Raw genomic sequence first — 57,671 nt, forward strand, 5'->3', positions numbered from 1 at the left:
CGATAATCGCCTGGCGTGACACCAGTATACTTCTTGAAGGCGCGTATAAACGATATAGCATGCGTGTATCCAACCATGCCCCCGATGTTCTGGACGGAGTCGCGGCTGCTCTGGAGCAGCTTTTTCGCATGTTCCATCCGGATCTTAACGAGATAATCGACGAATTTTTCGCCAAACTCCTCTTTGAATGCACGGCTGACATGCGAAGCATGAAGCTGAAACTGCTCGCTTAGCCAGATAAGCGATAATTCTGGATCTGCATAATGAGTCTCCACGTACGAGCGTACTTGGGTCATGACCGCATGTGTGCTTCTGTCTTCGCGAATAGCTGCCATCCGCTGCGATACTTCTTCTAACATGTGAAACCACGAAGCATATAACTCTTCGATCGTATCGAACTGTTCAATAGCGTCGTTCAGTTGTGGCAGCGCGATTTGCCATAACTCCTGCAGCTCAACTGAGAGCTCCATCATCTCCCGGTGTAAATGATAGACCAAATAATTCATGAGATTGCAGATCTCATCGTAGGAGAATAACCCGACTTTTAATTCAGTGAAAAGTTGCTCCATGGCCGGCTTCCATTCCTTGTCCCCCAAGCGAAACGACTGAGCCAGTGATTTGACCATCGGCAAGTGCTTATACATTTCCTTCTCAGCGGACGCTTCGGATTCCCAATGATACAGGACTCGATTCGTTCCTAAGGTCGATTTAAAGCGAAGAACATGGACAGCAGCCTCGTATGAATGAACGAGCTCTTGTACTTGTCCAACCACATGCCCGACACCAAGCGTAATGCGGAAATGCAGATGCTGCTCGACCCAGGCGCGAATATTTTCGCATAGATTGGCCGCTAACTTCTCACTGTTTTTGACATTCTCATTGGCAAATATCACAACACTAAGCCTGTGTGTAGCTGTCCATTCCGCCCATACAGTCAGGCCAAGCGGTTCAGCAGTTTCATAAACGACACGGCTTAGTACGAATTTCAGCAGCTCTTGATCCTTCGGAGAGAACATTCGGCATACTTCCATATACTTATCCATCTCGATGACCGCTGCAGCAAGTTGGCCGTAGTCTGAAGGCAATTGCAGCCGATTCATCTCGGCTTTCCAGTCTTCATAATCAACCGCCCGGCTTCCTTCCAGCCATTCTTTGAAAAAGTGCCGCCGCCGGAATACGATATCTTCCTCATGCTGCTTCTCATAGCGGCTGGATAACTCCATGAGATTGCCTATGGCTCGGTCAATATACTGGAATTCGTCTTGTTTCTTGCCCTCGACTCCCATCGACTTCAGTTCAGAATAAGCATGGATACGGGACATAATCAACTTAATCGGCCGATAATTGCGATAGGTCACATAAGTCATCCAGACCCCGCCAAGGACAACCATAACTAGTCCCAAACCGATCCATACATAAGAGAATACAGAGGTGAAAGTAAATAAATAATCATCGTTGAGACCGCTTCGGTACTCCCAGTTTGTATAAGTGGAATGAATTCGGGTTAGCTCAGACCCTCTTTTCCTAGATCCTACTGCTCCATCTGCGTTTCCGGATGCCATCAGCTGCTTGCCTTCGGGATCGTATACTTCGATGAAGCTGATCTTTGAATTAGACATATCACCGACCATTCTTGCGATAGAATCCATACTGATATTGACAACGACGATGCCTTTTTGCCCGGATAACAGAGGTATCTTCCGTACTAAAGAAATGACGACTTTACGCTGATCCATCTCAGCAAATTCTTTAAAGATCCGCTGATTCGTCAACTGATACTGAGAAGGGTTCTTCCTCATCTCTTCGATGAACCCTTTATCGCCGAAACGATCAGCTGTTATCATCGTGTTTGGACTAATGACCATTTGATCGGAAACCCGATAAAAATAAACCGAATCAATAAACTTGTTATAATTCATCATCCCGCGAATCAATTCGGTGACTTCATAAGCCGAGTAATAGGGATTTCCCTCAAATTTGTTGTCAAAAAATTGGTCAATCCGCGTATTGGTCTGCAGTTCTTTGATCACATATTCGTCTATCGTCTTCAAGGCATAGTCAACCGACTGCATGATATGTAAAGCATACGTTTTATTGGCATTTTCAGCTTCTTTTTTGGACAGTTGGCTGATCGAAAGAATAATAAGCACAATGAGCACAGAAGTGATCATGAAAAATACAGGCAAATAGGAGAATAAAAGCCGATAAAACCATGGTTTGTTCATAAAAACGCTCCTCTAAAATAATCCAAATGCAATGAAATAAACAGTTCTGCCGCATTCGTAATGCGACCGTTCACTGTCGTACGTTATATGCAAAATATTCAGGGATCATGCTTGTATAAGTGAATACGTTCAATACTGGCGTTTCAATAAGTTTAAACTTACAGGCGCTATCCCTTTGGTTCAGGAGTCGCTTGGTGAGTGGAGTTAGTTTTAATTGAGGGTTTCTATGATCACTATCCCCTTGGTTCAGGGTACGCTTGGTGAGGGAGTTATTCTTGATTGAGAGCTTCTATGAGCACTATCCCTTTGGTTCAGGATAAGTTGGGTGAGGGAGAGTTCATTTAAATTGAGAGCTTCTATGATCACTATCCCTTTGGGTCAGGATAAGCCGGGTGAGTGGAGTTCATCTTAATTGAGAGCTTCTATGAGCACTATCCCTTTGGTTCAGGAGTCACTTGGTTAGGGGAGTTAGTCTTAATTGAGAGTTTCTATGGGGCACTATCCCCTTGGTTCAGGGTACGTTTGGTGAGGGAGTTATTCTTGATTGAGAGCTTCTATGATCACTATCCCCTTGGTTCAGGATAAGTTGGATGAGGGGAGTTCATCTTAATTGAGAGTTTCTATGAGCACTATCCCTTTGGTTCAGGAGTCGCTTAGTTAGGGGAGTTAGTCTTGATTCAGAGTTTCTATGTGCGGCTTACTCTTTGGTTCATGTTCGAGGAAGCTTAAGGGGCAGTTTTGTAGACTGCTCAGAAAATATGTTTCTGAAAGGATTGAGTGGGAAGAAAAAGTTAATGTAAGCAATGGTTGTATTGCATGGATAAAAATGGGAATGACAGCATTCGTGTGGAACTTCCCAAACAAAATAGAACTGTTCTGACACGTACTAACGTAAACCAAAACTATTCTAGAAGATATGCTCACACCACACCACCGCCCCCGACTTCGAACTATATACATCAATAATAAAGCACTTCGAAACTTTTTACTCTTTCTTTCTGAGTAAAAGGGATAGTGCAAATAGGAAGATAAACAAAACCCGCCACTCAGCTGAAACAGCTTGAATCGCGGGTATGTTGTATTATTTATCCGCAAGTACAGTTCAGGACAGGCTTGCGGGCAGCAAGCGCTTCGTCCATACGGCTGACGACGGTGGTATAGGGTGCGTTTTTGACAAGATCCGGGTTTTCTTCGACCTCTTTGGAGATGGCGATCATCGTGTCAATGAATTCGTCCAAGGTTTGTTTGCTTTCGGTTTCTGTCGGCTCGATCATGATGCATTCTTCAACGCTGAGCGGGAAGTAGATCGTTGGCGGGTGGTAGCCGAAATCGAGTAATCTTTTGGCAATATCGAGTGTTCGTACACCGAGCTTCTTCTGGCGATTGCCGGAAAGTACGAATTCGTGCTTACAGAAACGAGGGTGAGGCACATCAAAGTATGGTGTCAATCTAGCCAGCATATAGTTTGCATTCAAGACGGCATACTCGGATACTTTTCGTAAGCCTTCTGGACCGAGTGTACGAATATAGGTATACGCGCGGACGAGGATGCCGAAGTTGCCGTAAAAGCCTTTGACGCGGCCGATCGTTTGCGGGTAGTTGTAATCGAAATAAAAGCTGCCGTCTTCGCGCTTCGCAACGAGCGGAGTGGGTAAGAACGGGATCAGCTTTTCTTTGACGCCAACGGGGCCTGCTCCTGGTCCGCCTCCGCCGTGCGGGGTACTCATGGTTTTGTGCAGATTGAGATGCACGACGTCGAAGCCCATGTCGCCGGGGCGAGTGATGCCCATAATGGCGTTGGCGTTAGCGCCGTCATAGTAGAGCAGTCCGCCTGCGGCATGCACGATCTCAGCGATCTCGATAATTTGTTCTTCGAACAAACCGAGCGTGTTCGGATTCGTTAGCATTAACGCTGCGGTATCGGGACCAACGGCTTTGCGAAGCTCATCGAGATTCACGAGGCCGCGCTCGTTGGATTTAATAGTTATCGTTTCGAAACCTGCGACGGTAGCGCTGGCAGGGTTAGTGCCGTGCGCGGAGTCGGGACAGATGACTTTGGTCCGCTTCTCGCCGCGGCTCGCATGGTAGGAACGAATCATCATTAGTCCGGTCCACTCGCCATGAGCGCCAGCCGCCGGCTGCAGGGTTACGCGGTCCATGCCGGTTAGGGCTTCAAGGTCATTTTGGAGATTGTAGAGCAGCTCCATTGCGCCTTGCAGTGATTCTTCCGGTTGGTACGGATGTATTTTGGCGAAGCCAGGGAAGCGGGCTACGTCTTCGTTGATTTTTGGGTTGTATTTCATCGTACACGAGCCGAGTGGATAAAAGCCGTTGTCGATACCGAAGTTACGACGGGAAAGAGCCGTATAATGACGGATGACGTCTACTTCATACACTTCTGGCAGGTCAGGCTCATTCTGGCGCCTAAACTTGGCTGGCAGAAGATCGTTCAAATTGACATCTGGCACATCGGATTCAGGCAGTGAATAGCCGACACGACCCGGATGGCTCATTTCAAAGATGAGCGCTTTGCCGTCTGATTTCACGTTTACGTTGTTTTCGCTCATACGAGTTCCTCCAGTGCAGCTGCGAAGGCATCGATATCTTCGCGCGTTCTTTGCTCTGTGACGGCAATAAGCATATGGCCGGCGAGCTCGGGGTAGTCGCGGCCGAGGTCGTAGCCGCCGATGATGTTATGCTTCAGGAGCTTACTGTTCAGCTCCTGCACGTTCGTGCCGTCCGGTAGCTTGACGGCAAATTCATTGAAGAAGCTGCCTGCGAATGGCAGCGAGAATTTAGTAGACGCGGTTAGACGGTTCGCCGCGTAGTGGGCTTTCTGGACGCCCAGCTTACCAACGTCTTGGATGCCTTGCTTGCCCATCGTGGACAAGTACACAGATGCACAAAGCGCGAGAAGCGCTTGGTTGGAGCAAATGTTCGACGTGGCTTTTTCACGTCGGATGTGCTGCTCCCGCGCTTGGAGTGTAAGGACGAAACCGCGTTTGCCATCGCGGTCAACGGTTTGGCCCACGATGCGCCCAGGCATTCGGCGCATCCAGCTCTCGGCGACGGCGAAGTAGCCGCACGTCGGCCCGCCCAGCGCAGCTGGGATACCGAGCGGCTGGCAGTCGCCGACGACGATGTCAGCGCCGAGCTTGCCCGGCGCCTCGAGCAGCCCGAGCGTGAGCGGATTCGCGCTCACGACGAGCAGTGCGCCCGCGCCGTGCGCGAGGGGCTCAGCGGCCCCGATATCCTCCAAGCAGCCGAAGAAATTCGGCGATTGGAGGATGACAGCAGCCGCGTCGTCGCTGAGCTTGGAAGTGAGGTCTTCGAAATCGGTCACGCCCTCTGGCGTGAGGCCAATCTCGACCACTTCCAAGTTCAGCCCGCGGGCGGTGGTGCGCAAGATCGCGCGCGCTTCCGGGTGCACCGCTTTCGAGACGAGCAGACGGCTGCGCTTCGTCGCTCCGCTGGCCAAGGCGCCGGCTTCGGCCAGCGCCGTTGCGCCATCGTACATCGAGGCGTTCGCTACGGCCATGCCGGTGAGCTCACAGATGTACGACTGAAACTCGAATATCGCCTGCAGCTCACCTTGGCTGATTTCCGGTTGGTAGGGCGTATACGCTGTGTAGAACTCTGAGCGCGAGATGACATGATTGATCACCACCGGAAGGTGATGATCGTAGATGCCAGCGCCGAGGAAGCTGGCATACCGGTCGAAGTCGGCGTTGCGGCTCGCCAGACCGCGCATATAGCGCAGCAGTCCTTGCTCATCCAGCGCCTTTGATACGTTCAGTTCGCCTTGAAAGCGAACCTTTTGAGGTATATCTTGAAACATCTCCTCCATGGATGAGATGCCGATGGTTTCCAGCATTTCTTTCTGATCCTGTTCCGTAATTGGCAAATAGCGGTGCTTCATGATGGGGGCTTGCTCCTCTCCTGAGACGAATGGCTTACGATTTTCTTTTGTAAAACGGGGTGGCAACGACCTTAGCTTTGACCTGCGCTCCTCTAATCTCAACATTCAATTCCGTGCCCAGCGTACTGTAAGCGGAATCGATTAAAGCTAAGCCCACATTCGTTTTGAAAGTAGGAGATTGTGTCCCTGTCGTGACTTCACCGATCTGTTGACCATCCGTATTGAAAACGGCATAATGCGGACGCGGAATGCCGCGTTCGACCATTTCGATGCCAACGAGCTTGCGAGGTGTACCGTTTGCCTTTTGACCAGCGATCACGTCACGACCTATGAAATCTCCCTTATCCAGCTTCACAAAAAACGAAAGTCCAGCCTCTAGCGGTGAAATATCCTTGGAAAGCTCCTGCCCGTAAAGGGGGAGACGAGCTTCAAAGCGTAACGTATCACGAGCGCCTAAGCCTGCTGGTACGAGACCATGCTCTTGACCTGCTCCAAGAAGCAGCTTCCACAGCTTTACAGCATCCTTTTGATCGACATAGAGCTCGAAGCCATCTTCACCTGTGTATCCGGTACGAGATAGGAGTGCTTTAATCCCAGCAACATCCGCCTCAGGAAGGAAGCGAAACGTTTTCAAAGATTGGATAGGCGCGTCTGTAAGTTTAGCTAAAATCAGTTCCGCATGCGGTCCTTGCAGCGCGAGCATTGCCGTTTCATCTGAAATGTTGACTAATTCCACACGACCCGTGAGGTTCTGCTGCATCCAGTCCACATCTTTATCGATATTTGATGCATTGATGACCAACATGTAGTTGTTATCACCAAGTTTGTAAACGAGGAGATCGTCTACAACGCCACCAGTCGGATAACACATAAGGCTATATTGGCATTGGCCTGCTTCCAGCTTGGATACATCATTCGTTGTTATTTTTTGCAGAAAAGGAAGGGCGTCTTCTCCGTTGACTCGGACTTCCCCCATATGGGAAACATCAAAAAGCCCGGCCTGCTGCCTGACGGCGTCGTGCTCTTTCTGAATACCAGCGAACTGCACGGGCAGCTCCCAGCCTCCAAAATCAATGACTCGCGCTCCATGCTCCGCATAAATCGGGAAGAGCGGTGTTCGTTTTAGCATGCTCGTAACCTCACCTTCGATTGTTGACACTGCTATTTTGCCCGAAATATAAGCCAGAAAATGCAAAAAAGAGCAAAAAGTATGCAACACAAACATACCTTTTGCCCTGTCCTTTTTACCTGAGAGTTACCTCGCTGGACCAAACGTCCGTCAAGTTTCCCCTTGGGTGTTCGTTTTCCCGCTGTTCGCGGAAATTCGAAGCTCTCCAGAGTTGCGTCCGATACAGGTCCTTTTGCCTGAGAGATTCACCGTACTGGGCTTACTCCTTCGGCGCCGCGAGCTTGCCCTGCGGTCTCTCCCTATACCATCATTCGCCAATATTCAATTTAATTTATAGTATTATTATGTGCCCAAATTGGTGTGAATTGTCAACTGCAACTTTTGAAAAGTGAGACTTGCCGCCTTAGTCCGGCCGTGTTGGCAAAATTTACTGCGACCGCCTTGACTTTGATGTTCCCATTAGATTAAGCTAAAAGCAAAATTTGCTGGTAAGCGAGGCGTTTAACGATGAGTGAAGTACAAGCCAATTTATTTTACACCAAAGAGCATGAGTGGGTAGAGAAGCTGTCGGATACAGTAGTTCGCGTAGGCATTACTGATTTTGCCCAAGATCAATTGGGGGATATTGTGTTTGTGGAGCTTCCTAAAGTCGGAACATCCGTTACCGCGAATGAAAGCATTGGCAGTGTGGAATCGGTTAAAACGGTTTCGGATATTTTCTCGCCCGTTTCGGGCAAAGTAACAGCAGTAAATAGTTCCTTGGAAGGTTCACCTGAGTTGGTAAACAGTGCACCATTCAGTGAAGGTTGGATGGTTGAAGTCGAAGTTACAGGTGCTGAAGCTTTGGAAGGCTTACTTACACCAGCTGAATATGCATCTTACATCGGTAACGACTAGTAAAGAGTGACTTTGGTCTCCAACCAAACGTTTCGAATAAGGAGAGACTTTGGTCCCAACCAAAGGTCCCTATATTAGGATGGAGGTTATCTCATGTTATTTGGGCAAAAGCCACAGGAACAGAATGACCGTGTTCCCCCTGGCCAAACGCTGACACAAGGCTGGCCTGTGCTTCATTACGGATCCGTGCCTTACTATAATGATATGAGCAAATGGAATCTGCGTCTCTTTGGCTTGGTTGAGGAAGAGTTCCAGATCTCGTACAAAGACTTCATGGCTCTTCCGCGCAAAGAGTTCGCAAACGACATTCACTGCGTAACTACATGGTCCAAGCTGGACAATGTATGGGAAGGCATTGCTGTTTCTGAGCTTATGAGCAAAGTGAGGCTGAAGCCGGAAGCCACACATGTTATGCTGCATGCGGAGCATGGCTGGACGACGAATCTTCCGCTCGAGGACTTCCTTCGTGAGACATCTTTTCTGGGCATCAGACACAATGGTGAGCTGCTGACACCTGACCACGGGGCCCCGGTTCGCATGGTCGTGCCGCATCTTTACTTCTGGAAAAGCGCGAAGTGGCTGCGCGGCATCGAGTTTATGCCGAAGGATAAGCCGGGCTTTTGGGAGCGGAATGGGTACCATATGTACGGCGATCCCTTCAAGGAGCAGCGATACGATTTCGATTAAATACTTAATGGCTATGGGGCTGTCTTAAAAGTCAATTGACTTTGAGACAGCTTTTTGTGTTTTTTTGTGTTAGGGGAGAAGGCGAAGCTACTCCATCTACCGCAAAATCGCCTATATTGGGCTCAATTGTTGTACATGATGCAACAATGAAGGGAGAGAGGCGGGATTTGGGCAGCAATTGTTGCACATTCTACAACAACATCTAACATATGGGTTCACTCATCCTGCAACATCAAGTAACGATGGATTCCAATCCCTACACTTCATTTTGTTCGGATGGTTAGCAATGCCGTGAATCGACTAAATGATCAGATTATCGCCTCGTCCCTAGAGGTGGGAGACTAGTCAAAAGTTGAGGGCTTGTGAGTTTTTTGTGAGTATGAAATGATAGGATCAATTGCATGACTTTGCATGCATGACAGGGAAAGAGGACACTATCGTGAATAATTTTCGCCAGTTTATTGGCATTGGCATCATTCTATCTCTCTCAATCCTATTATTTATAGCTATTTATTCGCATACAGTACCAAATAGGGATTCACAGCTTGCCAAGCAGGGAGTGCTGGATTTAAGGGGTTGGGATTTTCACAAGCAAGGGCTGGTTGCTCTCGACGGCGAGTGGGAGTTTTATGAGGGGAAGCTGCTCGAACCTGCTGATTTTAGCGAGGCTGTGCGGAGCGATGCTACTTATCTATTTGTCCCAGGCACATGGGAAGGTAAAAAGAAAGATGGCGGCATGAGCAGAAAAGGCTTTGGAACTTATCGGCTTAAAGTGCTGGTAGATAATAACGATGATATCTATGGTTTAAAAGTAAGAAGTGTTCGTATGTCTCACAGCTTGTATATCGATGGCAAATTAGAGGGCGGGAGCGGAAGTCCGGCCATTGTCAAAGAAGCGAACATTTCCGGCAATACGCCGTACAGCACTTTTTTTCATGCGCAAGGCAAAGAAATCGAGATCATTATCCAAGTGGCCAATTATGAATTTACCAACGGCGGTATAATCAACTCCATCCAGTTCGGATGGCATGGAGATATTACGAAGCTGAATAGCTTATTGATCGGCAGTGATCTGGCTTACGCGCTCATTTTTGTCATGTTTGGCGCCTATCATCTCAGTCTCTATGTTTTGCGTAACAGAGAAAAGACGTACTTGTACAGCGGGATGTATTTGTTTTCCCTTGCGCTCATTCAATTGCTGTTTGGCGAGAAATTGCTTCAAAGGCTCATACCGGAAATACCTTTTTATGTTGTCTATAAATCGCTGGATCTAAGCGAATTTCTTAGTTCTGTGCTAAGTATTCTATTCTTCAGTTCCATGGACGGCAGACTGATCTCGCATCGAATGAAGATTGCTTTAATTTCTCCGAATGTCGTTTACATAGCGGCGATTCTCGTGCTTCCCTATTCGCTTTATAATGAAGTGAGAGGTATATTTTTTCTTTACATGGCGCTGGTCCCTCTTTATTTGCTTGGCAGAATGATTTATTTATTCGGAACTAGCCCGAAGGGAACATCGGAACGAAAAGAGCTTTTGCTTTTCATCGGCGTCATCATTTCATTGTTGATTTTTTTGGTCGACGGGACTCTTTATGCGGAAAATATGATATCGACGGATTTACGAGGAAAAGCTGCCGTGATCGGTTTCATATCTTTAATGAATCTTTTACTAGCTGCCCGTTTAACGACGGCCTATACAAAGACGGAAACACTGACGCATCAATTGACGATTTCCAATCAACTGAAGGACGAGTTCTTAATGCACACGTCGCATGAAGTCAAGACACCGCTGCACGGCATTATGAACATCACCTCGTACCTGCTGGATGATGATGAGCGGAATTTATCCGCCAAGCAAAAGCAAAATCTATGGCTGATCAAGGATACCTCGGTGAAGCTATCGATGCTGATGCGCGATTTAATTGATGTTACGAGGCTTAAGCAAGGTGAGCTGCGTATGCATATGACGGTCGTCGATATGAGATCAGTGACTCAAATTGTGTTTGACGTCTTGCATTTCGAGCTGGCGGGCAAAGAGGTCATGCTGGAGAATCAGGTTCCTCCGAACGTATGGGTGCATGCCGACGAGAGCCGCTTGCGGCAATTGTTGTACAACCTGATCCATAATGCGATTAAGCATACCGAAAAAGGGACTATTACCGTCACGTCTGTCGTAGTCGGAGACATGATCCGCATATCCGTCACCGATACGGGCATTGGTATTGTTGAGGAACGGCGATCGAACATTTTTGAATATTTTGAGCAGCTCGATCAGGTTCTGCCGGATGACGGCTACACGGGAATGGGCGTGGGCTTGTATATTAGCCGTAAATTGATCGAACGAATGGAAGGGCAAATTTGGGTTGACTGGTCTGAGGTGAATGTCGGCACGCGTATGGTGTTTACGTTGAAGCACATGGCGAATTATACTGCTGCAGATGAGGCTGCCGCCATGAATGAAACTACGGTGCCGAGAATGTCGGAAAGTAAATCTTCATTGGATCTTCTGGAACAACATGCACATACGATTCTTATCGTGGACGACGAGGCTTCCAACATCCATACGCTGCTGAATATTTTGAAAAGACACAGGTATAACGTGATTACAGCCTTCTCGGCCAAAGAAGCTTTGGTCAAAATCAAGGCTTATGCACAGATCGACCTCGTCATTCTGGATGTCATGATGCCTGATATATCGGGGATCGAGCTTTGCCGCATGCTGCGATTTCATTATTCGATCCTCGATTTGCCGATATTGTTTGCAACGGTCAAGGATACTTCACAGGATATCGCAATCGGCTTCAGGGCGGGGGCGAACGATTATTTGACCAAACCGTTTGAGGCGGAGCCGCTTATTGCCCGCATTCAGACGCTGATTGCGATGAAGACGTCCATCCAAGAGGCGATTCGCAATGAGCTGGCGTTTCACCAAGCGCAGATCAAGCCCCATTTTCTGTATAATGCGCTTAGCAGCGTAATTTCATTTTGTTATACGGATGGGGAGAAAGCAGCCTATTTGCTGTCTCAATTAAGCCAGTATTTGCGTTATATTCTCGATATGGACCGCAACGATTTGTTTGTCAGTGTGAGCCGGGAGCTGGAGCTGATCGAGGCTTATGTCGAGATCGAGAAAGCCCGTTTTGGCGATCGGTTTGATTTTATATGTTACATTGACGAGAGTCTGAAGCATATGCCGATTCCTTCTTTAAGCATCCAGCCTTTTGTGGAGAACTCGATTCGTCACGGATTATTTGAAAAGGAAGGGTTCGGAACAGTTACGTTGACCATCCAGGAAGGAGACCGTCATCTGCAAATTATCGTTCAAGACGACGGGGTCGGAATGGATGACGATCTGCTCTATGGTCTTGTCAGCGGCAAACAGGGTGTAGGCGGCATTGGCATCTCGAATATTCGCAGAAGATTGGATTCGATACCCGGGGCTACGTGGAATGTTGATTCAGCATTGGGGCGGGGCACCAAGGTGACGATATATTTACCTCTGGCCGGGAGCAGTGATGAGGCATAATCATAGACAAGAAAGGAGGAGGGGCAATTGTTTAGGGTTGTGATTGTAGAAGATGAGAAGCCGATTCTCGAATTGATGAAAGTCATTATTGGGCGAAATCCGCATTGCACGATTGTGGGCACTTTCAGCAATCCGCTGGAGGCTGTATCCAGTTTGCCCGAACTCCGGCCGGATATTGCGTTCCTGGATGTGGAAATGCCCAGAATGAACGGGCTTGAGCTGGCAATGAAATTAAACGAGCGGCAGGGCCATACGAAAATTGTATTTACAACAGCTTACAAAGAGTACGCCTTGGAAGCTTTCCAAGTCTATGCCTTTGATTATATTTTAAAGCCAGTAACACCGGCGTCTATTGAGCGGATAACGAATCGCCTCCTGAAATTGATGCGTCCGGCCGATCAGACGGAGCAGATGGAGCAGCAAATTCGCCATGCATCGATTCGATGCTTTGGCGGATTCGAAGTCAAGAACCCGGACGGCGTGCTGGTTCACTGGCCTACGCGGAAGACGGAGGAACTGTTCGCATTTTTCCTATGCCATCCGCGACAGAATGTTAGCAAGTGGCATCTGGCCGATATTTTATGGCCGGATATGTTGGAGGACAGGGCTTCGCACAATCTTCACAATACGATTTACCGGCTGAAGAAGCTGATGAAAGAACAAGAAATCGGCATGGACATCGTCAAAACGAATGAAGGCTACATGCTGGATACGCAGGATGTGCGGTACGACCTACTGGAATTTCAGAGCTGCGAGGCGGTGCAAGCGGACGGCAAGCAGGATGTGGCGCAAGCGGATCGATTGTTTGCGATGTATCGCGGTACTCTGTTGGAGCGTAAGGATTTCTTATGGAAGTCCAAGTTAGAGGAAGGTTATGCTAAACAATATACGGCTCTGGTTCGTGGTTTGGTGGGCCGTGATGTGGCCGCACAAGAATGGGGCAAAGCGGAACAAAAGCTGGACATGTATCTCTCCATCGTTCCCTTGAATGAGGAAATGAATCAATTGTTAATGGATGTGTATGCAAGCAGCGGCAGGAGAGAACGAATCGTTAAGCATTATGCAAGTTTTGAAGAGCTGTACCGGAGAGAGCTTGGGATTGAGCCGCCGAAGGAAATGAGTGCCAAAGCGGCGGCTTATGTGGAAACAGGCAACTAAAGTGAATTTAACAAGGCAGGGAGAAGATCTCCTTGTCTTTTTTTGTCTTTTTTTAGTCTTGTAATTGATCGTTTGTGAGAATCTTGTGAGAAGCGTCTGGTAACATGCAAGAATAGTGAGTATTTTGTCATATTTTGGGTGGTGTAATGGGTAAATAGAACTATTTTCTGTAATTGATTAGCACTAATCCATTTGCAAGGAGGAAAACACGTTGAGACAGAAACGGATGAGAAGAAAGAAAGACAAGATGAAGAAGAAATATTCTTACATGGTCGCGATGCTGGCCGTGATGGGCATTCATGCGGCTGTGGCGAACAAGGCTGAGGCCAAAGCGCCTTGGGCGGATGATAATTTTCTTCAATATGTGAATTACAGCAGCTCGGATTCAAAGGTAACGACGAAAAGAGATTACACATATGATGAAAAAAATCTGCAAACGAATCTGCAGTATAAACCCAAATTCTCCAACAATCTGGCGCTATGGCCCGGCTCCGGCGACGATGGATGGGCACTCGGAGGCGTCGTATCCGCTTCGGATTTGCCATATCCCTTGTCGGATATTGCCAAGCTGAAGCACTTGAAATATAGAGTAACGATGAATACAAGAATTGATGATAACGATCATATGATTCTGATGACAAATGGAACCGTACTCGAACGGGATAAAGATAGCGGCGATGCTGGTATGGCCAAAGTTTATACCATGACGTCGCAGGAAACGGATTTTATTCCGGATAGGAATGTCATTCAATTTGTATTAGATGACGTGAATACCCCGCTAAGCAGAATTGAGAGCATTCACATGTCCGTTTTTGATACGGAAGGGCCTCGATTACAAAATATCACCTTACCGAACGCCGGAAACGGTAAGTTCCATTTGGGCCAGTCGCTTGATATTGTTCTTCATTTCGAGGAGCCTGTGAATATTGACGCTTCCTTCGAATTACCGATGAATACACGCAAGAAGGCCAAATATGTTTCAGGCGACGGGACAAAAGACATTACCTTCCGTTATACGGTCGAAGCCGATGATATGACACGCAGCGACATTGGCAAGCAGCCTTATAATCAAGGCAAATACTTGGGCATTGGAACTAGAACGCCAAGTGAGTGGGATGCAAACCAAGGAGGGGACGATAAAATTGGAGGCTTGCTGCCGCCAAACGTAAAGGACCTTTCGGACAATCCGATGGAGAGCAGTACATCCGGGAATCCCTACAATTGGAAAAGTAATTACGACGTGAATTATAACCAATCCCCAGGCGGCGCCAGCTACTTCAACCAGCTGGACAGTCTCAAACTGCAGGTCGACGGTATTGTGCCGATCATCAATAAAGTGGATGTCGCCACATCGACCGGAACCAAATATTTGAAAGCCGGCGATAAGCTTACAATTAAGCTGCAGTTGGACGATGTAGTCACCGGGACTAATGGCTACATTCAGTTCAACAACGGTAAGAAGGCCCTGTATAAATCCGGCAGCGGCACGAAAGAGGTTACTTACGAATACGTGGTACAGCCGGGCGATGAAGGAAATGAATTAGCCTATACCAATTTCATCGGCAATTTGGGAATAACGGATGACTTCGGCAATACGCCTATGGTGCAGAATGGCTACAATCCTCCGCTCGCTCTAGCGTCGGGTGAAGCGATCTGCGTCGATGCTGTGCTCCCTACAGTTGAGTTTATCCCGGACACCGACGGTACTTATGAGCGACAACATTCGGTCAAGTTGAATGTCGTTGAAAAAGGCTCCGGCCTGAAAGGCGATGTGCTTCAGTATGCTTGGGTGCAATCTCCTGATCAAAGCAGCGTTATTTGGGTGACCTATGGCATAATGGATGGCAAAATGCCTGCCGTTTCCAAAGACAAAGTGAACGGAGACTGGTATGTGACCGTCCTGATGCAGGACCGGGCCGGCAATATCAATCGGATCACGAGTCCGGCGATCAAGTTTGATAACATTTTACCGAGTTTATCGATTACGCCTAACGGTATGGATAAGTATCTCGGTGCGCTAACGCCGACAGTGGATGTAACCGATGAGCACGCAGGCGTGGACGATGCGCGATTGGAGTATCAATGGGTGTATCGAGACGATGAGGTCAGCGAAGCCAATTGGTTAGAATAAAGGAAAAGTTTGTCTGTGAGGGGTGGATTGCAGTGAAAAAAAGAATATTAGTTGTAGATGATGCCGCTTTTATGAGGGCTATGTTAAAAGATATACTCGTTAACTTGAATTATGAGGTTGTGGCGGAAGGCAGAAATGGTCATGAAGCCGTACATTTGTACAAGAGATATAAACCTGATTTAGTGACCCTGGACATCACAATGCCCGAAATGGATGGCATTGACGCACTTAAAGAAATTATACGATTCGATCACCAGGCAAAGGTGATTATGTGTTCGGCTATGGGACAACAAAAATTGGTTGTCGATTCGATTCAGGCGGGGGCAAAAGATTTTCTCGTCAAGCCTTTTAATAAGGATAGAATTGCTACAGCAATTGAAAGCGTAAACCTCTAAAAATTAGAAAAGTCCGTAAATAAATTTTTTACTAGCACTCATATCTGTCTCCCTTAACCGTACAGAGACACGTACATGAATTTGAAGGTAGCACGAAACTGGCTGAACAAGGCGTCTATTCAGATGGATCTGGTCCATCTGTTTTGTAGGACGCAGTGTTATGTTATATTATCCCAATAAACATAACCCAAAGGAGAATCAAGATGTCAACAGAAACGGGAACTAAAGAAAATCCTTGGAAATTAAAAACACCTCCTCAAACATCGGAATATGAAATGTATAAGGACGAAAAAGATGGAAAGGCAATTATCGTTTGCACGGTAGGTAAAACTGTTTTGCATTATGACTATCGCTGCGTGGATGACTTATATGTCATGCTCAAGGAACATGGTGACTGGATGGAACTAGGCAGTGCAGATGAGCAGAAACCTGCAAAAGAAGGTACCGTTGAAGCATGGGGCCGTTCACCAGAAAATCCAGTTGGTGGCTGGTATGGCTTGAAAAAAGGTTATCGCGGCCGATTCGGCATGTATGTACCTCCACTCATGGAGGAACTAGGACTTGCTGAAGTGGAACACAATCCGAGGAACAATCGTATGCGGGCCAAATAACAGGATTACCATTAAAATGGGGGACCAACACAGTTGGCACTCCATTTTATTATGATTAGTATTTTATTGTATAATCACACATGCCGAAATGAAATATTGCAAATTAAATTCCGATAAGTTACTATTACATTAGTAATTGATCAATAACTAATGTAACTTTAAAGGTGGAATGAATGATGACAAAGAATTCTCAAACGTCCGTTAATCGACGAGTAGATATCGTATCCGCGGCCATCGAAGTATTTGCTGAAATTGGCTATTACCGTGCAACGACTGCAAAAGTTGCGGAACGCGCACAAATTTCGCAGCCTTATGTTTTCCGGTTTTTTTCAACGAAAGAAGCACTGCTGCAAGAAGCGCTCGAAGTGTCTTGGACACGAATTCTTGAGGCTTTCCGCACGGTTATTGAGACCGTTGCTCCTGATCAGCTTGAGAAAGAACTGGTTGATGCTTATATTCATATTATGAAATCTTACCAAAATGAAACACTGCTGCAAATGCAAGCTCAAACGATTAAAGAGGATATGATCGCAGAGGTCATGCAGAAGGGATATCGGGATGTTCACCAGGTGGTTCTAGAAGCTTTTAAGCGTGCAGGCTTCGAAAAGCCTTATGAGAGAACCATGATTTTTCTGGCTAGAGGGATGTTGTGCAATATTTCAATGGCGCTGTCTGTACCAGAATTAATGCTGTTGGATGAATAAGCTGATTCTGGTGTTCGAGGGTTTTTGAGTAAAACGGAGTGAGTTGGCAGCTTGAGGATTACTTGCACATATTGGATGAGCGTTCTGACTAAGAAGACGGACATAAAGAGTTATATGGGTTCGAAAGTTATACGAGGATCAAACCATATTACTTACCAAATAGGGGACAGTACATTTTGCTTAGACTAAAGGCGATTCGTTTAATGAAGAGAAATGTCGTGTGGCTCATCCCGGTATTGATTCTTGGAACGGGTGCTTTTCCAGGTATTCTGGAAAGCGGTTGGTGGAATGCGTTACGCATTATTCTTTTTTTGATTATCATTTTTGTGTGTGGCTGGGACTGGTTTCGTGTGGTTCAGGAACAACATGAAGGCGAACAAATGTGATCCGAAGATCCAGCGTTTTGACTGTATGTAATAACCCCTACATGGGGTTTTTATTATTTATACCCTGACATAAGGCTGTCAGGGTATTTGCTATATGATAAAGGTAACACTTGAAAAGACGCAAGACCAGTGAAAAAGGAGACGATATCTATGACTCATCCTGCACTAGAAATGTACAATTACCACGTATGGGCGAACCAAACTATACTGAATCGTTTAAAAGAACTTCCACAAGACGTTTACAATAAGGAGATTCAAAGTGTTTTTTCTACGATATCCAAGGCGATCGCTCATATTTACTTGGTGGATGCATGCTGGTTAGACATTATTTCCGGTAAATGCATGAGGGAAGCAATGGCCGATTCAGCCCAAATGAATGTTGGCGTGGAGTCGAAAAGCATTGAGGAGATGGAGAAGATGTACGTCCAAATATCAGAGCGGTTTAAGACGCTTTTGAACCAACAGGAAAATATGGAGAAGAGGATTGTGCTCGATAATCCTTATACGAGACCGCGTGAAACCAGCTTATCTGAAATGGTTCTGCAGGTCGTCAATCACGCAACCTATCACCGCGGTAATATTACAGCTATGCTGCGTCAAATGGGGCATGCATCCGTGATGACCGAGTATGCGCTTTATTGGTACTCCTGAAAGGCTAACGGCTCTGTCGCAGTGGATGCGAACAGGGCTGTTTTGAGTTAATAACCTTAATTCATTGATGCGCCTTCAGTGAATATTTGGAAGGTAACACCGAACTTGTCTTTTACCTGTCCATATGATGGGCTAAAATGAGTTTCTTGGAGCTCCATAATGACTTGACCGCCGTCCTTCAAGGCATTATAGAACTTTTGTGACTTTTCCTTATCTTTCGATGTAATACAGATGGTCACGTTATCCCCTTTTTGAACAGTCTGACCTGGAAATGTATCGGAAAACATCAAGCTAGACTCGCCAACTTGCAACATTGCATGTCCAATACGCCCCTTAGCATCCTCCGGTAAAGGAAAATCTGGGTTAGCCGGCATCTCGCCGAAAGATTGCGTGAAAAGAACTTGGGCATCCAATGCCTTTTCATAGAATTGAATAGCTTCCTGTGCATTGCCATCCATTACTAGATATGCTGTTAATCTTACTGTCATTTAAATTTCCTCCTTGGTTTTTGCTTCACGCAAATAGGTTACCTCTTATTATTACCATAATTTCAATAAAAAATAAAGAACATTTGTTCGTATTTGAGGAAATCACACCTTTTCCTTCCGCATATTGAAAAAGCTGCCCTCTATCATGATTTTCCCTCATGTCGAAAATAAGCGTCCTATACTATAATAAAATAGATGAAGTCCGTATTCTCGCAACACGAAAGGTGATGGAGACACCCATGAACAAGTCTCGAATGTGGTCGCCAATTCAGAAAATATTCCATTCGTTCTCTTTAAAACAAAGAATATGGCTGACCTTTGTCGTTCTGATCACCTTGGGTCTGATGGCAACAGGCAGTATTGCCTATTTGATAGCTTCCAAAGAGATTCAGCGCAATGCCATGCAGTCTAGTCAAGATACTGTTAATCAATCGGCACAAATCGTAAACGAACGGCTGAAAAACATCGGTATTGCCATAAGAGCGCTGATGTTCAGCGATGCGTTCAAACAATTAATGAAGGATGTACAAGCTAATGATAGATCTAGCTACTACAAGTCACTGACCTCCTTGCAGTATGTCTTTTCTCAGGTGAAATTCAACGATTCGATGATTGATAGCATTCTGATCGCCACACCGTTCGGGGATTTTTATCCGACCTCCAGTGTGCGGAACACGGCGAATTCATTTTATCAGTCGGAGATGTATGTGCACTTCAAGCAATTGAATCGTGGTTTCTGGAGTCAAGGGCATGTTGATCCATTTTTTACAGGCAAGCAAAGGGTGATATCACTCGTTACAGAAGGCGTAGGCGAAGACTCTTTCATGGTTTATGAACCGACCAATGTATACGTCGTAGTCAATGTGAAGGAAGATGACCTGCGTGATCTCTTTATGGACAACTTGACCAAAACGAATAAACAATATTATTTCATCGATAACAAAGGTGAAGATGTGAATTACGCGGATAGGACGAGTAAGGACCATTTTATTCAAAAGCCCGCATTTTTTGAGCAATTGAGTGATCAAATGAAAGGCTCTTTTTTCTACACGAATGAAAAAAAGGACTACTTAGTCAATTATTCGCGGCTGGAAGTAAAGGACGATTGGATGATTGTCAGTGTTCAAGCGAAGGATGACTTGTTAGCCAAATTAAATGGGATTAAAAGAGCAACGACCTATGTGATTATCGGTTTTATTATTTTATCGCTATTCATAACGAATAATTTAACGTATCTGCTTTTAAAACCGCTATACAGACTGCAAAGGCTGATGAAGCGAGTGGAAGAGAATGACCTTTCTGTTCGTTTTGAAAGCGTTTATAAGGACGAGGTATCCCAGGTCGGATTCCGTTTTAACCGAATGCTGGACGAAATCAAGCAGCTGATTGAAGACGTGAAGAACCGTGAGCGTGATAAACGGAAGGCTGAAATTAAGGCGCTATCTGCCCAGATGGACCCGCATTTTTTCTATAATACGCTGAATACAATCTACTGCAAATCGGTTTTGGGCGAAAACGACGACGTGAATGAAATGATCCTGGCTCTATCGCAAATGTTCCAATTAAGCCTAAGCGGAGGGCGGGATCTGATCACATTGGAGGATGAATTGGAGCATGTTCGTCAATATTTGGCCATTCAGCAAAGGTCCTATGAGAATTTGTTCGTGTGCAAATTCGAGGTGGAGCCGGAGCTGCTCGCATGCTTGGTACCTAAGATTATGATTCAACCGCTAGTTGAAAACTGTATTTTACATGGATTTAAAGATATGACTTCAGGAGGGGACATTCTGATTAGCGCTCATGCCGAAGGGGACTGGCTGCATATAACGGTGGAAGACAACGGGCATGGGCTAGTGCCTGAGAAGCTCCTTCAGGGTATTGTACACCCGACAACATCGAAGCATGGTTACGCGTTGCGCAATATTTATACCCGCTTACAGCTGTACTTTGGCGATCAACAACGTATGGAGATCACCAATAACGACGTAGGTGGAGCACGGATTGAACTATGGATCCCTAGCTATGAAGGAGAGGAGGACTTTCATGAGCATGAACCGACTGGTTAAATTATGTGTCGTAGATGATATCCGAAGTGTTGTGGACATGATTACGAAAAAGATCCCTTGGCATGATCACGGCATTGAAATTGTGGGAAGCGCAACCAATGGTGAGGAAGGGTTGTCCGTCATTCGTGAAAGCTTGCCGGATATTATTCTGACCGATATTCGGATGCCCAAAATGGACGGATTAGAGATGACACGCAGTATATTAGAGGTGCTGCCGAACAGTAAGGTCATTATTTTAAGTGCTTATACCGATTTTGATTATGCACAAAAAGCCATTCAATATGGCGCACTTGATTATGTGAAAAAACCTTTCTCTGTCGACCAAATCGTGAAAGCCGTCGTGAAGGCCAAAGAAGTGTGGGAACAGGAAAATCTTAACCGCACGCACGTGCTGGGACTTCAGAAGAAGATCAAAGAAAGTATGCCAGCCCTGCGGCAGGAATACTTATCTCTGCTCGTCCATCATCAAACCAGTGAAGCGGAATTGGCTAGATTATCGGACTTCCTGGACATTAATGAGTTGAATCCTCCCTTTGCGGTGATGACGATCCAGATGGATCAGTTCACGGACAAGTACGGCGAGGTCCCTGTTAAGGAGCTTGAGCTTGCGCGGTTTTCTCTGCAAAATATCGTGGAGGAAACGATTTCCTTCTATACGACGGCTGTCGTGTTCAGGGAAGCGTTTAATCGGTATATTTGCATTTTGAATATGGAGTCGAACGAGCCTCTAGTTGAAATTGCGGATCATTGCTGTGCCAATATTGCGAGACACACCAAGTTCACGATTTCCATTGGCATTGGCCAAAGGGTAGGAACGGTGCAGGAACTTCCGAAGAGTTATCAGCAGTCGCTAAGCGCTTTGTCTTATCACTTCTATACAGGCGGCAATGGTGCATTCAGCTACAACGCCGATTCGTCAGATCTCCCGGTGGAGTGGATTTATACCGAGGATAGCGAGAATGAATTTCTGTTCGCTTTCCGTTCAGGTAATCTGGATAAAAGTGTGGAATGGGCGAAGGACATTTTTCACGAGATGGCCAAAGCGTCTGTCTTACCGGAGCCGGGTGTCGTCGAACGTTTGCTGCAAGGGCTCGTGCTGCGGATGCTGCGGGTTCTATTGGAGAAATTTCCTCGGGCAAGCATGATCGATTTCGAGTCGAAAGTCCATGAAATTAAAGGTGAGAGCGGCGCGGACCTGCAAGAGTATCGAGAATGGTTCGTTCAATTGTGCGAAATTGGCTGCCGTATGATTAATCAGGAGAGAGCAAGCGAGTCGCAGAAAATCATCTATCGCTCTGCAGAGTATATCAGGTCGAATCTTCATTTGGATTTGACCTTGGAGCATTGCGCGAAACAGGTTAACCTAAGCTGGGGGTACTATTCGAATTTGTTCAAGAAGGTGACCGGCACTGCCTTCCAACAGTTCGTTACCGCAGCGAAGATAGAACGGGCAAAATCAATGCTCATTGAAGACTACCAAGTGCAAGAAATCGCGCAGCAGCTCGGCTATGAGCACAGGCGGTATTTCAGTGAAGTGTTCAAAAAGCAAACAGGCTTGACGCCGACTGAATTCAAAGATATGTCTCTGGGCAAGTCCTCGAAGCCATGAGGGTTTGCCTTTTTTTTAAGTAGATAAGAAAGTATAAGTTTTATACTTTTGCTTCGCATCTACCTTGACAAACGCGCTCGTCCTGAAGGACGACGGAGTCGTTTATCCTTGCTGCATGGGGTAACATGTAGAAATATCTGCCCTTGTTCATGAGTTGACCGCATTATCAGAATGATCAAATTCTTTTAGTATAAAAGTGTAAACAAAAGCATTTCCAGAACGATACAAAGTGTTCGCAAACAAAAGGGAGGCTTACAAATGGTAAAAAGAATTGGGACGGTCACTTTAAGTGTTTTACTAGCAGGCAGTTTGGCAGCATGCGGCAGCAACAATACGGCAAATAGTCCGGCAGCATCCGCCAAACCATCCGGACAGCCTGCTAGCGCAGCTCCTGTGAAGAAAGATAAGACCAAGCTCGTGTATTGGACGGGTGACCGTCATGATATGGATTACATTAAAGGCGTTGTACAGAAATTTAACGAAACGAACGGCGAGAACATTGAAGTCGAAATGGTTGTGAAAACGGAAGATTTCAACCAAGCGATTGATTTGGCATTCGCTTCCGGACAGGCGCCTGATATTATCCGCGTGAAGGAAAATACGATCCAGCCTTTTGCGCAAAAAGGATATTTGAAGCCAATTGATTCCTACCTTACAGATGCCCTTAAGAAAAAATTCCCGATCATTGATGATTTCAATCGGATTGATGGGAAAATGTACAGCCTTCCGAACTATGGTTCCACACTGAGACTTGTTTACAATAAAGAGCTTTTCGCCAAAGCGGGGATCGCTGCTCCTCCGAAAACATTGAAAGAAATGGTCGAGGATGCGAAGAAAATCACGGCAGTAGGTAAAGCATCCGGCTCTTATGGTTTTGCTCAAAACTTCAAAAACCCAGAAAGCGCTCTAGGACGTTCGGCAAGGGTTATTGCAGAAGCAAGCGGTTACGGCGGACTAGGCTTTGATTTCAAAACCGCGAAGTTTGATTTCACAGGATTCAAAGACATCATTTCATCGTTCAAACAAATGGTAGATGACGGCAGTACACTGCCAGGTATGGAATCGCTGGATATTGACCCGCTGCGCGCGCAATTCGCAGAAGGCAAAATCGGGATGTACATCTCCTTCTCATCGGAACCAGGCGTGTATGCGAATCAGTTCCCGGCCAAAATCGAATGGGCAGCTGCACCGGTTCCAACGATCGATGGCACGATTAAAGGCGCTACCTCCTTCTTGGGCGGGCAATGGTTAGCCATCAGCAACACAACCAAAAATGCAGACCAAGCGTGGAAATTCATGCAGTTCATGTATACGGACGAAGTCTTGAAAACGTATCATGAAAAAGGTTTCGGACTATCCATGGTGCCATCTGTTTCGTCCGTAGCGAAGAAACCAGAAATGAAAGGTATTGATGGCTTCCTTCCGGTTGGAAACGACGGCACATGGCCGCTGCAGCCTACAGTTACCGTTGAAGGTATGAAAAAAGATGATGCATTTTTCAAATACATGGTCAGTGGCGGGAATATAGATCAAATTATTCAAGATCTGAATAAGCGCTACAATGACGCTCTCGATAAAGCGGCAGCGAAAGGTACAGTGAAAGTGCAGCCGAATCCAAGCTTCGATCCGATGAAGCTGATGATGAAATAATGACCACAACCAGATGATACCGCGAGAGTAGAGTGAATAGCTCCACTCTCGCTCTCTAAGTATAGAGGTTACAGGAGGGAACGGGATGAACAGGACACGCCAGATCGGGTTTTCATATGTATTTTTATTTCCAAGTTTTCTACTGACCATGGTGCTGGGCGTCTATCCGATTGCTTGGGCTATTCGATACATGTTTTATGATTACAAGGGATTCGGGGACGCGTCATTTATTGGGTTTGATAATTTCAGGAGGCTCTGGCAGGACACGGAGTATTGGCACTCTGTCTTGAATACATTCATTTATGCAGGCGGTAAGTTGATCCTTACATTGCCATTATGCTTGGTGCTAGCCGTTATTCTGAATCAAAAGCTGCGCGGCCGCAATTGGCTGAGAGCCATCTATTTCATGCCGACGATTATTAGTTCATCTGTCATGGCTGTCGTATTTTTCATTATTTTCAACTCCTATAACGGCATTCTCAATCAATATTTGCTGAAGTTTCACATCATCTCCGAAAGAATCGATTGGCTCGGTCCCAAACACGCCCTGTTTACGACGATCATCATCGCTGTTTGGGGTGCGGTAGGCAACTATATGCTGCTGTTCCTTGCCGGTCTTCAAAATATCCCGAACGATGTGTATGAAAGCTCGTCGCTGGACGGCGCCAATAAATGGCAGCAATTCTGGTACTTAACTATTCCTATGTTAGGGCCTGTGCTGCAGATTGTGATTATGCTGGCAATCATTAATTCGCTTAAAGGGTACGAAAGCATTATGGTGTTGACCGAGGGCGGTCCGGTTGGAAAGACGGAAGTGATGTATTTGTACGTGTATAAACTCTTCTTCCCGACACCATCAGGGACACTTGTGGACCAACAATTTGGCTACGGAAGTGCCGTTGGATTCGTTACAGCCGTCATTGTAGGCATCATCACACTAGCTTACCATGCGATGTCTAGACGTCTGAACAAACTTCAATGAGGGAGGATGCTGGAAAAATGGAAGTTACTGAAAGGTTATCGAATGAACGGATAAATAAACAAACCCAGCTATTTTCATTAACGGAAATAGGCGGAAGAGTACTGCTCTGGATCTTTTTACTGGTAACCGCCTTACTGATTGTGTTTCCGATTGTTGTGACTTTTCTTGGCTCTTTCATGTCTAATATCGAGATTACAAAAGGCGGAAAGATTTTCCCGTCTTCCTGGCATGTTGTGAATTACAAGGAAGCTTGGGTGCAAGCCAATTTCGCTCGATTTACATGGAACAGTCTCTTTCTAAGTGGAGCAACAACAATTGGAACGCTGATCGTTGCATCGATGGCCGCTTATGTGGTTGACCGAATTAAATTCCCGGGCAAAGCCATTTTTATCGCGATTCAGGCATCTACCATGTTCATTTCGATTGGCGCTGTTGTGATTCGGCCGCAATTTGAGCTTATGGTCAAGCTCCATTTGCACACGAGTTTATGGGGTGTCGTCCTCATTTTAATCAGTGGCCACGCGTATATTTTCTTTATTTTACTGAGCTTTTTACAAGGTATTTCCCGGGAATTAGATGAGGCTGCTCGTATAGATGGCTGCTCGAACGGCGGAATATTTTGGCGAATTATTTTACCTTTGATGCGCCCAGGATTGGGTGTAGGGGCTTTGTTTACATTTTGCGGAGCTTGGAATGAATATTTACGCCCGTTAGTGTTTACGATGACCAATCCCAAACTCCAAACGTTGACCGTCGGATTATCCTATCTTCGCTATGGGGCATCGGCTGCGGTTCAAACGCATTATATGCTGGCAGGCGCTTGTTTATCGATCTTACCGCTGCTCGTCGTGTATATGATCGCGAATAAATCGTTCATGCAAATGACCGCTGGCTCACTGAAAGGCTAGAATACAAATATATTTTGGAGGTCATCTACTATGGTTTTACCTGTACCCGGAATTTTAAAGTCGAGTTCGTTTATTCATCGTCATCCTGCTAATCCGATTTTGGACGCTGATCGGGTTCCTTACCCTACTGCGCTTGTATTTAACGCGGGCGTTACCAAATTCAACGGTCAATATGTCATGGTATTCCGCAATGATTATGGTTCCAGAAGCGAACAAACACTTGAGCCTCATTCCACAACGGATCTTGGGATTGCGTACAGTCGTGATGGGATCCATTGGGAAGCTGGACCGAAGCCTTGCTTTAAGATGAATGACGGAGAAATTATTCGGGCCTATGACCCTCGATTGACGGTTATGGACGGCCGCTGTTACATGTGCTTTGCTGTGGATACGCAGCATGGTATTCGTGGCGGTATCGCCGTTACCGATGACTTTGAAAACTTCGAAGTGTTGAGCTTATCGACGCCGGATCTTCGCAATATGGTGCTGTTCCCGGAGAAAGTCGGCGGCAAATACGTTCGTTTGGAAAGGCCTTTTACCGTATACAGCCGTGGGGGGGCCGACCGATTTGACACATGGATTTCCGACTCTCCGGATTTGAAGTATTGGGGCAATTCCGATCTCCTGCTGGCGGTTGAGCATGTTCCTTTTGCCAATGATAAGATCGGGCCTGCGGCTCCTCCTATAAAGACAGAAAAAGGCTGGCTGACCACGTTTCATGCGGTGGATATCGATCCTGCAAGAGGGAAGAACGGCTGGGAGCCTGCTTGGAAGAAAAGGTATACAGCAGGCCTCATGCTGCTCGATCTCCACAATCCGAAAAAGGTAATCGGCATGTATCAAGAGCCCTTGCTTGCGCCGGAAGCCAGCTATGAGATCGACGGCGGATTCCGTAATGATGTCATTTTCCCTGGAGGCATGATTTTGGAACCATCGGGTGAAGTGAAAATCTATTATGGCGCTGCAGATGCGGTGGTCTGTTTGGCTACAGCACAGGTGGATGATCTTGTTCAGTTATGCTTGAAAGCATGAGGTGAAGATAAGATGACTATGTGGGATCAACTTCAGAATCCTCCTGTCCAATATCGCTCAGTGCCGCTATGGTCATGGAATGATAAATTGGAAACGGAGGAGTTGGAACGTCAGATCGAGGACATGCATAAAGCGGGAATAGGCGGATTTTTTATGCACGCCAGAGGCGGACTTCTTACTCCGTATATGGGTGAGGAGTGGATGTCCGCTGTACGGACATGTATCGAGAAAAGCAAAGAGCTCGGTATGACCCCATGGTTATATGATGAAAACGGCTGGCCGAGCGGCTTCGCAGATGGTAAAGTTCCAGCCATGGGAATCGCTTACCAGCAAAAAAAATTGGCCTATGAGCAAGCTCCTTTTCAGAACCCAGCGGAGAGAACGATCGGTTTCTATGCCAAATCAGAACACGGCTATCGTTTACTATCAGCAGAAGAGGAGAGCAGCGCAGAGTTAAGATTCTTCTATGAAGTAAATCCATATTATATTGATACGCTAAGTATGGAAACCGTTCGTGCTTTCATTGATACGACCTACGAGGCCTATTGGGAACGCTTCGGCGGAGAGTTTGGAGACGATCTGAAAGGCGTGTTTACGGACGAACCGCAGTTTGCGCGCGGGCAGTTGCCTTGGTCGTTTGATCTGGAGCAAGCTTTCGAGATCAGATATGGCTATGACCTGAAGGAAGCTCTCCCCGCTTTGTTTATGAATGTGGAAGGCTGCAGTAAAGCAAGATATGACTATTGGGAATGCGTAACCACGATGTTCACTCAAAGTTATGCGAAACAAATTGGGGATTGGTGTAATAGCAAGGGATGGTCAGCAACAGGTCACGTTGTAGATGAACAAGTGCTCATGCATCAAGTGACTTCAGTCGGGGATCCGATGGCTTTTTATGAGTATTTGCAAATTCCGGGTTGTGATTGGTTAGGCCGGTTTATTAGCGAAGAGCCTATTGTTCCCAAACAGGTAGGCTCGGTTGCCCATCAACTTGGGAAAAAGCAGACGATTACGGAAAGCTTCGGGTGTTCAGGCTGGAATGTCAGCTTTGAGGATCTTAAGCGAATAGGCGAGTGGCAATTTGTCCACGGTATTAATTTGATGTGTCAGCATTTGCAGGGATATACCTTAAGAGGCTTACGAAAACGTGACTATCCTCCTTCCCTATTTTATCAGCAGCCTTGGTGGGAGGATTATAAAGGTTTTAATGATTACTTCGCGAGGTTGTCGATGCTGCTTTCAGAAGGAACTCGTCAGACTGAAGTATTGCTTCTGCACCCAATCCGGTCTGCTTGGGTTCAACAATGTGGTGAGGATTCTTCAGAAATCGAACCTTATCATAAGGCTTTTACCCAGCTTTCGCGCCAAATGTGCCAAACCTTCGTAGAGCATGATTACGGCAGTGAAAGCATTATTGAACATCACGGTAATGTCAGTAACGGCAACTTTGTTATCGGCGAAGCGGCCTATCGCGTTGTAATCATTCCGCCGAGTGTAACGTTAAACCGCGTTACGGTTGATTTGTTGAAGCAATTCGTCCTTCAAGGCGGCTGCCTTGTTGCATTTGCGCCATTTCCGACGCTTATTAATGGACAACTGGATAAGGAGTTAGATCAGCTAATTGAGAGCGCGCTCAAACCCGAATGGAATTCTAAAGCGCTGCTAAACGCTTTGTCCAGCACCGTATCCCCATCTATACGTCTGTTGGATCGTGCAGGAGAAGCGATAACTGAGGATACAATGAATGTTCAGACATTAGCATTGGGCGGCGCAATCATCCACTACTTAGTAAATTCCGGAAAGGAACGCTATGAGTCCATACAGGTAGAGTTGTTCCGAAAAGGAAGAGTATCCGTAATTGATCTGGAAACAGGCGGGGTTACACCTATCGAACAGGAAGATACCGATTGTGGCGTACGCATTCCATTGACTATTCATCCGGGGCAGTCCTACGTCTTGAAGATTGTGCCTGAAGAAGCAGCACAAAGTGAAGAGATTTTTGATATAAATAAAACGACTTCTTGGCAACCAGAATCGAAAATCCTTTTAGATCATACTTGGAAGATTTCGAATATAGAGGCAAACAGTTTGACGCTGGATACATGCCGTTTACGTGTTGAAGATGGAGATTGGTCAGGACCACTGCCCGTGGTTTTCATTCAAGAGCTGCTTTTAGCTTTTGGTCGACCTGTTCATATTGAACTAGAATTCGAATTCCAGGTTGCGTTTGATGTTGATCTTTCGCGCGAATTATATGTGGTCTTGGAGAAGCCGGAAGATATCAAAATCGAAGTGAACGGGCGTCAAGTGGAATCGAAAAGCTGTGGCTGGTGGCGAGATATTTCTTTCCAAAAAGTTGATATTAGCGGCATGATCGTTCCAGGAGTAAATCGAATTCGCCTTCAATCTTATTTCTACAACTCTTCACAGACTTACGCAGCAATTGAGCATGCGCGACAGTTTGAATCGGAAGGAAATAAGCTGACGTTTGAAACAGAAATCGAAAATATCTACATTATTGGGTCTTTCGGTGTAGAGTCAAGTTCGCCGTACCTGAACGGAGAGCGTCAAGCGGTTCATACGATGGGTCCGTTTGTTCTTACGGAACTTCCTGTTTCCGTGCATACTGGGGATCTTGTCAATCAAGGGTTTCCCTTCTATAGCGGTAAAATTTATATGCAGCAAAAGGTAACTATCGATAGAAACGATTGGATGGAGGCGAAATGGAGCTTTTCCACACCACCAGATACCATTGTCAGTCGGTTGTTTATTAACGGTCAAGAGGTACGAACGTTCCTCTGGGAGCCTTATGAGGCAGACATCACTTCATTTCTGCGTAAGGGCGATAACTTAATCGAGGTAGAAATGGCAAACAGCTGTCGAAATCTGCTAGGTCCACATCATCACATAAAAGGCGAGCTCTATAAGGTGGGACCTGACAGCTTTAAAGATAAGCCCGGTTGGACAGATAAAGATATAGACAAGAATACGAATATTTACACGGACCGATACACGTTCGTTCGATTCGGTTTACATGCTTCGCCGTATATTGAATTGAAATAAAAGTTCTATTGTACTGGGAGAATAAGAAACGCAACAAGAGAAGAGCAAGGGCGCTGCACTGCAGGACATTTGCTCTTCTTTTGGTTATTCTTAGCAACCTGCAATGGATGCCGAAAGCTGAAGGGAGGTGATACTAATAAAAAATGTGATAACGCTTACTTTATTCAGAGGATGTTATGAAAGCGCTTAATTAAAAGGGAATGAGATTCTAGTCCTAAGGATCGAGAATGCTGCCGAATTGCTTTCAGGCTGTTTTTCATATATACTTGAAATACTAATTGATTAATCACTAACACATTAAGGAGGCGCCAATCTGATGGCAAAAATGGAGACGACCATAGTTAATCGCAAATCGGACATCATATCAGCAGCGATTGAGGTGTTTGCGGAGATCGGGTACTACCGTGCAACAACGGCACAGGTCGCAGAACGGGCCAAAATATCGCAGCCGTATATTTTTTGTTTTTTTTCAACGAAGGAAGCATTGTTGTTGACAGCGCTGGAGGTATCCTGGACGCGAGTGATCGATTCCTTCCGCAAGGTCGTGGAAGCTGCACCATCGGAACAGTTGGAGTCCGACCTAGTCCAGGCTTATGTGGATATTCTGGACATGTATCAAAATGAAGTGCTGCTTCAGATGCAGGCTCAGACGATCCGTGAAGACTCGATCCAGGAAGCGATGCGCAATGGATTCGGGGAAGTTCGCCGAATGGTTTTGGACGCTTTCCGCGCAGGCAGCATTCCGAATGCCGAGGAAAGAACGATGTTGTTCTTAGCCCGGGGCGTGCTGTGCAATATTTCGGTAGCGCTGGCAATGCCCGAGCTGAAGGATATATGAGGAGGGGTACGAGCTTTTCGGAAAAAAAGTGATTGACCAATCAATAATTGTTATTGACCGATCAATCACTTCGTGTTATATTGGTTTTAAGTTAGTAATTGATCAATCACAAAAACAATAGGAGGTAATTCCTTTGGAAAAAGCAATTGTAGTAGGAGCAACGGGAGGCACGGGCGCTTCGGTCGCGGAAGAGCTGTGCCCCACGGCGAATGAGGCTTCGTATCTGGGTTCCACACTCGAAGCGATCGCGGCTGACAAGATGGCATTTTTCATCGGCAATATGCGTGTCCCCCGCGAGATTGTCTATTTGCCGGACGCGGCGTTCATTATCGCGGAGCTCGCCAGCAGGGACGACGCGTACGGGCAGAACTGGCATATACCTGGCTCAGGCTCGATCTCGGGCAATGAGATCGTGCATATTTGACCGAAGAGCCGCTTGTCTTAAGCGGGGACAAATACGAGCGGTTGATTGGACCAGCGCGAGCAACGGCCTTCGAAAAGGGAATCACAGCTACGGTTCTCGCGTTGCAGAAAAGAAATGGCGCTCTTAATAACTACAAGTAAGTAATCAATCACTAATTAATTTGGGGGAAACAGAATATGAACCATTTGATCATCTATACACATCCAAGGAAAAGTAGCTTCAATCACGCGATTCTGGACGCGGTCACGGAAAGCTACCTACAGGTGGGGGATGGGGTTATCGTTCGGGATTTATACGGCATGGGTTTCCAACCTGCACTTGGCTCAAGTGAAATGTTAGGCGGGGTGGGAGAGGATATCGTTCAGGAGCAAGGCTATGTATCGTGGGCGGATCATATCGTGTTCATCTATCCGCTATGGTGGACGGGATTGCCTGCGATGCTGAAAGGGTATATAGACCGCGTATTTTCGTACGGATTCGCCTACAAGTATGATAATGGGGTTCAATCCGGGTTGCTAGCGGGCAAGAAGGCGACACTCATCCATACGCAGGATAAGTCCCGAGAAGCATATGAAGCAAGCGGCTTGGGGAATGCGCTTCGTCTTACGATAGATGAAGGGATACTCGCTTATTGCGGCTTAGGAGTGAATCGGCATCTCGTATTCGACTCGATGCATGCTTCGACCGCCGAAGATAGGAAATCTTGGCTCGCACAGCTTTCGGAAATGATGCGCAATCCTTCGGAAACAAAAGAAAAGCCGTATACCAACTCTATTTAATCGAATGTAATTAATCAATCAATAACGAAAATAAGGAGAGATGTATGATGAATTCCAAGACTCAACCAATGTCAGCAGCATCAAGTGCTATACCCTACCGTTGGTGGGCGCTTATCGCGCTTGCGCTTGCACAATTCCTTGTCGTACTGGATGCGTCCATCGTAAATATTGCACTTCCGTCGTTGGGGGCGGAACTTCACCTGGATACAACTACGCTTAGTTGGGTGATCACGGCTTACGTATTGCCGTTCGGAGGGCTGCTGCTCTTGGGCGGGAGACTTTCCGACCGGTACGGACATCGCAGGTTATTTATCGCTGGGGTCGCTGGATTCGCGAACTCGGGAGCGTGGCTGTTGACTTCAAGAGCGGTGCAAGGCGCTTCGGCCGCTCTTCTCGCTCCCGCGGCTCTTGCTCTTCTCACCAAGCTTTTCATGGATCCGCAGGATCGGGCGAAGGCCCTTGGCATCTGGGGTGCTGTTGCCGGCATTGGCAGCGCCGCAGGCGTATTGCTAGGAGGAGTACTGACTTCTTCTTTCGGATGGCCATCTGTGTTCTTCGTGAATGTTCCTATAGGCCTATTGGTTATTGTTGCAACACCGTTACTCATCGCGAAAGATAAGCCAGGCGAACGTGCAAGTCTGGATATGCCTGGAGCAGCCGCGGTTACTGCCGGCATCGTAACCTTAGTGTTCGCGCTCTCTGAAACCGAACGAGTTGGATGGACATCTCCGCTGACGTTGACGCTTGCTGGTGTATCTGTTTTGCTTCTCGCCGCGTTTGTCTTCATCGAGCGAAGCGCCAAGAACCCACTTATGCCGCTAGGTGTATTTCGCAACAAGTCGGTATTAGGCGACAATCTGGAAATGTTCCTTATTGGAGGAGCGACGACAGGACTATTCTTCGCACTCTCGGTCTATATGCAGCAGGTGCTTCACTATGACGCAATGAAGGCGGGGCTTACCCAGCTTCCGCTCGCCGGAGCGCTAGTTGTAATAGCGGGAGCCGTGCCGGCACTTGTCAAGAAGCTCGGAACGCGACGGACGCTTGCCGCTTCATTGCTTCTGCTTGCCGCAGGCTTGATCTGGCTGTCTTTAGCACCAAGTGATGCATCGTTTGCGGTTCATCTGCTTGGACCTAGTATCGTGATCGGAATTGGGCTCGGAGGGGCTTTCGTCGCCGGGACGGAATTGTCGGTCCATGGCGTAGCCGACAGTGAAGCGGGTATGGCCAGCGGACTTGTCAATACGAGCCAGCAAATTGGAGGAGCCATTGGGCTTGCTGTATTAGCGACCATCTCGTCGACCAGAACAAGAGATTTATTGAGTAATGGAATAGCCGAGCCGCAAGCGCTGACTAGTGGTTTCGCATGGGTGTTTCTCGGGGCGGCCGCCTTCTCCATCATAGGTGCGGTTATTGTCCTCAAGGTGGTTCGGCCTTCCTTATCACGTCAAAATATTGATGAATCAATTACTAAACGAGTTAGAGGGTGATCGGCCATGGTGAAGAAGAAAAGCTCTAAACGTTCGTTCTACTTGGGAGTCCCTCTGCTGCTCCTGATCGGTGTGATAGTAAGCATATATTTCTGGCAAATGCGGCTTCAAAAACCGATGGAGGTCAATATGGCCAACCATGAGCATAGCTCAGGCGCTATGTCTGAAGCGGCCATGCATACGCATTCTGCGACCGGTGTTTCCTGTGACTCGATTGTGCCCAAGGAGACTTCAGGGCCGACCCGCAAGTTCGATCTGACGGCCGCAAAGACGGTTCTGCAACTGGATAATGGAAAAGCGGTCGATGCATGGACCTTCAACAACACTTCTCCGGGTCCTGAGCTTCGCGTCACAGAAGGTGACCGCGTCGTCGTTACGCTCCGCAACAAGGATATCGAGGACGGCGTTACGCTTCACTGGCACGGGATCAACGTTTCTTGCTCGCAGGATGGCGTTGCGGGGGTGACGCAGGACGCGGTGCAGCCCGGGGAACAGTTTACGTATACTTTTGTCGCGTCGGCTCCAGGTACTTATTGGTATCATTCCCATCAGATGAGCTCCGTTCAGGCGAAGAAGGGCCTCCTTGGCTCGATTATCGTCGAACCCCGTGATAAGTCCGCTCTGCTCTCCTCCGCGAAGGAGGTAACCGCGCTTTATCAGCGGTTGGATTCCAGTATGCTGTTGAACGGCAGCGCCAAGGGACTGAACGTGCCGGGTAAAGCAGGCGAACAAGTAAGGCTGAGGCTAACCAATGGAGACAACGAAACGATGAACTTCTCGGTCGACGGGGCTCCTTTTCAAGTAATCGCGATGGACGGCCACGATTTGCATGAACCCGGCCTCTTGAACGGCACGAACATTCCGGTAGGTGCCGGCCAACGCTACGATCTGCTCATCAAGCTTCCCGAATCGAGCAAGGTCATTGTAAGAAATCAATCGGCCAAAGGTCTGTCGATTACGCTCGGTAGTGGCAGCGAACCGGGACCGACGGAGGGCGGGGCGATGTTCTCGTTCGTCGATTATGGCACCCCGCTGCCGGACGATCCGAGCAGTAACCGCAGGCCTGACCGAAGCTTCGATCTAAGGCTTGGCCAATCCCTCTTCGTCAAAACGATCAACGGCCGTTCTTTCCACGAAATCCCTCCCATGAACGTGAAGGAAGGAGAGCGCGTGAATATTACTCTCGTCAATGAGGGAGGCGGTGATCATCCGTTCCATACGCACGGCCATACCTTCCGTGTGCTTAGCAAAAACGGAATCCCATTGAAGGGCAGCCCCGTCTATCTGGATACGCTTCTGTTGAAAGATGGCGAAACCTACGAGGTGCAGCTGATGGCCGATAATCCGGGCTTGTGGATGGCGCATTGCCACAATCTTGGGCATGCCTCGATGGGGATGACCATGATGATGAACTATGAGGGAATCACGACGCCATATAGGGGTGGAACCAAGTCGGGCAACCTTCCCGATCTATGAAATCGATCATAAATAAATTAAATGAGGAGTGATCAAGATGAAAAAAGCAATGGTTGTAAGAATAGGCAAGGGAATCGGCAGCGCGCTGATTGAGAGATTAATCGGGGTTGGTGTCGATGTTGTCGCTTACTCCGGGTCACGACGCAAGCTAACGGCTTTGGAGGAAGCACTTGCTCATTCCCCGCAATTGCGTACGGTGCTAGGGGATGCCCATGATCCAGAAGGTCTGCTTGCCGCCGCTGGGGATGGAGTCGACGTTATCTTCTGTGGTATTTATTTGACTTATGACGAGAATCCGGAGAAGGCTAGGCAGATGCTCGAGGCCATCGAAATGGTCTCTGAGAAAACTGGCGCCAAAGTGGTTACGATCGAAGGAATCTATCGTCCAGCAGGTGAAAATGAGGAAGCGTTGTGTTCCGATGCACGGTATATGCGTCTGTTAAGTCCGGAGCTATATGGGGCGGATGTCTCAAATACGATCATTCACTATCAGCTCAAAAAAATCGCGCAAGGTAAAGCGGTCAAATTGATGACCGACCCAGCAATCCGAAGAGAGTATTTGTATGTGGTCGATGCCGCCCAAGATGCCGTGGAGCTTGCCTCACAAGACTCCTCGTTCGGAGAAACATGGCGTCTGCTTGGCGGACCGCCCATTACGGCAGAGGAGCTGATCGGAATCGCAGGTTCGGTCGTTCGCACCATCCCACGCTTCGAAAGAATCGGCGGTTGGAAGCTGAGACTGCTTCAATGGCATGAGCCAAGAGCGAAGGAGATTCTGGATTGCTACGATGGAGGTGGCCGCAACGATCAGGAATATGGACTTGAGTATGTAGGAAGCGGTGTGGCTACGTCCTATGAAGCGGGTATTGCCGCAACCGTTTCGGGTATAAAGGCGAAGAATCGTCAGGTTAATGATCGGTCGGAATAACTAAATAAAGTGATTCCTTTGGAAAAAACAATGAAACTAATTTATAAGCAGATGTAATATGTCGAAAAGATCGTTTAAGTTAACCGCATTGATAAGCATTATTTTATTAATATCCATTCTGATTGTCGGGGTCATTTATAGAACAACAACGGATAAATCCAATCGGGGCAACTTTGATGTGGACCGCAACGCCCAGGTTATAGTCGACCTTTCCATCGTCATCGACGCTCCGCTGCAGACCGTATGGCAGCTACAGACCGGCATTGACCAGTGGCCTACCTGGCAGAAAGACATCACCCAGGCGCGGATGTCCGGTCCACTCGCAGCCGGCAGCTCTTTGAACTGGGAAACCCACGGGCTGCCCGTCGTCTCCACCATCCGCGAGGTAGACCCTATGCGGCGCATTGTCTGGGGCGGCCCAGCACTTGGCATCGACGGCGTCCACGTGTGGACATTCAAATCGACTCCCAACGGAGTCGTCGTACACACCACTGAGTCTTGGGACGGCCCGCCAGTGGCTGCCGATCCCGAAGGCATGCGTGCGGCACTCACGTCCTCGCTCACTGCTTGGCTCGACGTTCTTAAGACAACTGCCGAGGCAGCCAACAAATGATCCCGTGCGGCCCGCCTCGTGATCCACGACGAGTGACTGAGCGAGCCGTTCACGGGATATGCACAGCCCGGAAATGCCGTACAAAGCTTCAGCTTCCCAGCCGTAAACGCACGCTACGTGAAAGTGGAAGGCACGAATCTGCGACCTAATCCGAGTGATGCGAATCGGTATCGGATGGCTTTTGCCGAGGTAGAGCTCTACGGATAGAACGACGAAATGACCTGCTGAGGCTGTTGGCCTATTAGCGGGTCATTTTTTGTCGAAAATATCATTTTTTTATCCGAAATATGGTAGCATTCCCGCTGGTTTTCAGCTAGACTGAAGGAAGCTATTTACGAATATCATGTTAAATTGGGGTGGCAGCATGGCGAAAAAAGGTTTATCTATTGGGAAAAAGGCAGCACCATTTCGACTAGATTCTACACAAGGCATTAAGGGACTGGAAGATTTCAAGGGCAAGCCGTTAGTGATTATTTTCTTGCGTGGAACATGGTGCCACAATTGCCAGAAACAGATGCCGGAGTTAAATGAGCATTATGAACGATTTTTGGAAAAGGGCGTAAATCTCATTGCTATCGCTGGACAAAAGCTAGCCAACATCAAAGATTATGTAAATGCGAATGGCATCAAATTCCCCATTCTTTCGGACGAAACGAGAGATGTCATAAAGTCTTATGAGGTTTTCACGCCAATTAAATGGGACTCATTCCGAATTGCGATTCCAAGCACGTATATTATTGATGAACATCAAACGATTCGCTATTCCTATATTGGTGAGAACCAAGCGGACAGACCGTCTGCGAAAGAGATTTTAGAAGTGATAGATACCCTTTCTATTGTTTCTGATCAGGATAGCTCGATTCAAGAGGAGCTTCCGGTTTTCTTAGCGAATATGAAATCCACCCTTCAACACGTGAATACTTCTGCTGCCTATGTGACGAAGAGTATAGAAAACAATTTACATAATATTGAGGGACTTAAGAAAGCTTCTCTAGGCAACTATGAGCAGTTAGAGGAGTTTGTGAGCGTATATGAGAAAAAGTCTGAGGAATTAAACCAATATAGTCATCAGTTGAACACAACATCGGATGAATTCACGGATATTCAGCAGTTGAATCAACAACTAAGTCATAACATTCAAACGACACGCGGTTTGATGGATGAGTTAATTAGTATGACCCTTGTCGTTAATGAGATGAGTGAGGTCATCTCCAAAATCTCCCGACAAACCAAAATCCTAGCGCTCAATGCATCCATTGAAGCTGCGCGTGCTGGCGAGCATGGCAAAGGCTTCGCTGTAGTAGCCCAGGAAGTGAGCAAACTGGCTCATGGAACGGAGGAGTCGGCAGGCAACATCACAGCGCAACTGCAAGCGATTGATGAGAAAATCAATGAAAGCTTCTCGTCTTTCTCTACGTTTGAAGATACGATGAATACGGTTAGAGAACGAATTTCCGTAAACACAACTCAAATCCTTACCATATCGGATGGCGTTAAAGTAATCGCCAATGACACGCTGCAGCTAGGTGCCGAACTGAACCATATCAAGGATAGCCAGCACCAAGCGCAAATTGATCTGAGTAAAATTGGCGAAGTGGAAACGACGATAAATAATGAAGTAAGTGAAATTTTACAGGATATGCACTATCATGTGGAACAATTGAATGCTTTGGATGAGAGAACAAAAAAGACGAAATAATGTTCGCCAGAGTAATTGAAAACACCTTTTCATGTACGCATTCTTGCGTAGGTGGGAACGGTGTTTTTTGCCTTTCCTGATGGCGAAGTCATCAAGAAAGGCCTTTATTTGTAAATACAAAGGGAACGACGATGCGCTATTCGCCTAAATAGCAGCCTTTTTGAGCGTTATGGGAACGTGAGTGCATTATTTATCCGTTTCATGCTGAAAGTCGGCTCTCAATGGGAATATAGCGGATCGACGTTCCGCAACGCTTGTATTATTGCCACTTTTGAGCAAAATAGAGCACCAACGTTCCCAGTCAAGTCGAGAGTAAGGGAAAGCCTTATAACAAAACGGGCTGCCCCAGTTCCACGGATTTGTAACCCGCTAAGGCGACAACAGTTGAACGTAATCCATCTTCTCCAGTGATCGGTACCTGTTCGCCATTGAGTAAGGCATGAACAAAGTCCTTCACTAAGTAATCATCCATGGAGTCTCCCCAGAAATTCCATACGCCCTTCCCATTTTCCAAACTATATAGCTCATTTTTTTGAGCAAAACCATCCAGTGAAAGGGTGCCTTTCGTACCGATGATCGTCATCGTCACATCTCCCCAGGTAGGGAATGCTGAGTTCCGCGACCAGCTTGTGTCTAAGACGCCAAACACGCCACTCTCGAATTTGACATGGATCATACCTGTATCATCGATATCTAGGTTTTCGTTAAATAAAGTAGCTGAATATGCGTAAACTTCTTTCACCTCAGATTGGGTAATCCAATTCATCAAGTCCATGACATGAACGGTATGATCCAACAAGGCTCCGCCGCCGGACAGCTCCGATTGGAGGAACCAACCGGAAGGAAGCGAACCGCGATTGGTTCCCTTAATGGCTATGATATCACCGATCTCGCCATGCTCGACCGCTTCCTTCGCTTTAATAACCGAAGCCAAATACCGGCATGGAAATGCCGTCATAAGCTGAACGCCGTTTTCTTTACAGGCGGAAATCATAGCTTCCATCTCGGAGACGGAAATGCCAAGCGGCTTTTCACAAAGCACGTGCTTGCCGGATTTCGCCGCCGCAATTGTTATCTCTGCATGACGGGCATTTTCCGAGCAAATGACGACTGCGTCAAAATCTCTAGCGAGCAAATCCTGATAATTTTCATAATATGGCAAGCCATAATTGGTTGTTACTTCCTCAACTCGGCCTTTGATTTCGTCTGCGATGCCAACGATTTCGACATTCGACATGGCTCTGAGTGAATTCAAATAAGAGTATGCATGGCCGTGTGCAAAACTGATCATACCTACTTTTAATTTCTTCATGCTGTCTCCTCCCCGAGCTTTGAGCTCGTCTGCAGCTGAACAGACTTTCCTGTCCGAACCGATTCCAGCGCAGCCATGGTAATTTCCAAAGCTTTATAAGCATCGTTAGCCGTTACGATGGGCTCGCTTCCATCTCGAATGCATTGAATGAAATGAGATAATTCCAACTCATAAGGGCTGTTAAATCCCGGACTTTGCGGAACTTCGGCGAACCGTCTGTCTTCTGAATCGGAAGGGGCCTTGCAGATTTGCAGAGAACTGCTTTTTTGGCTGTCGCTGCGTATGATGCCTTTGCTGCCCGCAATTTCCGCAGCGGTTTGGAAAGGTCCATGATATCCCCAAAATGCTTCCAGATTGGCCACTGCCCCGTTTTCAAAAAGAAGAGTAACCAGAGCGTAGTCGATATCATTTACGCGTTGATTCAAGCCATATACCGACTTCACTTCACCGATGGCTGAGCGAAAAAAGTCGATATCGTGTATCATGAGATCTGCAATGACGCCGCCGCTTTTATCCGCATCGTAGAACCAAGGTCTGAGATTCCCGGGATGTGAGCCTATCCGTTTGGCATGAGCTACGCCGACTCGCCCTAACTTCCCTTCATCGATGGCTTGCTTCATTTGCGCATATTCAGGGAAAAAACGAACAACGTGTCCGACAAAAAGACGAACGCCATTTTGTTCGCAGCTGCGGATCATCGCTTCTGCATCCTCTAAATTCAGCGCAAGCGGTTTTTCACAAATGACATGTTTTCCGGCTTCTGCCGCTTTCAACGTATATTCTTTATGTAAGAAGCTTGGCAATGTCACACTGACGACCTCGAAATCTGTCTCGCTCAGCATGGTTTCAAAGGAAGTAAAAGCGGGTGCCCCCGTTTTCTTTGATAGCTCTTGCGCTAGCTCAAAATCCGTATCGCAGACGCCAACCAGCTTCACATCCGGCATGTTCGCGTAACAGAAGGCATGTACATTTCCCATTCCCCCGCAACCGAGTATGGCTACTTTCATGTAAAATTCACTCCTTACTTTATTGTATAAATATGTTTAACTAAGTTATATGATATACGTATTGCTGGATACCGTATATGCGGACATTTATTCTTTTTATATCCATATTAGTGCTGATTGAAAGTGCGGTGATTGAAATATATGGAAATTTTTAAAGAGCCGATCCCCTACCAGAACCCGTCGTTATGCATGAAGGTGTGGCGATTTACCCAGTCGGGAAAAGAACAGAAAGACTTAAATCCTTGGCATTACCATAAAGAGGTTGAGTTCATTTTGGTTGAAGAAGGGACTCACGAAATTCAGACGCCTAATCGCGTCTACTCGCTTAATGCCGGGGATATTGTGGTTATCGGTTCTTCCCAATTGCATAGAGGACGAAAGATCGGCGATAAGGATCTCGTCTATATCGTGCTGCACATCGACCTGCAGCCTTATTTCGATCCGGCTATGATGATGTATTACCGGCACTTTTTGGAAATATTTCATCCTTTAGAAGAGCTGAATTACATTTTCCGGGAAAATGAAAAGGTGAAGAGGGAAATTGGCATGATCATCACAGATACACATAATGAGGTTATGGGGAAAAATAAAGGCTATGAAATCGCAGTCAGCATGCATATTAAGCATCTGCTCTTGCTGCTGCTTCGCCATGACAACCGGGAATTATTAATGACGCATGTCAATGTTGATGCGGATGCTGATATTATTCGATCGCTAGTAGCTTTTGTGGATGAACATTTGACTGAGAAAATAGACATGGGAGCGGCAAGCCAAATTGCCGGCATGAGTTACTCCTACTTCTCGAAATATTTCAAAAAAAAAATGGGATCCTCGTTTACGGATTACGTCAATCAAAAACGTATTTCCAAAGCGGAGCGGATGCTCGTTACCGAAACCCGGAGTGTGGGTGAAATTGCCGAATCTGTTGGGATCGAGAATATGGCCCATTTTTACGAGTTGTTCAAACGATTCAAAGGGTGTACACCTAAACAATATCTTCGCAAAATGAGTGCGGACAGCCAAATCAAGTAAGTCCATCGATACAAAAAAAGGTTGACAACGACTAGGAATTGTTTGAATATTTATATAAAACAAACCTGAAACAAACTAGAAAGTATGAGTTTTTGGATTAATCAATAAAATAATGAATCAGAATAGAACCAGAGTGGAAGAGGGCTATAAGATCGCAAGGAGGACATCCCATGATCGAGATTCGTACAATGAGTAAAAACGAAATGGAGCAGGCTGTTCGTCTCTCCGATGAAACATTTCGCGATACCAAGCAAGTTTCCATGTTGACAGCGTTTCCAACTGTGTTCGACGCACGCCTCAATCAGTCATTCGGCGCATTTGAAGGGGAGAAGCTTGTCGCTTTCATGGGATTAGTTCCTTCCGTCATCCGTATCGCAGCCGCTAAACTGAGCGTGTTATCTCTTGGTTCCGTATGCACGCACCCTGACTATCGGGGAATGAAAATCGCTTCTACTATGCTGCAGGAAGTGTTAGTGCACGCCGACCGCATCGGATCAAGTGTGCTGCTAGTTTCGGGGGACGGTCCACTTTATATGCGCAGTGGCTGCCATCATTTTGGCAGAGTTACACGCTTCGTTTTATCCGCTAATCAGGAGAAACTTCGGTCGTTCACTGCCAATCCTGACTTCGCTATTCGACGTATTCGTTCTGAGGATTGGTTCCGACTTCATGATGCTGCTTCCAATCGTACAGTCAGATATGAGCAAGGGGTGACAGAACTTGCAGCCCTGATCGATAGTGAAGCCATCGCAAGCTGTTGTCATATGCAGCATGCTGTGTTTGCAGCATTCGAATCGGATAGTATCGCTGCCTATGCCGTCATCGCCGTACCTATGCAGGGAGGAGATGGGAAAGAAGAAGCTCCCTTTGTTGTAGAATGGGGAGGCGGCGCAGAAGCATTGGCTGCTGTTTTCCATCATGTTTTACGTGAACAGAAGCTGGACTGCCTCGAAGTTCCGGTTCTGTGGTACGAAACTGAGCTATTGCAAGTACTGGCGGAGTTCCCGAATAAGAAGATGAGGAACCATGGAACTGTTCATATCGTTAATCCGGAGCGGTTATATAGCGAACTATTGCCTTATTTGAAAGAGAAATCTTCAGCGGCCGCATCCAGATTAAGCCTTCGTAGGTCGTCGGACGGTGGAGCCACTCTCTTAATGGACGGTGAGGAAGCGGCTATCTTGAACGGGGAGGAGCTCGTTGCTTTATTGTTCGATCCGGAAGTTGAGATTAACGTTCCCGAGCCGCTGCAAGACTTGTTAGACAAGCTGTTTCCCGTTCCGTTTCCACATGCGGGAGGGTTGAATTTTGTTTAACGGAGGCCATGATATGATCCAACTATCCAACCTGGAAGAGCTGCTGGCGTATAAACCGAATCCTATTGAAGATGGTCAGCTTGTGTACGTAGATGGTTATTATCAAAAGGGTGACGGCGGCGGCAAGCTTGTTCGCTGGATGGCTTGCAGCACCAAAGCTGACAACGGCGGGACGATTCATGATCCTCTTATCGGAAGCAGCGGTCGATGGGAAACTGTTCATAACGGGGTAGGTGATTTCCGATGGTTTGGTATTCTGGATGCGACGAAGAATGCGGACGACGCGATGGATGCAATGGTGAACGATTCTTCGATTCACCTGATCGAGACGCATACGGACCTTAACTTTGCCAGACGGCATACGTACGACCGCAGCGACATCGAGCTTAACTTCTTCGGACATACTGTCACCACGAAGGGCATCGAGTTAAATACGAAAAGCAATCCATTCGGAGCCGTTATTTTCTTCCAAGGGAAGGCATCCGGCGAAGTGCAGACTCTTACGCTTTCTGCAGAGCTTCCGGAGCAAACGGATGTGCTGGAAGTGTTCGATTCGGCATCTTTTGAGGTGGACGACTGGTGGCTAGTCAGGGTTAAGAACAATCCGGAAGGCAATGCGCAGCGCGAGCTGGATTATATGCTGCAGATCACTGAAATAATGGACGATAGCCATGTCCGGGTTAATTACAAGCTCGGCTGGACGCTTGCTGTGGGTCGGGAGATCACTTTCAAGAAGATGAATCCTGTCTTCCGCAGCCATGTGCGGAATATGAATTTTATTGGTGTCTCGGTGCCGAATAATGGATCTACAAGCGAAAAACCATTTGATACCTGGGACCAAATAGGGTCACATCCGATCGCCTACGAATTCGCCGTAGCGTGCAATGTCGTTGATGTCAATGCGACGAAAGTATTCTGGCCTGTCATCGAGCGGCGATACTGTACGCATTATGTCACGGAGCGCTGTAGGCTAACCAATCCCGAGGAAGTGATTTGGGGCGGCACCGGTTACCTGACCCAGCAGCTGAACGTGCTGTACGGACATGTCCGTGATTGCCATACAAGCAATGCGCGTCACCTGAATGATTTTACATGTGCAGCTTACTGCATGGTGGAAAACTGCCACGGTGATGGCGACGAACACGGTTCGTTCGTTACGCACGGCCAATACGAGCATGATCTCACGTATATCGGCAATTCGGGTTTGTTATCGTTTGCCAATAGCGGTACGACGTGGGGAGATAGTGCGAAACGGATCACTGTCAAAAAGCACACCGGCTCGCGGGTGGTTGCGCATAAGCGAATTACCGATTTGACGCTGGAGGATGTTCATGCAGTCTGGAAAGAAGGGCTGGTTGATTCCGGCACGATTTGGGCCAACGCGGATGGCCTGCAAATGAGAGGATGCACGGCTGACACGATGCTTACTCTCTCGCAGAGTTCTGCCCGTTCGAAACGAGGCAATCTCGCTGACGGTTGTTCTTTTGGCATGACGAAGGATGCAGAAATCGCTCGGCTTCCCGGAACCGCCCATGCAGGCTTTCGTCCAGTCATAGCGGACTTCGTCATGCAAAATTGCCATTTTCACAACGTAGATCATAATACGATCGGCAGTATACAACGTCTGGTGCTGATTAACACCTGGTTTAAAGGAGCTTCTCCAGAAGCAGGTGCGATTCAAGTCGGGTGTGCCGAGGTCATCATGCAAGGCGGCGGTTTCGACAATTGCGGCATCAAGCTGGTGGGCGTATTTGATTCGGGTGTGACGGGAACGAACGACCAGTCGATTACGGTAGATGGCGGAGCGTTGTTCAGCGGAACGAATGCGGAGAAGGCATTTTTAAAGAGCGGGAATACGAGTGGAACCGTGACGTGGATCTTCGGTGATTGCAAGAGTTCGGCATCAGATGAAGACATGGCACATTTTAGCATCCAAGGTGGCAGCAATAAATTGCGAGCGATGGGCTCGCGCTTCACGGGCGGCAAGTATGAAGTTGCGGATGGATCGTTTGGCAGCGATTCCTATTTACTGATGATGGCTTGCGTCGAAGAAGGTGTTGACCGATCCTCGCTCCCAGAGGAAAGTGATGTATTGAAACACGTGGCAGGAAACATGATCATTTCCAAATAGCGGTTGTAACAATGCTTGAAGTCTGTCTTTCATTAGACAGGCTTTTTCGCTTTGTGAATAGCGTGTGTTAATTAACGTGACATGTTTGTTTGAGGTTAATTTATATGTAATATAATCTAACATTGAAAGCGATTTCAATCTAAAAAAGTGATTGACAATAAACATTACGGTTATTTATAATGAAAATAAATCAGGAACAAATCACAAAACATTATTTGATCCAAACTAGTGCACATATTAAATCAGATGTAAACCAGAAAGAGGTTGGAGTTATGAGAGCAGTGAAGGGGATAAACGGGTCAGCGCAATTATTGGAACTTCCGAACCCGGGAATGATACCTCAATTTGTCAAAGTGAAAACGGATTATTCCGTCGTGAGCGTAGGTACCGAGTTGATGATGATACAAAATAATGAGGATGCAAATTTGGGCTACAGCGCTAGCGGCATTGTTATGGAGGTTGGGGAAGGTGTGACCCACGTCGTTCCCGGACAACGAGTCGCGTGTTATGGAGTGCCTGCCCACCGAGAGTTTCTGCTCGTGCCGAAGTATTTGGTAGCGCCGATACCGGAAAGCGTTACATTGCAAGAGGCCGCATTTGTCGGCATTGGTGCGATTGCCATTCATGCCCTGCGTCAAGCCGGTCTGAGCTTCGGGGAAACGATTATCATAGCGGGGCTTGGCATACTAGGGCAGGTGATCGCTCGTATTGCACATGCTGCATCCTACAGGGTGATTGGTTTAGAATTGATGGAGGAGCGCTGCCGAACACTCGAAGCAATCGGAGCGATAGCTTGCCGTTCACAAGAGGAGCTTCAGAGGGTTGTTGAATCTGATCCTTCTATTATAGGAGCGGATGCCGTCATGCTCTGTGCGAGCAACCGGAAGTACAGTATGATGGATGATGCGATTGGTTGGCTTCGCGACCGTGGTCGCGTAGTCATTGTCGGAGACACAGGAACGGAATTCGATCGGGATCTGCTTTTTATGAAAGAGGCGAGCGTTCATATCTCACGTGCTGGAGGCCCTGGACGCTATGAAGATACTTATGAGCAGCGAGGGGTCGACTACCCAATAGGCTACGTTCGTTGGACGGAGGGTAGAAATATGGGAGAGTTCCTGCGATTAATGGCGGAGAAGCGGATTGACATGCAATCGCTCATCACCCATGAATGTGCCCTCGACGATTTGCCCTCCATGTATCAAAGCTGCTTAGAAAAGCCGCAGAATTCAATGGGCATTGTCGTCCGATACGCCAAACTCGATACCGTTCAAGTTGCCTTTGACAAATTATGAAGGGGGTGATGGGGTATGCGAACAAACGTTAATATGATTTCCAGTGACCAACCTGCAAAAAAGCGGATGACCACGCATGTTTGGAAAACGTTTCTCCGCTACAAATGGCTGTATTTACTTATGGTCCCAGGAATCGGTTATTACATCATTTATCACTATGTGCCTATGTTTGGACTTGTGATCGCGTTTAAGAAGTACAACCTGATGAAGGGATTATGGGGTAGTGAGTGGGTTGGTTTCGACAACTTTCGGATGATTTTCTCGTCGCCGGAATTTCCGTCTCTGATGCGCAATACGATTCTGATCAGTGTGTACCGCATTTTGTTCAACATGCTTCCAGACGTTATGCTGGCACTTATTCTTAACGAGATTCGGGCTCCTTGGTTTAAAAGGGTCGTACAAACGATCACCTACGGGCCTCACTTCTTGTCGTGGATCATTGTTTATGGTCTTGTATTTTCTTTCTTCGCGCCCGGTGCGGGGCTTGTCACGACGTTTTTTCGCGATATGGGTTGGGGTGAGCTTGATGTGCTTACCAACTCGGAATATTTTCGTTCACTGCTAGTTACGTCGGATATTTGGAAAAGTACGGGCTTCGGCGCAATCATCTATTTGGCGGCACTGGCCTCTATTAACCACGAATTATATGAAGCAGCCGTTGTTGATGGCGCTGGTCGTTGGCGGCAGCTGTGGCATATTACATTGCCGGGTATTCGCGAAGTGTTCATTTTGCTGCTGATCCTGCGGATCGGGCACATCATGGATGCTGGCTTCGAGCAGGTATACATTTTCCTGAACGCTCGTGTTTACGATGTTGGTGATATTTTAGACACCTGGATTTTCCGTCGGGGTATCGAACAAATGGAATTCAGTGTTCCAGCAGCCATGGGCGTGTTCAAATCAGTGATCGGTCTGGTACTTGTTATTGGGGCGAACAAACTGGCCAAAAAAGTCGGCGGGTCCGGCATCTGGTAAAGGAGGCATCGTTAAATGCCATTCATACTTAAGAAAACCAAATCAGACCGCATCGTAGATGCCGTTCTTTACACAGTGCTCGCACTTTTCTGTTTGGCAACGCTGTTTCCGATCTACTTTGTTTTCGTCATGTCGATCACGCCTTATACGGAAGTGCTCAAGAACGGCGGGTTTGTAAATCTGCCGCATGCGGTTACGTTCGATGCATTCAAAACCATTTTTTCCAGCAATACGGTTCCCAAAGCGCTTCAAGTGACGATATTCATCACGGTCATTGGCACGGCGTGCAACCTTGCGATTACGACGATGCTGGCTTATCCGTTATCGAAGAAATTTTTGCCGGGGCGCAACATCGTCTTGATGGGCATCGTGTTCACCATGCTGTTCTCGGGCGGCATCATCCCTATCTACCTGACAGTGAAAGCAACCGGCTTGATGGATACGCTCTGGGCGCTTATCATTCCGGGTCTCGTATCGTCGTTTAATATTTTGATCATGAAAACCTTCTTTGAAGGCCTTCCGTATGAAATCGAGGAGGCGGCGAAGGTGGACGGCTGTAGTGACATCGGTACACTCATCCGGATCGTGCTCCCGCTCTCGCTGCCGATTATGGCGACGCTTGGACTGTTTTACGGCGTTAACCACTGGAATGCGTACTTCGGTGGCGTCATGTATTTGAATGATCGCAGTCTGTATCCGCTGCAAGTGGTGCTGCGCAACATGATTGTTTCGCCTGCCATTAGCCAGGAGCTCGCGGTTTCGCAATCTACATTGAATACGATGCCGCCGGAAACCATCAAGATGGCGACCGTCGTGGTGGCGATCGTACCTGTTCTTATCGTGTATCCGTTTCTGCAAAAATATTTCGTCAAGGGCATGCTGCTAGGCGCTGTCAAAGGGTAGTCTGGCAGCGGCTTGCCGCAAGGTCATATGGATCGCTCATTTTGAATGGGGAGGTGACATCTGGGAGAAGGATCTGCGGTGGTATGTGATCAAACGATTCAATTCAATTTACTGACATAAGCAAATGTACTCGATGGTGGTTTCATTTTCATTCTCATTCTTCGAAAACGAATAGGGAGGTCTTTTAATTGAAAACGTTCTCAAAAGTAACTACCGTATTGTTGGCGTCTTCGCTCGTGCTTGCTGCATGTTCCAATGCGAAAGAAGGGGCATCTCCGTCCTCAGCGAGCACCTCGAAAACGGCGACCGGCACAGAAGCCAAGAAGGAAAAGCTGGATTTGAAATGGATGGTCATCGCGGATGCTAGTTCCCAGCTTCCTTCGGCCGATAAAGATTTCGTGAAGACGGCGATTGAAGAGAAGTTCAATGTTTCTCTGAAAATGACTTACTTGCCGCTCGGTCAAGACTACACCAACAAGTTGAATACAATGATCGCATCCGGCGACATTCCCGATGTTTTTTATGCAGAAGGCATACCTTCTAATAACTATATCAGGGACGGTGTTGCACGCGACTTGACCGGGATTATCACACCGGCGAAAATGCCGAACTACTTCAAAAACTGGGTGACCGAAGCTAATTTGAAGTCGTATCAGGTACAAGGCGCGTTCAAGCGTGCACCCGTTCCGTACGAAACGAGCTACTACCGAACGTTCTATATTCGGAAAGACTGGCTCGATAAGCTTAATTTGAAAATGCCAACCAACTACGATGAGCTTGTTGGCGTCATGAAAGCCTTCACGTTCAACGATCCGGACGGCAATGGCAAGAACGACACATACGGCTTTACAGCGGCAGGCGGCGGCGCAAGCGTTTCGATGGACTTCCCGGAATTCCTGAATAACCGCTTGGTCGGTGATACGTACGTAGAAGGTGACCAATTCATCGACGTCCGTACCGACATCCGCATGCAAAAAGTGCTTACCGATATTAAGAGTCTACTGGATATGAAAGTGGTCGATCCGGACTGGTTCCTGAACAAGTACGGCCAACACTTCGATAAAGCAGCACAAGGCAAAGCGGGTATCGTGATCGGTCAAGGCAGAGACCTTGCATTCGACAACAACCCGGCTGGTCTACAAATGAAATCGAAGGCAGCAGGGCAAACGACGGCAGACTGGGAGCCGTTCCATCCGTGGGAGAAGACCGGTACATGGGTAGAAACGATTCCGAACAATCCGTTCCTGATCAGCTCTAAAACGTCCGATGCGAAAGTGCAGCGTTCGATCGAAATTCTCGACTGGCTCGCTGGCGAAGAAGGCTTTTTGCTGACGCGATACGGTAAAGAAGGCGTTCATTACAAACGCAGCGGCAAAAATATCGAAGTTAATCAAGAGGCTTATAAGAAAGATGTTGTCGACAATAACAACTTTCTTGAAATATACGGCTGGTTTACACCACGTAAACCGGAAGTGTTCGGACTTAATGTCATCGATCCGAAAATTACGGAGCGCGACAAGAAAATCGTAGAAAAAATCAACTCGTACAAAATACTTCCGTCCGTTGGCACCGCCCTTACCGTCAAGGAAGGCATGGATATAGGCGCAATGCGCAAACGTATGAACGAGCTGCACGTTCAAATTTTGTATAAAGACAAGGACGCTTCCGCTTGGCCGCAATACCGTCAAGAGGTCATGACGAAATTCGGAGGAAAAGCAATTTTTGACAACTATGCCGAGCTTACTTCTACGGCGAAAGGTAAGACGATCAAGTTTAAAGCGGAAAACTAATACAAAGTCAGAGTGGCGAATGTTCAGCGGGTACGCTAGTGTGACGGTGCTGAGAAGTCGATTTTCGGCTTCTCAGACTCAAGTTAAGAGCTTCGGCTCGCCGAGTTCTCGCTGAAAGCGCGTTTTTCGCGCCTATTTGCTTGGAGGTGCCTGATTAAGCGCGTTTTCCGCGCTTAATCAGCACGGACGAGCGGGACTGTCTTTTAGATGCCCGCTGCAACAGAAGGGAGGCCTTCAACATGCGTTTGCAAGGTAAACGGGCACTGATTACGGGGGGTGCCAGAGGTATTGGTCAAGGCATCGCCGATAAATTCGTGCAGGAAGGGGCAAGTGTCGTACTGCTTGACTTCCGGGCGGATCAGCTCGAAGTATCCGCAGACACGATCCGGAGACATGCGCTGGAACGGGGGCAAACGGCTCAGGTAGCAACCGTCGTCTGTGACTTGAGTGTACCAGAGCAGGTGGATAAGGCTGCACAAACGGCATGGAGCTGCTGGGACGGCATCGACATTCTGGTGAACAACGCCGGTATCGCCACTCGCGAGCCGTTTGTAGACATTCCGTTATCGCGTTGGCAGCAGGTGATTAATATCAACTTGAATGCAACGTTCCAATTGAGCCAATGGGTGGCCAAGCAGATGATCGCGAATGCGGTTCAGGGTTCGATCGTCAATATGGCATCGAAGAATGGTTTGGCGGGAAGCGCTGTATTGGCTCATTACAACGCATCCAAAGGCGGCGTTGTCCTGCTTACACAGTCGATGGCCGTTGATCTAGCCGGAAATGGGATTCGCGTCAATGCAGTTGCGCCCGGCTTCATCGACACACCGCTCGACCGCGAGCTGAAGGAGAAATCGGAAGGGACGCTTGCGCTGACTGAGCGTACGCCGATGCGCCGACTTGGAACCATAGAGGAAGTGGCAACCGCTTTTCTGTTTCTGGCATCCGACGAAGCGTCCTATATTACGGGCACGACGCTTGTTGTAGACGGCGGCCATCTCGCCAATGCGTGCGATTTGTAAACATGATTTGTAAGACACACCCAAGAAAACGTTCAAGGAGGACTTGCGAACATGGCGGAAGAGGACAAACTTCGCAGCGAGAAATATTTTAACGATACAGGACTTTGGGGTTTTATCCACCGTTCGTTCACGAAATCGATGGGCTACACGGACGATGATTTAAAAAAGCCCGTCATTGGCATATGCAACACGTTTAGCGAGCTGAACAAATGCCATTCCCACTTCCGGGAGCTGACCGATTACGTCAAACGGGGCGTTTGGCAAGCGGGCGGTCTGCCGATGGAGTTCCCGACCATTTCGATCGGCGAGCCTTATGTGAAGCCGACCACGATGCTGCTGCGCAATCTGATGGCGATGGATACGGAAGAAATGATAAAAGCCCATCAGATCGATGGTGTTGTGCTGATCGGCGGTTGTGACAAGACGGTGCCGGCGCAGCTAATGGCTGCTGTCAGCGCCAACATACCTGCGATTGTGCTTACAGGCGGGCCGATGCTGAACGGCAAATTAAACGGGCAGACGCTTGGCGCCTGCACAGATTGTTACCAGTTCACGCTTGAGCATAAAGCGGGCAACATCTCCGACGAGCAGCTCACCGTTGCCGAGAATGCGATTTGCCGCAGTGACGGGCACTGCATGGTGATGGGCACGGCCAGCACCATGGCGGCCATCGCCGAAGCACTCGGTATGGCGCTTCCGGGCTGTGCGGCGATTCCTGCGCCAGATTCCAGACGCCGCCATATGTCGGAGCTGACAGGCAAGCAGATCGTTGAGCTCGTCCGTCGCAATATCCGGCCACGCGACATCATTACGCCGGAATCACTGGACAACGCAATTCGTGTTACGATGGCGTGCGCAGGCTCGACTAACGCGATCATCCATTTGGTCGCTATCGCTGGACGGCTAGGCTACAGATTACCGCTTGAACGGTTCGACGAAATCAGCGCAACGACGCCATTTATTCTCAACGTCCGTCCGTCAGGGAAATACCAGATGGAAGAGTTTTTCGAAGCGGGCGGTGTACCGTCGCTCATGAAGGAGATTGAGTCGCTGCTGAACGGTGATTGTTTGACAGTTACCGGCCAAAGTGTTACTGAAAACCTGCGAGGCGTGCTGGTCCCCGACCGAGAGTTGATTTATCCGCTGGAGCAGCCGATTGCTCCGCAAGGCGGCATCGCGGTGCTGCGCGGAAATCTCGCCCCGAACGGCGCGCTGATCAAGCAAACGGCGGTTTCGCCGCATCTCAAAAAGCATCGCGGCCGAGCCATCGTCTTCGAGTCGCCCGCCGATCTGAACGCACGTATTGACGATCCGAACTTGGACGTCGATGAGAACAGTGTGCTCGTGCTGAAAAATGCTGGACCGAAAGGCGCCCCGGCCATGCCGGAAATCGGGCAAATTCCGATTCCGCAAAAGCTGCTGAAGCGGGGCATACGCGATATGGTGCGGATTTCCGATGCCCGCATCAGCGGCACTTCGTACGGCACTTTGATTGTGCACGTTGCTCCGGAAGCGGCCATCGGCGGACCGCTTGGGCTCGTGCGGAACGGCGATGATATCGAGCTCGATATCGACATGCGCTTGCTGGAGCTTCACGTAGATGAAGAGACGCTCCGCGAACGCAAAGCGGAGTGGCAGGCACCTGCCCCTGCGTACGATCGGGGGTATGGACTTCTGTTCTTGGAGCGTGTTCTTCAAGCGGACGAGGGATGCGATTTCGACTTCCTGCTGCCGCCAGAGCTTCGCAAATAGCAAATAAGTACTGGGCTTACCTAACCCCCTTACGAAAAGGAGCTGTTGAACGATGTTCTTCCTAGATAACAAAAGAGGAAAATTGAATGCGGCGAACGCAACCAACGAGGAGAATCAAACGAACGATAAGACGAACGAATCCATCAGTAGACGAAAAGTGTTGGTGACGTTAGGGCTCGGCGGCGCAATGCTGGCTGGCAGCACCTTAGTTCCTCGGTTCGCCTCGGCTGAGAACGCGCAGTCGAACAGCAACGGTGATAATCAAGTGCTGCGAGTCAACAACGTGGAGGAACTAAAGTCCCTTCCGTCCGGCCAGTTAACAGACGGCCTATATGTGTTCGTAGGCGGCTACAACAATAACGGCGACGGAGGCGGCAAGCTGGTCCGCTTTGTGGCGGGCAGCACCAAAGTTGATAACGGCGGCACGGTACATAAACCGATTAATGATAATGGGCGTAAGTCTCCTAAAGGTGAAGGCTGCTTTGAAGTCGTACATAATGGCGTAGGGGATTTCCGTTGGTTCGGTATCTTCGACGGGAGTAAGAATGCAGATGAAGCGTTGGATGCGCTAATCAACGATCCTTCGATCTACCGCGTTGAAGCGCACACAGATCTGAACTTCGTGAAGCGCCATGTGTACCATCGCAGCGATATCGAAGTTGATTTCCATGGCCATACAGTGACGACCGTGGGAATCGAGCTGAACACGTTGGACAATCCGTTCGGCGCCGTCCTGTTTTTCCAAGGGGTTGCAACCGGTGTGACACAAATCGTTACGCTGTCTGAAGATTTGATTGAATATTCGGATATTTTTGAAGTTGCCGATTCATCGATCTTCGAAGTTGACAGCTGGTGGCATGCGCAGATTAAGAACAATCCAAGCGGAGGGGCGCAGCGCGAACTCGATTACCTGATCAAAGTAACGGAAATTCTTGATGCCACCCATGTCCGCTTCAATTATAAGCTTGGCTGGCAGCTTGCCAAAGGACGTCTGATTACCTATAAAAAAATCAACCCGGCCTTCCGCTGCCATGTGCGGAACATGAGTTTTATCGGCATACCGGTGCCGCCTAACGGCACCAGCCTCAGACCGTTCCCGACTTGGGATCAAATCGGGTCTAACCCTGTCGCGTATGAATTCGCGGTTGAATGCGACGCGTCGGGTATCAAAGCGACCAAAGTGTTTTGGCCGGTCGTCATGCGCAGATACAACACCCATTACGTGACGGAACGCTGTCAATTGATGAACCCGGAAGAACGTGACTGGGGTGGCACTGGCTATTTGACGCAGCAAATCAACGTGCTGTACGGGCATGTTAGAGATTGCAATACGAGCAACGCACGGCACTTGAATGACTTTACTTGCGCGGCCTACTGCATGGTTGAGAACTGCCATGGTGACGGCGATGAGTACGGCCCGTTCGTCACGCACGGTCAATTCGAGCACGATCTAACGTACATCGGCAACTCCGGTCTGCTGTCGTTCGCGAACAGTGGTACTACCTGGGGGGACAGCGCCAAGCGGGTGACGGTCAAGAAGCATATCGCATCGCGGATCGTCGCGAGCAAGCGCTTAACCGATTTGACACTTGAGGATTGTCATGCCGTCGTAACGTACACGAAACCCGGGGTGAAAATGGCGAATTCCGGCTCGTTCTGGGTCAACATGGATGGCCTGCAAATGAGGGGCTGCACAGCACAAGAGATGGTAACGATATCGAAGGGCTCGTCCCGCGCTAAAAGGAAAAACATCATTGATAGTTGTTCCTTCGGCATGTTAAAAGGATATGAAATCGCCCGTCCGATCCGCTCGGGGACGACGCAGGTCGGCTATACGCCGAGCAATGGGGAGTTGACGATCCTTAACAGCGAGTTTTACAACGTAGAGGACGTCACCCTCGGAAGCATCAATAAGCTTACTCTCATCAATACGTGGTTTAAGGGTCTGCCTCAGGTAGGAGGCACGGTTAAGGTCGGCACCCGTGAAATTATCATGCAGGGCGGCGGACTAGTGGATTGCTGCTTCTTATTCACTGGTGCTTGGGACAAGGTTGGCGACGTCAATAATGCGAAGAATAAGCCTGACCAGTGGATCACGATCGACGGCGGCGCCGTATTTAGCGGAGTGAATGGGGAGAAGGCGTTCTTGAAGAGCGTTGATCCGTCGAATGTCATTACGTGGAATTTCGGGAACTACAAGAGCATCGCTGCAGACGTGAACATAGGACATTTCCACATTCAAGGCGGAATGAACAAATTGAAAGCGATCGGCTCCCATTTTACGGGTGGTAAATATGAAGTCGCGGATGGTGCATTCGGAAGCGGCACGTACTTCTTCATGACGTCTTGTTTAGAAGAGGGAGTCAATCGGGCAGCGCTGCCGGCAGAAAATGAAATGGTAAAACATAGTACAAGCAATTTTTCAATTTCATAATTTTTTACGGGGTACACGACGTATCGACATCGCTATGTCGTGTATCCTGTGTACATTGACATGCAATAGTGGAACATTGCTATAATGAGAAATAGCAATGCGGATACAGGATGCGTCCATTTATTCCTGTTCCTGACAGTGTATCGGATGGAAAAGAGGTCTATAGATGGAAGAACGGACAACTCGCAAATCGTCCCGCGAGCGGTTGAGTGAACTCGTCAACTCGCTGCGGGAAGACATTTTGACAGGAAAGCGGTCGGTTGGTGAATATTTGCCTTCCGAGAAAACATTCGCTGCGCAATTCAACTTGAGCAACCAATCTGTGCGAAAAGGGCTCGAAGTACTTGTCGCAGAGGGGTTGATCGAGAAAATACCGCGCGTCGGTACAAAGGTTGTCGGTCCACCGGACGGTGCTTTTGTCACTGTAAAGTTAGGCTTCCATAGTTCCGTTACAGGTGAGGCGGATATTCACAGGCTGCTATCCCTATTTCAAAAGGAAAACCCGCATATTCGGGTACAAGCCGTGCCTACATCCAGCGACAAATACGATCATATCGGCGATTACTTGTCCAGCGGCATTCTCGATGTAGTCATGATGAACTTTAAGAATTTTCAGGAATGTGTGGAAAACGGAGATGAAGGATTGCTGGAGCCTTTGGAACGCAATCCGGAGATATATTCGTTCTTGTCAGATGCATTTAAGGTGGATGGCCGCCAGCTCGTACAGCCGTTTATTTTTTCCCCGCTCATTCTCTGTTATAACAGGGAGCACTTTCAAGCAGCTAATTTACCCGAGCCAGATAGCAGTTGGCAGTGGAAGGATTTGATTGAATATTCGTCACGGCTTGCCATTCCGAATGAACGGCTGGGCTTTCACTGCGATTTGTATTCATCGAACCGTTGGCCTCTTCTGCTCCTGCAAACAGGTGGGAAGTTCGAGCGGCATGAAGACGGCCGGCTTAAGCTTGCCGGTACGCAAATGATGGATGCGCTTCGCTACTGCGGGGAGATGAAGCATAGTATTCCTTCTTTATCAGAAGGGATTACGACCGGCGAATCGGAGCTGCTTCTGGCCAAAGGCAAAGCGTCGATGATCATGACCAGTTACTTTTATTTAAATTATTTGCTTGGCGAGCGGTTGTCCTTTGATGTCGCGCCTGTACCGCATTTTGGCACGCCGATGACGATGCTCCTTAATACGGGATTTGCTGTTAACCGTCAGTCGCACGTCAAGGACGCTGCTGTCAAGTTGGTTGAATTTTTGACGAGCTATAAGGCCCAACTTTTCGTTCGGCAGAACACGTACAGTCTTCCAGCCAGAAAATCGGCTGCAGAGTGGGTAGGGGAAGAAAAACGCTATCTTCCTTCTAGATTTTCGCTATTCCGTGAAACGATTCCCGGCTTTCGATATTTCACGGACTTAGCGATTAGCGCGCGAGAACTATCTGAAATAAACCAGGAATTAAAGATGTATTGGGCGGGCCTGGAAACCGAAGAGGTCCTGTGTTCACATATCGAAGAGCGCTTAACCGTTAGTTCCTTGTAAGAATAGGTGCTTTTAACCAAAGGGGTGAGTGATGTGCCGCATTTTAGTGCTTCGACAATTATGTTAATAATTATAACTGCACTTGTATTGTTCGGCCCCAGCAAGCTGCCTGAATTAGGTCGTGCGTTTGGCAAGACCTTGAAGGAGTTTAAAAAAGGAACGAAGGAATTAATGGGCGACGATGAGTCACACCCTCCGCTGCAGACTCGTAAGGAGTCTCGTGTGGAAGAAGCCAACAAACTTTAAACAACTTTCGAAAGAAGCAGTGAAACAGATCGTTCTCTCTAAGGCAAGATTTGCCGGGTTGAGAACGGTCTTCTTCCTGTTTCGGTAAAAAGTCAGGGAGAGATATTCAGCTTCGCACGCGATTTCTTCAAACGAAGTTCAAAATATTGAACCAAATTCATCATATTGTATTCACCTCATGAATCAATAATAGCACGAAGCTCTTTTTTTGTTTTATATAATTACTGCTGTTTAGCTTTTTGAGTGATTTATAGATGATTTAAAGACGTATTTTTCATGAAAAAGTAGTTGCTAATAGGGCTCGGAAACCCTATATTATTTATAGACAGTGTTCAATATATTGGATTAAATTAATGGAGGAAACATTATGGCCCAAGGAACGAAAGAGTATTCGGTTCCAGCGATTGAGAAAACCATTCTAATTCTGAATGCACTTTCAGAGGCTG

Annotated in this window: 44 protein-coding genes, 1 pseudogene and 2 riboswitches (2 of these 47 running past the window's edge); of the genes and pseudogenes, 38 read left to right on the top strand and 7 right to left on the bottom strand. The window is 47.6% G+C overall.

Annotation, left to right across the window (positions count from 1 at the left end; translation table 11 throughout):
- From G519_RS0139740 to gcvT, 4 genes are all read right to left on the bottom strand, one after another.
- Positions 1-2,225, bottom strand: the 5' portion of a protein-coding gene (locus tag G519_RS0139740) for a helix-turn-helix domain-containing protein (protein WP_029199259.1). 13 nt of this gene lie to the left of the window's left edge; 2,225 of the gene's 2,238 nt are visible here — the first part of the coding sequence; the start codon lies at positions 2,223-2,225; the stop codon falls past the left edge of the window.
- Between the two features lie 1,085 nt (positions 2,226-3,310).
- Complete coding sequence (gene gcvPB / locus G519_RS0139745) at positions 3,311-4,792, bottom strand: aminomethyl-transferring glycine dehydrogenase subunit GcvPB (protein WP_029199260.1); 1,482 nt, start codon at positions 4,790-4,792, stop codon at positions 3,311-3,313.
- Positions 4,789-6,144 (bottom strand): aminomethyl-transferring glycine dehydrogenase subunit GcvPA, encoded by a 1,356-nt coding sequence (gene gcvPA, locus G519_RS0139750; RefSeq protein ID WP_029199261.1) that lies wholly within the window; start codon positions 6,142-6,144, stop codon positions 4,789-4,791. Before gcvPA ends, gcvPB begins: the two co-directional genes overlap by 4 nt.
- 34 nt (positions 6,145-6,178) lie before the next feature.
- A complete protein-coding gene (gene gcvT / locus G519_RS0139755; protein WP_029199262.1) occupies positions 6,179-7,273 on the bottom strand; it encodes a glycine cleavage system aminomethyltransferase GcvT in 1,095 nt (364 codons plus the stop codon).
- 104 nt (positions 7,274-7,377) lie between these two features.
- A riboswitch (glycine riboswitch) is annotated at positions 7,378-7,484 on the bottom strand.
- 3 nt (positions 7,485-7,487) lie between these two features.
- Positions 7,488-7,584, bottom strand: a riboswitch (glycine riboswitch).
- 196 nt (positions 7,585-7,780) lie between these two features.
- Between gcvT and gcvH the strand changes: the two genes are divergently transcribed.
- From gcvH to G519_RS0139805, 10 genes are all read left to right on the top strand, one after another.
- Positions 7,781-8,170 (top strand): glycine cleavage system protein GcvH, encoded by a 390-nt coding sequence (gcvH, locus tag G519_RS0139760; RefSeq protein WP_029199263.1) that lies wholly within the window; start codon positions 7,781-7,783, stop codon positions 8,168-8,170.
- A 93-nt stretch (positions 8,171-8,263) separates the two neighbouring features.
- Positions 8,264-8,857, top strand: a complete 594-nt coding sequence (locus G519_RS0139765; RefSeq protein WP_029199264.1) for a sulfite oxidase-like oxidoreductase — start codon at positions 8,264-8,266, stop codon at positions 8,855-8,857.
- A gap of 439 nt (positions 8,858-9,296) precedes the next feature.
- Positions 9,297-12,383 (top strand): ATP-binding protein, encoded by a 3,087-nt coding sequence (locus G519_RS0139770; RefSeq protein ID WP_307720130.1) that lies wholly within the window; start codon positions 9,297-9,299, stop codon positions 12,381-12,383.
- Positions 12,384-12,410: 27 nt separating this feature from the next.
- On the top strand, positions 12,411-13,541 hold the full coding sequence (locus G519_RS0139775; RefSeq protein ID WP_029199266.1) for a response regulator: 1,131 nt from the start codon (positions 12,411-12,413) through the stop codon (positions 13,539-13,541).
- Between the two features lie 211 nt (positions 13,542-13,752).
- The gene (locus G519_RS0139780) at positions 13,753-15,672 is read left to right on the top strand and encodes a hypothetical protein (RefSeq protein ID WP_029199267.1); all 1,920 of its coding nucleotides are present in this window, start codon (positions 13,753-13,755) and stop codon (positions 15,670-15,672) included.
- Between the two features lie 32 nt (positions 15,673-15,704).
- Positions 15,705-16,067, top strand: a complete 363-nt coding sequence (locus G519_RS0139785; protein ID WP_029199268.1) for a response regulator — start codon at positions 15,705-15,707, stop codon at positions 16,065-16,067.
- 203 nt (positions 16,068-16,270) lie between these two features.
- Entirely contained in the window at positions 16,271-16,678 is a 408-nt protein-coding gene (locus G519_RS0139790; RefSeq protein ID WP_029199269.1) for a DUF6855 family protein, read from the top strand.
- 176 nt (positions 16,679-16,854) lie between these two features.
- Positions 16,855-17,382 carry a TetR/AcrR family transcriptional regulator gene (locus tag G519_RS0139795; protein WP_029199270.1) on the top strand — a complete coding sequence of 176 codons (528 nt, stop codon included), beginning with the start codon at positions 16,855-16,857 and terminating at the stop codon, positions 17,380-17,382.
- Positions 17,383-17,558: 176 nt separating this feature from the next.
- A complete protein-coding gene (locus G519_RS0139800) occupies positions 17,559-17,768 on the top strand; it encodes a hypothetical protein (RefSeq protein ID WP_029199271.1) in 210 nt (69 codons plus the stop codon).
- A gap of 150 nt (positions 17,769-17,918) precedes the next feature.
- On the top strand, positions 17,919-18,419 hold the full coding sequence (locus tag G519_RS0139805; RefSeq protein ID WP_029199272.1) for a DinB family protein: 501 nt from the start codon (positions 17,919-17,921) through the stop codon (positions 18,417-18,419).
- Positions 18,420-18,475: 56 nt separating this feature from the next.
- On the opposite strand, the gene G519_RS0139810 is transcribed toward G519_RS0139805, so the two are convergent.
- Complete coding sequence (locus G519_RS0139810; RefSeq protein WP_029199273.1) at positions 18,476-18,907, bottom strand: VOC family protein; 432 nt, start codon at positions 18,905-18,907, stop codon at positions 18,476-18,478.
- A gap of 239 nt (positions 18,908-19,146) precedes the next feature.
- Here G519_RS0139810 and G519_RS0139815 point away from each other — a divergent pair, with 239 nt between their 5' ends.
- The 15 genes and pseudogenes from G519_RS0139815 (at position 19,147) to G519_RS48600 (ending at position 38,464) form a co-directional block, all read left to right on the top strand.
- Positions 19,147-20,973: a sensor histidine kinase gene (locus G519_RS0139815; protein WP_051254165.1), complete on the top strand. Its 1,827-nt coding sequence runs from the start codon at positions 19,147-19,149 to the stop codon at positions 20,971-20,973.
- Positions 20,951-22,582 (top strand): response regulator, encoded by a 1,632-nt coding sequence (locus tag G519_RS0139820; protein WP_036635729.1) that lies wholly within the window; start codon positions 20,951-20,953, stop codon positions 22,580-22,582. The genes G519_RS0139815 and G519_RS0139820 overlap by 23 nt, the downstream gene beginning before the upstream one ends.
- A gap of 258 nt (positions 22,583-22,840) precedes the next feature.
- Positions 22,841-24,232 (top strand): ABC transporter substrate-binding protein, encoded by a 1,392-nt coding sequence (locus G519_RS0139825; RefSeq protein ID WP_029199276.1) that lies wholly within the window; start codon positions 22,841-22,843, stop codon positions 24,230-24,232.
- Positions 24,233-24,317: 85 nt separating this feature from the next.
- A complete protein-coding gene (locus G519_RS0139830) occupies positions 24,318-25,214 on the top strand; it encodes a carbohydrate ABC transporter permease (RefSeq protein WP_029199277.1) in 897 nt (298 codons plus the stop codon).
- 17 nt (positions 25,215-25,231) lie between these two features.
- On the top strand, positions 25,232-26,122 hold the full coding sequence (locus G519_RS0139835; protein ID WP_084160571.1) for a carbohydrate ABC transporter permease: 891 nt from the start codon (positions 25,232-25,234) through the stop codon (positions 26,120-26,122).
- 30 nt (positions 26,123-26,152) lie between these two features.
- The gene (locus tag G519_RS0139840) at positions 26,153-27,154 is read left to right on the top strand and encodes a glycoside hydrolase family 130 protein (RefSeq protein ID WP_029199279.1); all 1,002 of its coding nucleotides are present in this window, start codon (positions 26,153-26,155) and stop codon (positions 27,152-27,154) included.
- 12 nt (positions 27,155-27,166) lie between these two features.
- Positions 27,167-30,217: a glycosyl hydrolase gene (locus G519_RS0139845; RefSeq protein WP_029199280.1), complete on the top strand. Its 3,051-nt coding sequence runs from the start codon at positions 27,167-27,169 to the stop codon at positions 30,215-30,217.
- A gap of 316 nt (positions 30,218-30,533) precedes the next feature.
- Positions 30,534-31,055 carry a TetR/AcrR family transcriptional regulator gene (locus G519_RS0139850; protein ID WP_029199281.1) on the top strand — a complete coding sequence of 174 codons (522 nt, stop codon included), beginning with the start codon at positions 30,534-30,536 and terminating at the stop codon, positions 31,053-31,055.
- Between the two features lie 199 nt (positions 31,056-31,254).
- Positions 31,255-31,619 (top strand): annotated as a pseudogene (locus G519_RS49755) (epimerase); the annotation flags it as partial.
- A 36-nt stretch (positions 31,620-31,655) separates the two neighbouring features.
- Positions 31,656-32,258: an NAD(P)H-dependent oxidoreductase gene (locus tag G519_RS46940; protein ID WP_051254169.1), complete on the top strand. Its 603-nt coding sequence runs from the start codon at positions 31,656-31,658 to the stop codon at positions 32,256-32,258.
- A 44-nt stretch (positions 32,259-32,302) separates the two neighbouring features.
- Complete coding sequence (locus tag G519_RS46945) at positions 32,303-33,748, top strand: MFS transporter (RefSeq protein ID WP_127528010.1); 1,446 nt, start codon at positions 32,303-32,305, stop codon at positions 33,746-33,748.
- Between the two features lie 6 nt (positions 33,749-33,754).
- On the top strand, positions 33,755-35,224 hold the full coding sequence (locus tag G519_RS46950) for a multicopper oxidase family protein (RefSeq protein ID WP_051254171.1): 1,470 nt from the start codon (positions 33,755-33,757) through the stop codon (positions 35,222-35,224).
- A 37-nt stretch (positions 35,225-35,261) separates the two neighbouring features.
- Positions 35,262-36,152 (top strand): Rossmann-fold NAD(P)-binding domain-containing protein, encoded by an 891-nt coding sequence (locus G519_RS0139880; protein ID WP_029199283.1) that lies wholly within the window; start codon positions 35,262-35,264, stop codon positions 36,150-36,152.
- 58 nt (positions 36,153-36,210) lie between these two features.
- Positions 36,211-36,765, top strand: a complete 555-nt coding sequence (locus G519_RS46955; protein ID WP_084160573.1) for an SRPBCC family protein — start codon at positions 36,211-36,213, stop codon at positions 36,763-36,765.
- A gap of 364 nt (positions 36,766-37,129) precedes the next feature.
- Entirely contained in the window at positions 37,130-38,464 is a 1,335-nt protein-coding gene (locus G519_RS48600) for a redoxin domain-containing protein (RefSeq protein ID WP_127528012.1), read from the top strand.
- 325 nt (positions 38,465-38,789) lie between these two features.
- Here G519_RS48600 and G519_RS0139895 read toward each other — a convergent pair whose 3' ends face one another.
- Positions 38,790-39,776 carry a Gfo/Idh/MocA family protein gene (locus tag G519_RS0139895; protein WP_029199284.1) on the bottom strand — a complete coding sequence of 329 codons (987 nt, stop codon included), beginning with the start codon at positions 39,774-39,776 and terminating at the stop codon, positions 38,790-38,792.
- The gene (locus tag G519_RS46965) at positions 39,773-40,783 is read right to left on the bottom strand and encodes a Gfo/Idh/MocA family protein (RefSeq protein WP_036635731.1); all 1,011 of its coding nucleotides are present in this window, start codon (positions 40,781-40,783) and stop codon (positions 39,773-39,775) included. The genes G519_RS0139895 and G519_RS46965 overlap by 4 nt, the downstream gene beginning before the upstream one ends.
- Positions 40,784-40,924: 141 nt before the next feature.
- On the opposite strand from G519_RS46965, the gene G519_RS0139905 reads away from it, so the two are divergent.
- From G519_RS0139905 to G519_RS0139965, 13 genes are all read left to right on the top strand, one after another.
- Positions 40,925-41,815, top strand: coding sequence for a helix-turn-helix domain-containing protein (locus tag G519_RS0139905; protein ID WP_029199285.1), 891 nt, complete (start codon positions 40,925-40,927; stop codon positions 41,813-41,815).
- 170 nt (positions 41,816-41,985) lie between these two features.
- The gene (locus tag G519_RS0139910; RefSeq protein ID WP_029199286.1) at positions 41,986-43,131 is read left to right on the top strand and encodes a GNAT family N-acetyltransferase; all 1,146 of its coding nucleotides are present in this window, start codon (positions 41,986-41,988) and stop codon (positions 43,129-43,131) included.
- A gap of 13 nt (positions 43,132-43,144) precedes the next feature.
- Positions 43,145-45,262, top strand: a complete 2,118-nt coding sequence (locus G519_RS0139915; RefSeq protein ID WP_127528014.1) for a peptidase C14 — start codon at positions 43,145-43,147, stop codon at positions 45,260-45,262.
- A 272-nt stretch (positions 45,263-45,534) separates the two neighbouring features.
- On the top strand, positions 45,535-46,557 hold the full coding sequence (locus tag G519_RS0139920; RefSeq protein WP_029199288.1) for a zinc-dependent alcohol dehydrogenase: 1,023 nt from the start codon (positions 45,535-45,537) through the stop codon (positions 46,555-46,557).
- 15 nt (positions 46,558-46,572) lie between these two features.
- On the top strand, positions 46,573-47,532 hold the full coding sequence (locus G519_RS0139925; protein ID WP_029199289.1) for an ABC transporter permease: 960 nt from the start codon (positions 46,573-46,575) through the stop codon (positions 47,530-47,532).
- A gap of 15 nt (positions 47,533-47,547) precedes the next feature.
- Positions 47,548-48,435, top strand: a complete 888-nt coding sequence (locus G519_RS0139930; RefSeq protein WP_029199290.1) for a carbohydrate ABC transporter permease — start codon at positions 47,548-47,550, stop codon at positions 48,433-48,435.
- Positions 48,436-48,623: 188 nt separating this feature from the next.
- Positions 48,624-50,225 carry a type 2 periplasmic-binding domain-containing protein gene (locus G519_RS0139935; RefSeq protein WP_029199291.1) on the top strand — a complete coding sequence of 534 codons (1,602 nt, stop codon included), beginning with the start codon at positions 48,624-48,626 and terminating at the stop codon, positions 50,223-50,225.
- Between the two features lie 239 nt (positions 50,226-50,464).
- A complete protein-coding gene (locus tag G519_RS0139940) occupies positions 50,465-51,247 on the top strand; it encodes an SDR family NAD(P)-dependent oxidoreductase (RefSeq protein ID WP_029199292.1) in 783 nt (260 codons plus the stop codon).
- A 51-nt stretch (positions 51,248-51,298) separates the two neighbouring features.
- The gene (locus tag G519_RS0139945) at positions 51,299-52,999 is read left to right on the top strand and encodes an IlvD/Edd family dehydratase (protein ID WP_029199293.1); all 1,701 of its coding nucleotides are present in this window, start codon (positions 51,299-51,301) and stop codon (positions 52,997-52,999) included.
- A 52-nt stretch (positions 53,000-53,051) separates the two neighbouring features.
- A complete protein-coding gene (locus G519_RS0139950; protein WP_051254175.1) occupies positions 53,052-55,433 on the top strand; it encodes a hypothetical protein in 2,382 nt (793 codons plus the stop codon).
- A gap of 166 nt (positions 55,434-55,599) precedes the next feature.
- Positions 55,600-56,979: an extracellular solute-binding protein gene (locus G519_RS0139955; protein ID WP_029199295.1), complete on the top strand. Its 1,380-nt coding sequence runs from the start codon at positions 55,600-55,602 to the stop codon at positions 56,977-56,979.
- A gap of 33 nt (positions 56,980-57,012) precedes the next feature.
- Positions 57,013-57,225 carry a twin-arginine translocase TatA/TatE family subunit gene (locus G519_RS0139960; RefSeq protein ID WP_268616902.1) on the top strand — a complete coding sequence of 71 codons (213 nt, stop codon included), beginning with the start codon at positions 57,013-57,015 and terminating at the stop codon, positions 57,223-57,225.
- A 367-nt stretch (positions 57,226-57,592) separates the two neighbouring features.
- Positions 57,593-57,671, top strand: partial view of an IclR family transcriptional regulator gene (locus G519_RS0139965; RefSeq protein ID WP_029199297.1) — the beginning only. Its footprint extends 692 nt past the window's final position; only the first 79 of its 771 coding nucleotides appear in the window; it begins with the start codon at positions 57,593-57,595; its stop codon lies beyond the right edge, outside the window.

It is taken from the genome of Paenibacillus alginolyticus DSM 5050 = NBRC 15375 (assembly GCF_000422905.1).
Classification (GTDB): domain Bacteria; phylum Bacillota; class Bacilli; order Paenibacillales; family NBRC-103111; genus Paenibacillus_E; species Paenibacillus_E alginolyticus.

What these genes read in the sequence shown, in the direction of transcription:
- G519_RS0139950 (WP_051254175.1), top strand. Translation starts at nt 53,052, where the DNA reads ATGTTCTTCCTAGATAACAAAAGAGGAAAATTGAATGCGGCGAACGCA.
- G519_RS0139930 (WP_029199290.1), top strand. Translation starts at nt 47,548, where the DNA reads ATGCCATTCATACTTAAGAAAACCAAATCAGACCGCATCGTAGATGCC.
- G519_RS0139845 (WP_029199280.1), top strand. Translation starts at nt 27,167, where the DNA reads ATGACTATGTGGGATCAACTTCAGAATCCTCCTGTCCAATATCGCTCA.
- gcvH (WP_029199263.1), top strand. Translation starts at nt 7,781, where the DNA reads ATGAGTGAAGTACAAGCCAATTTATTTTACACCAAAGAGCATGAGTGG.
- G519_RS0139955 (WP_029199295.1), top strand. Translation starts at nt 55,600, where the DNA reads ATGGAAGAACGGACAACTCGCAAATCGTCCCGCGAGCGGTTGAGTGAA.
- G519_RS0139940 (WP_029199292.1), top strand. Translation starts at nt 50,465, where the DNA reads ATGCGTTTGCAAGGTAAACGGGCACTGATTACGGGGGGTGCCAGAGGT.
- G519_RS0139905 (WP_029199285.1), top strand. Translation starts at nt 40,925, where the DNA reads ATGGAAATTTTTAAAGAGCCGATCCCCTACCAGAACCCGTCGTTATGC.
- G519_RS0139880 (WP_029199283.1), top strand. Translation starts at nt 35,262, where the DNA reads ATGAAAAAAGCAATGGTTGTAAGAATAGGCAAGGGAATCGGCAGCGCG.
- G519_RS0139810 (WP_029199273.1), bottom strand. Translation starts at nt 18,907, where the DNA reads ATGACAGTAAGATTAACAGCATATCTAGTAATGGATGGCAATGCACAG.
- G519_RS0139910 (WP_029199286.1), top strand. Translation starts at nt 41,986, where the DNA reads ATGATCGAGATTCGTACAATGAGTAAAAACGAAATGGAGCAGGCTGTT.
- G519_RS0139835 (WP_084160571.1), top strand. Translation starts at nt 25,232, where the DNA reads ATGGAAGTTACTGAAAGGTTATCGAATGAACGGATAAATAAACAAACC.
- G519_RS0139795 (WP_029199270.1), top strand. Translation starts at nt 16,855, where the DNA reads ATGACAAAGAATTCTCAAACGTCCGTTAATCGACGAGTAGATATCGTA.
- G519_RS0139830 (WP_029199277.1), top strand. Translation starts at nt 24,318, where the DNA reads ATGAACAGGACACGCCAGATCGGGTTTTCATATGTATTTTTATTTCCA.
- G519_RS0139765 (WP_029199264.1), top strand. Translation starts at nt 8,264, where the DNA reads ATGTTATTTGGGCAAAAGCCACAGGAACAGAATGACCGTGTTCCCCCT.
- G519_RS48600 (WP_127528012.1), top strand. Translation starts at nt 37,130, where the DNA reads ATGGCGAAAAAAGGTTTATCTATTGGGAAAAAGGCAGCACCATTTCGA.
- gcvT (WP_029199262.1), bottom strand. Translation starts at nt 7,273, where the DNA reads ATGCTAAAACGAACACCGCTCTTCCCGATTTATGCGGAGCATGGAGCG.
- G519_RS0139825 (WP_029199276.1), top strand. Translation starts at nt 22,841, where the DNA reads ATGGTAAAAAGAATTGGGACGGTCACTTTAAGTGTTTTACTAGCAGGC.
- G519_RS46940 (WP_051254169.1), top strand. Translation starts at nt 31,656, where the DNA reads ATGAACCATTTGATCATCTATACACATCCAAGGAAAAGTAGCTTCAAT.
- gcvPB (WP_029199260.1), bottom strand. Translation starts at nt 4,792, where the DNA reads ATGAGCGAAAACAACGTAAACGTGAAATCAGACGGCAAAGCGCTCATC.
- G519_RS0139820 (WP_036635729.1), top strand. Translation starts at nt 20,951, where the DNA reads ATGAGCATGAACCGACTGGTTAAATTATGTGTCGTAGATGATATCCGA.
- G519_RS46945 (WP_127528010.1), top strand. Translation starts at nt 32,303, where the DNA reads ATGATGAATTCCAAGACTCAACCAATGTCAGCAGCATCAAGTGCTATA.
- gcvPA (WP_029199261.1), bottom strand. Translation starts at nt 6,144, where the DNA reads ATGAAGCACCGCTATTTGCCAATTACGGAACAGGATCAGAAAGAAATG.
- G519_RS0139815 (WP_051254165.1), top strand. Translation starts at nt 19,147, where the DNA reads ATGAACAAGTCTCGAATGTGGTCGCCAATTCAGAAAATATTCCATTCG.
- G519_RS0139915 (WP_127528014.1), top strand. Translation starts at nt 43,145, where the DNA reads ATGATCCAACTATCCAACCTGGAAGAGCTGCTGGCGTATAAACCGAAT.
- G519_RS0139895 (WP_029199284.1), bottom strand. Translation starts at nt 39,776, where the DNA reads ATGAAGAAATTAAAAGTAGGTATGATCAGTTTTGCACACGGCCATGCA.
- G519_RS0139925 (WP_029199289.1), top strand. Translation starts at nt 46,573, where the DNA reads ATGCGAACAAACGTTAATATGATTTCCAGTGACCAACCTGCAAAAAAG.
- G519_RS0139850 (WP_029199281.1), top strand. Translation starts at nt 30,534, where the DNA reads ATGGCAAAAATGGAGACGACCATAGTTAATCGCAAATCGGACATCATA.
- G519_RS46955 (WP_084160573.1), top strand. Translation starts at nt 36,211, where the DNA reads ATGTCGAAAAGATCGTTTAAGTTAACCGCATTGATAAGCATTATTTTA.
- G519_RS0139790 (WP_029199269.1), top strand. Translation starts at nt 16,271, where the DNA reads ATGTCAACAGAAACGGGAACTAAAGAAAATCCTTGGAAATTAAAAACA.
- G519_RS0139805 (WP_029199272.1), top strand. Translation starts at nt 17,919, where the DNA reads ATGACTCATCCTGCACTAGAAATGTACAATTACCACGTATGGGCGAAC.
- G519_RS0139945 (WP_029199293.1), top strand. Translation starts at nt 51,299, where the DNA reads ATGGCGGAAGAGGACAAACTTCGCAGCGAGAAATATTTTAACGATACA.
- G519_RS0139840 (WP_029199279.1), top strand. Translation starts at nt 26,153, where the DNA reads ATGGTTTTACCTGTACCCGGAATTTTAAAGTCGAGTTCGTTTATTCAT.
- G519_RS46965 (WP_036635731.1), bottom strand. Translation starts at nt 40,783, where the DNA reads ATGAAAGTAGCCATACTCGGTTGCGGGGGAATGGGAAATGTACATGCC.
- G519_RS46950 (WP_051254171.1), top strand. Translation starts at nt 33,755, where the DNA reads ATGGTGAAGAAGAAAAGCTCTAAACGTTCGTTCTACTTGGGAGTCCCT.
- G519_RS0139920 (WP_029199288.1), top strand. Translation starts at nt 45,535, where the DNA reads ATGAGAGCAGTGAAGGGGATAAACGGGTCAGCGCAATTATTGGAACTT.